Origin of the sequence: Burkholderia sp. Bp9015 (assembly GCF_003853505.1) — a bacterium.
GTDB lineage: Bacteria > Pseudomonadota > Gammaproteobacteria > Burkholderiales > Burkholderiaceae > Burkholderia.
Window position 1 is genome coordinate 1 of sequence record NZ_QTPZ01000014.1, and the last position, 57,178, is coordinate 57,178.

Consider the following 57,178-nt stretch of genomic DNA (forward strand, 5'->3'; position numbering starts at 1 on the left):
GAAACCTGGGCGCTGATCGTGTGGCTCAACTACGCGGCCTGGCTGCACATGCGCCTGATGAAGGGCCTGCGCGGCGCGGTTGCCGCTTGGTGGGCGCTCACCGGCCTGAGCGTGACGACATTCGCATTCCTCGGCGTCAACATGTTCCTGTCGGGGCTGCACAGCTACGGGCAACTCTGAAGCATGCTGGGCGTTTCCTACCGTGTTCTACCCATGCACTTCGGCGAGCATTACCCCTACCCGCCGCGGGCGTGCCGGACCAGAATGTCCGAACGAGCATCGCCGCATTCCGGATGCGACGCAGGAGGAGCTGCCATGAGACGCGTCTATTTTCTGTTGCCGACGGCGCAATGCGCGCGGTCGATCGTCGGCGAGCTGCTGTCGCTGCGAATCGAGTGGCGACATATCCATTGCCTCGCGAATCACGATGTCTGGCGCGACGACTTGCCGGAAGCCACGCTGGTGCAACGCAGCGACCTGCTGCCGTCGCTCGCGCGCGGCACCGCGGTCGGCTCCGCGACCGGCATGCTGATGGGGCTGATCCTGATGCTGGTCCAGCCCGCGGGTTTGCCGATCGGCGGCGGCATCGTCGTGGCGATCACGCTGTTCGGCGCGGCCTTCGGCGCATGGGTGGCGACGATGATCGGCATCGACATGCCGAGCACGCGCCTGAAGCGTTTCGAGGAGGGCATCGAGCATGGCGAGCTGCTGATGATGATCGACGTGCCGACCGACCGCGTTCGCGAGATCGAAGACGCGATCAGGCTTCACCATAGGGATGCGCATCTGCAGGGAGAGGATCCGACTGTCCCGGCATTTCCATGAGTGGCGGGGCGGGCCGAATGCCGGCCGCTACGGCGCTACCCGTTGCCGGACGCCATCGCTTCATGGCGCCCGGCAACGCGCCGTGCGCGCGATGCCGGCAGCATTGCCGCGCGCAGGCTGCCGCGGGTCGCGCGTGTTTCGCGTTTTTCCGCGTTTTTCAATTCGCGGCGAGCAGCCGCTTGTAGCGCGCGAGCACGCGCGGCACGTACTCGCGCGTCTGCGGCATCGCCGGGATGCGATACCCGGCCCGAATCACCGCATTCTCTCCGGCGTTGTACGCAGCGAGCGTGAGCTCGACGTTTTCCTTGAACAGGTTGAGCAGGAAGCGCAGATACCGTGCGCCGGTCAGCACGTTGGCGCGCGGATCGAACATGTCGCCGCCCGAGAAGCGCCGGGCCGTTTCCGGCATCAGTTGCATGAGCCCGAGCGCGCCCTTGTCCGATACCGCCTTCGGGTTGTATCCCGATTCGACGTCGATCACGGCGCGAAGGAGTTCGGGCGGAACGTTGAACGACCGGCTCGCTTCGGCGATCACGTCCTCGAACGACGACGCGACGACGTGTTTCGGCGCGACACGCTTCGTCGTGGAAGCGGCCGGCCTGGCGGCTGGCCTCGCGGCCGCGACGATCACTTTCAGATTGACCGTGGTGGGCACGTTGGTCAGGACGATGACCCCGTTCTTCGCCACCATGCCGAATATCTGCGCGTGAGCGGCGCACGACCATGCCGAGCCGATTCCCGCGCATGCGGCGACGACGATGGTCTTTCGTAATCCGGACGAAGGTTGGCAGTGCATCTTTCAGGTCTCCTGCATCTGCATTTTCGCGGTCGGTTGATCGCATCGACAATGGGGCATCCTCCTACAATTCGATGCCGGCGGAGACGCTGCCGCGGTGGCGGTGCAAAACTGTTACACAAGGAATCACCGGTAGGATCCGGTAATCCGGCGAAGTTGACGATCCTTACGCGGAACAGTTGTTTTCTGCTCGATGCAACCGTGGTTGCAGAAGAAATCATTTCTCGCGCGGCGAAAGCGATCGGATAGTCCCGCCATCCGTAGTCTTACTGATGCGACGCACCACCCCGAAACGATTCACGCCTGAAACATTCCCGTCGTCGCACGACGTTTCCGCAGATGCATGCCCGGCGCGGGCGCTCGCGCGCGGCGCGGTGGCGCGATCCTTGCTCGGACGAGGAGCGTGGCCAATCGCTCGCGAGGCGGGCCACCAGACCGGACCGAGGAAATCATCAGAAAGGGCGTCCGGCACCGTGCAACCGAGGCATCGATGTCCAACGGGGGTGCAAGCGCGGGAACACTTGGGGGAAGTCGTGAATACTAAATATCGCGTGATAATTGCAGAAGATCACGATCTGCTGAGAAACGGGCTCCGGTCGATGCTTTGCGCACAAGGCGATTACGAAGTCGTCGGCGAAGCGCGGGACGGCAAGGAGGCATGCCATCAGGCAATGACGCTCGCGCCGGACCTGATCCTGATGGATCTGTCGATGCGCGGGATGAACGGCATCGATGCGAGCGCGACGATCAAGCGTCGAACGCCGTCCGTCCGGATCGTCGCGCTCACGGTGCACCAGAGCGAAGAGTATGTGCGCGAGGCGCTGCGCGCGGGTGTCGACGGCTACGTGCTCAAGGACGTTTCGTTCGACGAATTGCTGCTCGCGATGCGCATGGTCATGCAGGGGAAGAAGCACCTGAGTGCCGACGTGTACGGCTACATGGTCGACTCGTTCGTCAGCGGTCGCGAAATGCCCGCGCCGAAAAAGGCGTGGGACATCCTGACCGCACGCGAACGCAGCGTGCTGAAACTGATCGCGGAAGGACGCACCAACCGGCAGGTCGGTCAGTACCTGAACCTGAGCCCGAAGACGATCGAGAAGTACCGGGCGAGCATGATGCACAAGCTCCATCTCGCGAATCTGACGGAGCTGGTGCTCGTCGCGATGAACATGGGTCTGTTGACGACACTCGCGGCGAAATGCGCGGAGCCGAACGTGGACGAGGTGTCGACGCACGCAGTCGCCGACGGCGTGCAGGCGGCAGGCGCCGTCGCGCGGCTGGACGACTATCCGGCGGGCGGCGTGAAGGGCTGAGCGCGGCTGCGCGTCAGAGCGGCCAGGTTGCCGAGACGCGCGTGCCCGTCGCGGCGGACGACTGGATCGCAAACGTGCCGCCGTGCGCCTCGATGCGGTGCTGCATGCCGATCAGGCCGAGCCCGGCCGTGCGCGCGTCGTCCGTCGAAAGCGGGCGACGTTCGTAGCCGACGCCGTCGTCGTCGATCGTCAGCATCAGGCGGCCGGCATCGTGTTGCAGGCTGAGCACGATCTCGGTGGCCTGTGCATGCTTGACGATGTTGTGGAGTGCCTCCTGCGCGACTCTGAACGCGTCGGCCTTCAGATGATCCGGTATGTCGTCGTCGTCGACGTCGCAATTGAACTCCACCGACAGCGGGTCCGCGTCGCGCTCGATGCGCCGGCACAGCGAAGCGAGCGCGGCCGGCAGTCCGAGCTTGTCGAGTATCGGCGGCCTCAGTTCGCCGCAGATCTGGCGGACTTCGCCGATCGTCTCGCGAATGCGCAGCACGGCGTCGTCGAGCAGCGTCGTCGCGTCGGCGATCTCGCCGCGGCGAATGCGCATGAGCGCGTCCTCGTTCATCAGCTTGATGAGCGTCAGCGCCTGGCCGAGCCCGTCGTGCAATTCCGCGGCAAGCCGATGCCGTTCCTTCTGCTGGCCCATCAGGAGATAGGTGTTGCAGGCATGCACGCCCGCATCGTTCGCCGCGGCGCCGCGCCGTTCGGGCTCGGGCGTCGACGGTTCCTCGAACAGCGTCAGCGACAGGTGCGTGTCGGGAAGTGACTGCTGATGTACGACGAATCGCGCGGGATGGCCGCTTCGCCCGCTGAGCATTGCAGTGAACGAATGCTGCTGAAGGGCGGCGCTCGTGGACAGCTCGCCCGCCAGCTCGGCGTGGGCGTCGTCGGGCGCCAGGTCGGACAGATGCCGGCCGACGAGTTCGGCGGCCGTGTAGCCGAACACCGCCGCGGCACTGCGATTGACCGATACGAAGGTGCCGTCGTCGGCGAGAATGGCGAGCGCCGCTCCACGCGCATCGGTGACGACAGCACTGCGGCGATCATCGGGACGCACCGCGCTGCGCAGCTTGCGCATCGCATCGATCAGATCGAGCAGCCTGATCCGTGGTCCTTCCGGCTGGCGTTCAGTCATGGTATCTCCCGAAGCGCAGTTTTCAGGAAACCGTAAGGTTTCGATCATTCTAGGACGTGACCGACTCGGCCCGCAACATGGGGATTTCGCGCGTAAGTCTTGGGGAAATACCTTCCGTATGCAACGGGAAATCCCGCCAAGCGGGCATGTCCTACCGGCCTTTGGGGGGCGTCATCCCATGACGCTCGCGACCGGATTCATGACACTTCAGTGGCGGGGCACGGAATTGTCCGCTGCCTGGGCGCGTCTCAGGGAGGCTGGTATGAACAGGATCGGAAGATCGACGATGGGCGCACTCGTGGTCGCGGGCGTTGCGCTTGCCGCGACGCCCGCGTGGTGTGCGCCCGATGGCAGCGCGATCGAGAACGCCGGCGGTGCGGCCGCGGAAAACGCTGCCGCGAGCACGAGCGTCACGGAGAATGGTGCGCCGGATGCCGTCGAGAGCATGACGGGAATGACCATGCAGAACGGTGGCGAAGATCCAGCCGGAAACACCGCCGACAGCGCGGCGACGCACGCCGCGGAGCACGCGATGGAGCCCGCCACCGAACCCGCGATGCAGCCCGCCGCAGGGCATGCGATGGAGCCGGCCAACGAGCCCGCGATGCAGCCCGCCGCGGAGCAGGCGACGGAGCCCGCTACCGAGCCCATGACGCAGCCCGCCGCGGCGCCCGCCAACGATAGCCCCGCCGCGCCCGCACCCGCCGCAAAACCGGCGGACAAGGCCGCCTCGCAGATGACCGACGGCGCGACCGGAGCCGCCGGCATGCACATGCATCATCACGCCGTGATGCCCGGCACCGTGCACACGATGGTCCAGTATGCCGAGCCGTCGGTCCAGCTCGTGCGCGACGACGGCCGGACCGTCTCGCTGGCCAAGGAACTGGACGACGGCCGGCCGGTGATCCTGACATTCATCTACACCAGTTGCACGACCATCTGCCCGATGATCAGCCAGACGCTCGAGCAGCTGCAGGGCGAACTCGGCGCCGACCGCGACAAGGTGCACATCATGTCGATCTCGATCGATCCGGAGGCGGACACGCCCGAGCGGCTCAGGACCTACGCGGCACGCTTCGAAGCCGGCCCCGAATGGCAGCACTACACCGGTACCGTCGATGCGAGCGTCGCCGCGCAACGCGCGTTCAACGTGTATCGCGGCGACAAGATGAACCACACGCCGGTGACGTTCGTGCGGGCCGCGCCGGGCCAGCCGTGGCTGCGTATCGACGGCTTCGCGACGCCGACCGAGCTGCTCGCGGCCTATCGCGACGTCGTCGCGTCCAACCAGGTATCGCGTCTCTGAAAGGAGCGTCGAAATTGGACAACAAGCACCGTGTGCTGATCGTCGAGGATCAGCATCTGTTGCGGGTCGGCCTGAGTCACCTGGTATCCGAGCTGGCCGACTACTGCATCGTCGGCGCGGCGAGCGGCGGGGTCGAGGCCTGCCGTCTCGCCGAGAAGACGCGGCCCGACCTGATCCTGATGGATCTGTCCATGCCGGGCGGCAGCGGCTTCGAAGCGATCGCGACGATCAAGCGCGACGTGCCGCATGCGCGGATCATCGTCCTCACGGTTCATCGCAGCGAAGACAACGTCAGGGAAGCGTTTGCCGCCGGCGCGGACGGCTACGTGGTCAAGGATTCGCCGTTCGCCGACCTGGTGCGCGAGATGCGCTTCGTGATGCAGGGCAAGTGCGTCGTCAGCCTCGACGCCTATCGCGCCCGCGCCGGCCTGCGCGGGCTGCACGACGCGAACGCGCACCGGGCGCGATTGTGGAATGCGCTGACGAATCGCGAGCGCACGGTGTTGCGCCTCGTCGTCGAGGGGCACACGAGCCGGCAGGTCGGCGAGTGCCTGAAGGTCAGTCCGAAAACGGTGGACAAGCACCGCGCCAATCTCATGCGCAAGCTCGGCGTCGTGAACCTGACCGGCCTCGTTCACTTCGCGATCGACGTCGGCGTGCTCGCGCTGAACGACGACGACCGTGTGTAAATCCCCTCCATTCGGGCAGGGCCCAACAGGGGGGGATTTACCCATGGGGATGGACGGCACTCCCTACTTCTGACCCGTACCGGCGTGAACAAGAATGCAATCAACGGCATCGGCGGCGCCGGTGCCGCGGGTCGATACAGGGAGGCAGCCGTGAGCCACGAATCGTTCTCGATCCCGGCCGACGGGCCGGGCCGGCGGCAGCGTGACGAGCGACGCGTGTGCCGCGCGTGTGCGAGTCGCGGCTTCACGCTGCTCGAGCTGCTCGTCGTGATGGTCATCATCGGATTGCTGGCAGGGCTCGTGGCGCCACGGTATTTCGAACAGGTCGGCAAGTCCAACGTCAAGATCGCGCGTGCGCAGATCGTGTCGCTCGGCCAGGCGCTGGATCAATACCGGCTCGACGTCGGTACCTATCCGACGACCGAGGAGGGGCTCGATGCGCTCGTGAACAAGCCGCAAAGCGCATCGCGGTGGAGCGGTCCCTATCTGCAGAAGGCCGTCCCGGTGGATCCGTGGGACCGGCCCTATCAGTATCGTTCACCGGGCGAACACGGCGACTACGACCTGTTCTCGCTCGGCAAGGACGGGCGCGGCGGCGGTACCGGCGAGAACGTGACGATCTCGTCGTGGTAGGGGCGCATGGCCGCGGTCGCGGCGCGCGTCGTGAGCAGCTCGCAAGGAGGCTCGACGTGAAATTCGTGCTGCATGTATTCGATACGAGCGGCTCGGTGCAGACGCTTCGCATCGACAGCGATTCGCCGGCGAACGCGGCCTCGCTCGCGCGTGCGCGCGGCCTTCGCGTCGTATCGGTCAGCACGGACGCCGGGCGGCAGCGGCGCGGCGCGAACCGGCTCGGCATGCCGCGTGCGCGGTTCGACGTCGACATGTTCGCGCGCGAGCTGGCGGCGCTGCTCGATGCGGGTGTCGGTCTCGTCGACGCGTTGCGCACGCTCGGTGGCAACGCGCGGCGCGAGGCGTCCGCGCAGGTGTGCCGCGACCTGCTGCGGCAGCTCGAGGAAGGGCAGTCGCTGTCGGCCGCGCTCGAGCATGCGAGCCCGATCTTTCCGCCGGTGCTGGTGGCCTGCGTGAAGGCGAGCGAGCAGACCGGCGGCCTGGCCGACAGCCTGACGCGCTATTCGCACAACAGCGCGACGCTGCGCGAGTTGCGCGCGCGGGTCGTGTCGGCGGCGATCTACCCGACGGTGCTGCTGTTCGTCGGTGCGGCCGTCGTGCTGTTCCTGCTCGGCTTCGTGGTGCCGCGCTTCGCGACGCTGCTCGAACACAGCGGACGCGAGCTGCCGCTGATGTCGCGGCTGCTGATGGCGTGGGGCGGCATGGTGCACGCGCACGGCACCGAGCTGGCCGGCGGCCTCGCGGTGCTGGCGGTGGCCGCCGGTGTCGCGCTGCGGCGGCCGGCGCTGCGCATCTGGCTCGCGGATCGGCTGCTGGCGCTGCCCGGCATCGGGCAACACTTCCGCGTGTTTCGCCAGTCGCAGTTCTATCGCACGACGGCGATGCTGGTCGACGGCGGCATTCCCGCCATTCGCGCGTTCGATCTCGCACGCGGCCTCGTCGGCCGCGCGGACCAGGCCGCGCTGGCGCGCGCGCTGCAGCAGGTCCGCAACGGCGCGAAGATGTCCGACGCGTTCCAGCAGGCCGGTCTCGCGAATGCGATCGGCTACCGGCTGCTGACGGTGGCCGAGAAGACCGGCGGGCTCGGGCCCGTCCTCGACCGGATCGCCGCGTTTCAGGAAGCGCAGGTGTCGCGCACGATCGACCTGATTTCGCGGCTGATCGAACCCATGATGATGATCGTGATCGGCGTGGTGATCGGCGGCATCGTCGTGTTGATGTACATGCCGATCTTCGAGATCGCGTCGAGCATTCAGTAGCCGCCCCGGAGACGCGCGTGGACACCCTCACATCCTCCCCCGACAACCCGCCCGACGCGGACGCCGAACTGCGCGACCTGCTGCGCACGCTCGGCGAGCGGCACGGTTCGGGCCTGCGCGCGCTCGAGGCCTTGACGGCGCAGACGGCGCTGGGCGCGGACGAGATGCGCGAGCGGCTCGCGTCGCAATTCCGGATGAAGCCGATCGGCATGCGCGAACTGAACCGCCTGGAGCCGGATTTCGAGCTGGTGCCGTTCGTCGAGGCAACCGCGCGGCTTTGCGTGTGCCTGCGCGATCCCGACTGCGGCGCGCTGCTGTTCGCGATCGCCGATCCGCTCGATGCCCGCACGCGCGGCTGGATCGAGCACCGGATGCGTGCGCACCCGGCGCTGCCGTACGGATGGGCGCTCGCGAGCGCGGGCGACCTGGGCGCCTATCTCGCCGTGCGGGAGAAGGACATCCGCGCGATGGATTCGCTCGCGTTCGACGATCCGATCCAGAGTGCGCCCGATCCGGCGTCGCTCGCGTTGACGCTGCAGGGCATCAGCAGCGACGACAGCCCGGTGGTGCGTCTGCTCAATTCGACGATCTACGACGCGCTCAAGATGCTGGCGAGCGACATCCACCTCGAATGCCGGGCGAACGGCTTGATGATCAAGTGCCGGGTCGATGGCGTGCTGACGGTGGTGGGGCGCGTCGAGGGCCGCGACGTCGCGGACCAGGTGCTGTCGCGCGTGAAGGTGATCTCCGAGCTCGATATCGCGGAGCGCCGCATTCCGCAGGACGGGCGCTTCAAGGCGATGTACGCTGGACGCGAGATCGATTTTCGCGTATCGATCATGCCGAACCAGTTCGGCGAGGACGCGGTGTTGCGGATTCTCGACCGCTACCAGCTGTCCCAGGCGTCGGGCGGCCTGACGCTCGAGGCGCTGGGGTTCCAGCCCGCCGACACGCGCTTCATGCGGTCGGTCGCGTCGATGCCGTACGGGATGCTGCTCGTCACGGGCCCGACCGGCAGCGGCAAGACCACGACGCTTTATGCAATCCTCACCGAAATCAACAACGGGCTCGAGAAGATCGTGACGATCGAGGATCCGGTCGAATACCAGCTCGGCGAGATCCTGCAGATACCGGTCAACGAGGCGAAGGGCCTGACGTTCGCGCGCGGCTTGCGGTCGATCCTGCGGCACGATCCGGACAAGATCATGGTCGGCGAAATCCGCGATCCCGAAACCGCGCAGATCGCCGTGCAGGCCGCGCTGACCGGTCACCAGGTGTTCACCACCGTGCATGCGAACAACGTGTTCGACGTGATCGGCCGTTTCACGAACATGGAGGTCGATCCGTACAGCTTCGTATCGGCGCTGAACGGCGTGATCGCGCAGCGGCTGCTGCGCCAGTGCTGTCCGGACTGCCTGGACGAGGACACGGTCGACGCGGACGTGCTCGCCCGCTCGGGCATCGACCCGGACACGGCCGGCAGCTACCTGTTTCGCCGCGGCACCGGGTGCGCGATGTGCCGCGGCAGCGGCTATCGCGGCCGGCGAGCGATCGCGGAAGCGCTGCGCATGAACGACGAATTGCGGCAACTGCTGTCGGAGCGCGCGCCGCTCGGGCACATCAAGGCGGCGGCGCTGCGCTACGGCATGACGACGTTGCGCGCATCGGCGATCGACCTGGTGAGGCGCGGCGAAACGACGCTCGAGGAGATCAATCGTGTCACCATGGTCGAATGATCGGCTCGCGATCGGCGTCGGCACGCGCGAGATCGTCGTCGGCGTCCGCCCGCGCGCACTGTGGCGGCCGGGCCGGCGCGGGTTCGCCGCCGATCCGCTCAGCGTCGTCATCCCCGACGAACGGTTCGGAAGCGAGACGGGGGTGCTCGACGCGCTGGCTGCCGCGCTGGCCGCGACGGCCACGACAGCCGGCAGCGACGGCAACGCGAAGCGGTCGCCCGCGCGCGGCGCGCACATCGTGCTCGACGATTTCTGGTGTTGCCATGCGATCCTGCGCGGCGACTTCCGCGCGCTGCACGCGCGCGAGCTCGAGGACATCGCGCTCGCGCATTTCTCCGACACCTACGGGGTCGCCGCCGAGTCGCTGGTCACGCGCTTCGACGTGCGGCGCGGTGGCCGTGTGCTCTTTGCCAGCGCGCTGCCGCGCACGCTGTACGACGGCATTCTCGGGACGGGCGCAGCCGGCGACGTCCGCATCCGCTGCCTGCGCGCGGGGCTTCCGGAGACGCTCGATCGGGTCGCGGTGAAGCCGGACGGCGACGCGATGCTGCTCGTCGTCGGCGAGGCGTTGCTGCAGGCGGTCATGATCGAGCGCGGCGAGTGGACCGCGTACGACGCGCAGCGCCTCTTTCCGGGCGAGTCCGGCGATGCGTCGAGGCTCGCCGAACTCGCCGAGCAGCTGTTCGAACGCTCGGCGACGCGCACGGGCCTGACGCGCGACGACTGCAAGGTCTATCTGTGCGGCGTCGACACGGATGCCGCGCCGTTCGAGGCGCGTTTTGCCGCGGCCGTGCTGCCGGGCCGCGCGGCGCTCGACGGTTCACCTGCGCGCCGGTTGCTGGAGTACGCATCATGAGCCGCACGCTCGACATCGATTTTTGCCGGCGCCGCGCCCGTATCGGCGTAAGCGGCGCGATCCTGCTCGGCGTCGCCGCGCTGCTGTGGGGCGCGTGCGCCGTCCGGCTCTGGCACGCGTATGCGGAGAACGATCGCATCCGGGATGCGCTGGCGGTCGTCCAGCATCGCACGTTCGCGCAGCAACACGTCGTGAAGCCGCCGCCGAGCGCGGCCGCGCGGCTCGCGGAAAAGCAGAGCCAGGCCGTGCTGCGCGAACTGACCGTGCCGTGGCAGACGCTCTTCTCGATCGTCGAAGACTATCCGGGCCATGACGTCGCACTGATCGGCATCGACCAGAACCCGGCACAGGGCCAGATTCGCATCACGGCCGAAGCGAAGGACCCGGACGCGATGATCGCGTACCTGAAGTACTTGCAGACGAGCGACGTGCTGCGCGAGGCGACGCTCAACGGCCACCTCGTCGAGGAGAACGTGGCGGGAAAGCCGGTGCGTTTCCAGATCACGGCCGTCTGGAGGAAATCATGAAAGCCGATCGTTTCGCGGACCGCCTGCTCACGCTTCGGTTCGCGTGGCGCCGTGCATTCGGCCTGCCGGGGCTCGCCGGGATCCTGATGCTCGGTGCCGCGGGCATCACGTATGCGGCGCTCGCCGGCGTGGAGGCCGACACGCGCGCGATGCAGGCGCCGGCGGGCGTCGTGCGCGCCGCACGCGGCCATCGTCCGGCCGACGTGCGCGGCACGGCGGCGGACGCGACGACGCTCGACACGTTGCCGGCGCTCTTTCCGCGCTTTTCGCAAAGCGCGGACGACATCGCGTCGATCTTCGAGCAGGCGCGCGACAGCCATCTGGCGCTCGGCTCCGCCGAGTACCAGATGACGACCGAGTCGGGGGCGCGCTTCACGCGCTACCAGGTGCTGCTGCCCGTGAAGGATCAGTACGGCGCGATCCGGCATTTTCTCGCGTCGGTGCTGAACCACGTGCCGAACGCGGCGCTGCAGGAAATCCACGTCGAGCGTCCGGCGGTGGGCAGCAGCATTCTCGACGCGCGGGTTCGTTTCGAACTCGTCTATCGGAGCGCCCAGCCATGATCTCCGCCGTCATGAAACCCGCGTCGCGCAATCGACTCGTGCTCGTGCTGGGCTGCCTCGTCGTCGCCGGTACCGGATATCGCGTGCTGGTGGCGGCGATGCAGCAGCCGGCTCCGGCCGCTGCAAGCGGCATCGTCCATCGCGACGGTGCGCGCGTGGCGCCGGCGCCGGCACGCGCACGCGCAGGCCTTGCGGCGGCTTCGCATGCCGCGGCGCCTGCGCCCGCGTCGTTGCCCGCGGCGCATGACGTACCCGCGCCGCATGACGCGGCGGCGGCCGCGCGGGAACAGCTCGCCGCATTGCGTGCGCCCGTGTCCGTCGAAGCTGCGCATGATCCCTTCACGGCGTCGTCATGGCTGCCGCCGCCGCCCGTCGAGCCGCCGCCGCCCGAAACGCGTCCGGCGCCGCCGACCGCGCCGCCGGTGCCGTTCATCTATCTCGGCCAGCAGGATGCCAAGTCGGCGAAGCCGCAAGTGTTTCTCGGCAACGGAGACCAGTTGCTGATCGTTTCGCCGGGCGATGTGATCGACAGCCAGTATCGCGTCGAGTCGGTGTCCGAGTCGAACGTGGTGCTCACCTATCTGCCGCTGAACCAGATCCAGATGGTGCCCATTTCAGTGGAAGGAAAGTAAATGGAAACCGTACTGACACGGGATGTGCGCCGCAACGGGGACGGCGGCCCGTCGACACGCCTTTGCGCCGTCACCCCGGCCGGTGCGCGACCCGCACCGGCGCCCCGCTGCGCGACGCAACGCGCGCTGGCGATCGCCGTGGCGCTGCTCGCATGCGGTGGTTGCGCGCATGTGCCGAACCTTCAGGACGATCCGACCAACGCGCAGGTGAAGATCGACGCCTTGCACGAGCGCAACGACGCGGTCGGCCAGCTGCTCGACAACGCGGACGCGTTTCGTCAGCAGAACGAATTCGACGACGCGGCGCGCTCCGTCTACATGGCGAAGCAGCTCGATCCGACCAGCGAGCGCGCGCGCCGGATCGGCGCGATGATCGACCAGGACCGCAAGCATCTCGCGATCCTGCAGGAAGCGGACCGCATGATGAAGCGCGGTTCGTACGCGCAGGCCGCCGAACGCGTGCATCGCGTGCTGGTCGAGGATCCGGCCAATGCGATGGCGATGCGGATGCAGGCGGAACTCGACGAAAAGCGCCGCCAGCAACACGCGGACCGCGACGACAAGCTCGCGGCGTCGTCGATCATGCGCACGCCGGTATCGCTGCAGTTCCGCGACGCGAACGTGCGGATGGTGTTCGAGGCCTTGTCGCGCACGTCCGGGCTGAACGTCATTTTCGATCGCGACGTGCGCGCCGACCTGAAGACGACGATCTTCGTGCAGAACGCGTCGCTGCAGGACACGGTCGACATGATCCTGTTGCAGAACCAGCTCGACAAGAAGCAGATGAATGCGAACACGCTGTTCATCTACCCGGCGACGCCGGCCAAGGAGCTCGAATACCAGGAGCTCAAGGTGCGCACGTTCCAGCTGTCGAACGTCGATGCGAAGCAGATCCAGTCGCTGCTGAAGAGCCTGCTGAAGGTGAAGGAGGCCGTGATCGACGAGCGCGCGAACTCGGTGACGATCCGCGGCACGCCGGACACGATCAAGGTCGCCGAGGAAATGATCACCGCCCAGGACTTGCCGGAGCCGGAGGTGATGCTCGAGGTCGAGGTGCTGGAGGTATCGCACGACCGGATATCGCAACTCGGCATCAACTGGCCCAACTCGTTTACGGTGTCGACGCCGAGCTCGGCCGATACCTGGGGCGTGCTGCATCATCTGCCGATCAATGCGCTGAACGTGAGCGGCCTGTCGGCCACCGCGGACTTCAAGCTGACCGATACCGACGCGAACCTGCTCGCGAGCCCGCGCATCCGTGCGCGCAACAAGGAGAAGGCGCGCATCATGATCGGCGACAAGGTGCCGGTGATTTCGAGCTCGAGCACGCCGAGCACCAGCGGCCCGTCATTTACGCAGATGATCCAGTACCTCGACGTGGGCATCAAGCTCGAGGTCGAGCCGCAGGTTTATCGCGACGGCGACGTCGGCATCAAGCTGAATCTCGAAGTCAGCAACATCACCAACACGATCTCGAGCGGCAACTCGCAGGGGCTGAGCTCGCTCGCGTATCAGATCGGCACGCGCAGCGCGTCGACCAGCCTGCGGCTTCGGGACGGCGAAACGCAGATCATGGGCGGCCTGATTTCGGACGAGGACCGCCGCAACGCGAACAAGGTGCCGGGTCTCGGCCAGTTGCCGGTGCTCGGTCGCCTGTTCTCGGATCACGGCGGCGATCACAAGAAGACCGAGATCGTGCTGCAGATCACGCCGCATATCGTCCGGCCGCAGGTTGCGGCGGATGCGGACACGCAGGAAGTGTGGTCGGGCACCGACGTCAACGTGCATGCCGACCAGCTGCGACTCGACCCGGTGGCGCTGAATGCGGAGGCGCCCGCGGCGACGGACGCGAAGGCGCCGGCGGCGCCAGAGGCGAAGGCACCCGCGGCGCCGGAGGCGAAGGTCGTTCCGGGCAGCGTGGGCGGCGGGACGTCGGGCGGCGCGGCGCCGTCGCCGCTGGAGGCCGCGGCGAACCGTGCGCAGCCATCGCCGCAGAGCGGCGCGTTCGGGCAGCTGCCGGCCGCACCGCGCACGACGCCGCCGCCCGACCCGTACGGCGGGCGGTTCGCGCGGCCACAGCCGGCGTTGCCCGCGCCGGCCGCCGGGACCGCCGCGGCGGAGCAGCCGGCTGGCGGCGCGGCGCAGGCGGCCGCGCCGGCGGGCAATGAAGTGGCGCCCGCGCCGGGCACCACCGTGACGCCGGTTGCGTCGCCGGCACCGGCCGAGCAGGCGGCCGCGGCGGCCAATGCGCCGGCCGCCGCGCCGGCGTCGCCCGCTCCGACGCTGCAGATGCCGGCGGGCGATATCCCGAACGAAAACCCGCTTCGCCCGATCGGGAAGTGAGCCGTGAACGCCCGCCGCGCAGCGCCTCGCATTGGCCGAGTCGGCCGGCGCGGCTTCACGTTGATCGAGATGGTCATCACCCTCGCGCTCGTGTCGATCCTCGCGCTCGCGATCATGCCGTTCTCCGAACTGATCGTGCAGCGTCAGAAGGAGCAGGAACTGAGTGCCGCGTTGCGCGAGATTCGCACGGCGCTCGATGCGTACAAGGATGCGAGCGATGCGGGGCAGATCGAAAAGGAGGCGGAAGCGTCCGGCTATCCGCCGTCGCTGGCCGTGCTCGTGACGGGCGTGAAGAACGTCCGCGACCCGAAGGGCGGCATGATGACGTTCCTGCGCCGCGTGCCGCGCGATCCGTTCTTCGCCGGCGATCCCGATACGCCGGCCGAGGACACCTGGGATGTGCGCGCGTACGGCACGCCGCCGGACCCGTCGGCCGACGCGGCTCCTGCCGCCATGGAGCCCGGCAAGGACGTGTTCGACGTGACCTCGAAATCCGCTCGTGTCGGCATCAACGGCATTCCGTACAAACAATGGTGACGGTTCATCATGAAACCCGCTCGCATGCGCAGGATCCGCGGCTTTACGCTGATCGAAATCGTGGTCGTGATGGCCATCATCGGGCTGCTTCTGACCTTGGCCGTGCCGCGCTACATGCACAGCATCGAGCGCGGGAAGGAACAGGTGCGGCGGCAGAACCTCGCGGTGATGCGCAATGCGATCGACCAGTATTACGGTGACAACGGGCAATACCCCGACACGCTCGACGAGCTGGTCGCGAAGCACTACTTGCGGGCGGTTCCGGTCGATCCGGTGAACGGCGACGACAAATGGGCGACGATCGCATCGCCGGACGAGACCAAGCCGGGCGTCTACGACGTGGGGCCCGCGAGCGGTGTGCAAGGCGCGCCGCCGGGCGTGGCGGCAACGGCGGCAACGGCGGGCGTGGCCGGGGCGGTGAAATGAGCCGGTCCGGCCGGGCCGCGCGCGCGCGTGCGATGCATGCCCGCCTGCGCGGCGGGCGGCAGCGCGGGCTCGTGCTGCTCGCGCTGCTGATCGCGCTGATGCTGATGTCGATCGCGCTGGCCGGCGCGCTGGACGTCTGGTCGCTGCAGCGGCGCCGCGAACAGGAGCGGCAACTGCTGTTCGTCGGCGACCAGTACCGCAGGGCCATCGTCGCGTACTACCGTGTCGGGCGCGTATATCCGCAAACGGTCGACGACCTGCTGGACGATACGCGCTTTGCCACGCCCATGCATCATCTGCGCCGCGCATATCCGGATCCGGTCAGCGGCAAGAACGACTGGTCGTTCCTGTGGCGGGCCGACCGGTTCTACGGCGTATCCAGCAGCTCGGATGGCGCGCCGATCAAGCGTGCCGGATTTCCGGATCGATACAGGGACTTCGAGGGCCTCGAAACCTATCGGCAATGGAAGTTTCTTTACCTCGCACCGGGTATGGCCGCATCGGCTGACGAAGCGTCGCCGGCGGCGCCGGCGCGGCCGGCCAGTGCGCCGAGCCTGTCCGGTTTTCCGGGCGGCTCGCTGCCCGGACAGGTGCCGACGGGCCTGCGTTGACGCGGATTCGGCACCACGCGATACAGGCCGCACGCAAAAAAGCGCGACGCCCGCAACGGGCATCGCGCGTAAAACGGCGTGGAGCGCCGACGAATGAAACGTGATGAAGAAAGAGGCGCCCGGCCAGGGGCGCCCGGCCAGGGACGCCCGGTTAGGTGGCTCAGGCCTTCGCGAGCTTGATGCTGGTCGGCTCGGCGGTCAGGTAGCCGACGCTGGCACCGAAGCGGTCCTTGTAGTTCGCGCGCACGAGCGGGTCGAGCGTCGCCTTGACCTTGTCGTGCAGCGGCGTCTCCCAGTCGCCCACGTGCTGGAAGTTGCTCATCACGTAGGTCCAGCCGTTGATCTCGTCGACCGCGTGCAGGCCCGTCGATTCGGCGCCGGCCGGGCACGACAGCACGCGCGCGAGCGATTTCGTGTCGACGTTGTACGCCCACAGGAAGTTGTTCACGTGCATGCCCGAGTCTTCGCCGATGAACAGCGTGCGCAGCTTTTCGGAGAACTTCAGGTTGTCGGGGTTCGCGATCTTGTCCGGGTTCGCGAGGTTGCCGAGCGCATCGGCCGCGGCGAGGTCCTCGCCGACGAGCGCGGCCGGCGCGCTCATGTCGACCGGCACCCACTCGCTGTCGATCGCGTTGCCCGACTTGTCGCGCTGGCCGGCCTTCAGGTTCAGCGCATAGACGGCGCCCGCGGCGATCTTCTTGTCCACCGCGACGTCGCGCGACACCGCATTGCCGCTGACCATCGACGTCTCGATCCGCGACATCGCCGTGTAGACGATCTTGTCCTTCGCGTTGACCGTCGTGCCTTCGAGCTTCGTGAACGCCATGCTGCCGCCGATCAGCGCCGCGTAGCGGTGCGTCTCGAGGAACGCGGCCGCCTTTTCCATCCCGGGCTTCACGCGCATCCAGTTGAACTTGCCGCCGAAGTGGATCTTCGTGTAGCTCGCGTCGTTCGGGTCGGTCGTCGTCAGGTCCATGATGTCCGACGCCTTCAGCGTGTTCGCGAGCGTCTCGATCTCGCTGCTCGTCGCGTGTCCGATTTTGATCCACGTGAGCGTCGCGCTGCCCGCGCCGGCGGACGACGTCTGCGTCCACTTCGCGACGTACAGCGTGCCGGCCGACAGGTCGGCCGCCTTGTCGGCGACGAACATGAACAGGCCGCCGTTGGTGGCGTCGTCACCCATCATCACGGTGCGCTGGTCCGGCATCACCTGGATCAGCTCGTGCGAGATGCGGCCGAGGCAGTAGTGCTTCTTCACGGTGCCGGTGCCGTCCGGATTCACCGTGATCTCGGGCAGGTGGCCGTAGTGGTAGGGGTTCGCCTTCGTCTCGTCGCCGAACGTGTTCCGGCTGAATGCCTTGAACTGCGCGTCGGTCGCGGCCTTCGTCGCGTCCGGCTCGTATTCCTCGCTCGACAGGTGCGTGCCCCACGGCGACAGGCTCGCGCCGCACGTGATCCACAGGCCGTGCGCCTTCGACGTGTCGACGTTGTGATACTTGACGACCTTCAGCGCGCCGTTGGACGGATCCTGGTCGAGCGTGATCACCGCGATCGGCGACGGCAGCTGGCCGTACTGTGACGCGCTTGCCTGGTCGCGCGTCGTGTATTCGAACTGCACGACCGCGAAGACCGTGTTGCCCTTCACGCCGGCGACGCTGGCGTTCTTCAGCGTCAGCAGCGAGCTGCCGTCCGGGCAGTCCGAGTAGAACTGGCGCTCCTTGCCCGCCACCGAGCGGTCGATGATCGGCTGGTTGTTGATGTCGTAATAGCCGCCTGCGAGCGTCGTGCCGCCCTTGCCGTCCGGCACCATGTCGCCCGTCACGAAGAACGGCCGGTACGCGAGCTTGAAGTTGCGCGACGAGCCGTCCGAGAACGACACCGACAGCGTCGAGCCGACCGTCGTCGTGGCCATCGCGGCCGCGTTGTCGAGCGTGGGCGCGGCCATCGCCGAGAACGCCGCTGACGTGTACGCGGCGGCCGGCGTCGCCGCCACCGGGTTGTCGTCGCCGCCGCAGCCGGTCAGCAGGGCCGGCAGCGCGAGGCCGGAGAGGGGCAGCATGGGCGCGCCGGCGAGGATCTTCAGGGCCTGACGACGGGAAGCATTGGGCAACGCGGGCATGTGGAGTCCAGTTTCAGATATTGGAAGAATGGCCTTCCGCGAAGCAGGCGATCAGCAAGCAAGGCGAAGGCAAGTTGAAAACTGGACAGAAGTGTAGGGACGCTAGATGAAAGTTTTTTGAATAGAAAACGTAATGATGTGTCGGGCATCCGTCAGGCGGGCTGCCGGACGCCGGTCGCAAGCCTTTGCGCTCAGTCGCGCTCGGGCGTCGCCGAGATGCGGTGGATCGACAGGTCGGCACCGTCGAATTCGGCTTCGCGATCGAGGCGCAGCCCGACGGTCGCCTTCAGCGCGCCGTACACGAGCGTGCCGCCCGCGGTGGCGATCGCAATGCCGCCGAGCGTGCCGATCAGCTGCGACACGAACGACACGCCGCCGAGGCCGCCGAGCGCGGGTTGCCCGAACACGCCGGCCGCAATGCCGCCGAGCGCGCCGCACATGCCGTGCAGCGGCCACACGCCGAGCACGTCGTCGATGCGCCACTTGTTCTGCACGCAGGTGAACATCGCGACGAACAGTGCGCCGGCCGCGGCACCCGTGACGAGCGCACCGATCGGGTGCATCACGTCGGAGCCCGCGCAGACGGCGACGAGGCCCGCAAGCGGGCCGTTGTACGTGAAGCCCGGATCGTTGCGGCCGGCCATCCACGCGGCGAGCGTGCCGCCGATCATCGCCATCAGCGAGTTCACGGCGACGAGGCCGCTGATCTTGTCGAGCGTCTGCGCGCTCATCACGTTGAAGCCGAACCAGCCGACCGCGAGCACCCACGCGCCGAGCGCGAGGAACGGGATGTTCGACGGCGGATGCGCGGCGATCCGGCCGTCCTTCGCATAGCGGCCGTGGCGGGCGCCGAGCAGCAGCACGGCCGGCAGCGCGACCCAGCCGCCGAATGCGTGCACGACGACCGAGCCCGCGAAATCGTGGAACGGCGCGCCGAATGCATGCGTGAGCGAGGCTTGCACGCCGAAGCGCTCGTTCCATGCAATCCCTTCGAAGAACGGATAGATGAAGCCGACGATGATCAGCGTCGCGACGAGCTGCGGATTGAATTTCGCGCGCTCCGCGATGCCGCCGGACACGATCGCGGGGATCGCCGCCGCGAACGTGAGCAGGAAGAAGAAGCGCACGAGCGCGTAGCCGTTGTGCTGCGACAGCGTGCCGATGTCGTCGAAGAACTCGACGCCGTACGCGATCGTATAGCCGATGAAGAAGTACGCGAGCGTCGACACCGAGAAGTCGACCAGGATCTTCACGAGCGCGTTGACCTGGTTCTTCTTGCGGACCGTGCCGAGCTCGAGAAATGCGAAGCCCGCGTGCATCGCGAGCACCATGACGGCGCCGATCAACAGGAACAGTGTATCGACGCCGGATTTCAGACCATCCATGCCGTGGCTTCCTTGCGCAAAAAACGGGCGAGGAATGCAAGTATCGAGCCAACTTGGTGAACGGTTGCGTGCAATTGGTGCGAAGCGCCGTTTGGTGCGGCATTCCGGTGATGCCTGCACGATGACGGGGCAGGCCGCGTGCGGCGCGAATGCCGTGACGGATGCACGTGTGTGGTGCGGTACGTGCGCAACTGGTGCGTGTGATGCGCGCCGCGGTGCGGCGTGGTGCGCCGCGATGCACCGGTCTGGCGCGTCAGCGGCGCGCGAACAGCGCGCGCGGGCGTCGCAGCCGCCACGCGCTCGCGGACCAGTAGGCGGCGACTGCCGAGAGCCCGAGCGCCGCGAACGAAAGCGCGGCGAGGCCCGCGTACGACTGGTCGTCGCCGGCGGGGCCGAGGATGCCTTGCAGCACGATCAGCGCCGCCGTCCAGAAGCCGATCACCGCCTGCACGAGCAGCCGGGCGCAGGCGACGCGGCGCGGGCGCCCGGCGTCACGCAGGCGTGCCGCGGAGGGTGAGCGAAGGCACAGGAACAGGGTGGCGGCGAGCACGGCGGCCAGCGTGATGAACCAGTCGATGAGGAAAGCCATGAAGAAAGCGGAAAGCGGGTGGAGCGGATGGAAGCGTGCTCACTTTAGTGCTGGCGCGCGTGCGATTGAATCAGACAAGTCCGAAATTGAAAGGCATTTTTAATCGGGAGTCGGCATTGGCCCTGTTCCACAGGCGGTATCATCGACACCGGTCCAACCCTGCAGGCCGTGCGGCGCACGGCCGGAGATTGCTGATGAAGATGAAGACTTCGCGGGCGCGTCGCATGCCCGGGTCCGTGCTGGCGGCCGCGGCCGTCGGCGCGGTATTGTTGCTCGCAGGCTGCGAGAAGTCCGGCACGCCGGCCACGCAACCCGATACGGCCGCGAGCGCGGCCGCCGATGCCGCAAACAACGCGGCCAAGGCGCTCGACCAGGTGGCGAGCACCGTCAACCAGCAGATCAACGCCGCGAAGGCCGGCATCGCGAGCGCGGCATCGGCCGTGCCGCCGCTGTCCGCGAGCGGCCTCGCGTCCGCTGCGCAGGCGCAGATCGATGCGGCCGCTTCCGCGGTCGTCGCGCACGCGGCATCGGAAGCCGGCGCGAAGATCGCGGAGGCCGGCAAGAAGCTTCAGCAGTGGAGTCAGCAGAACGCGTCGGGTGCGAAGCCGGCCAGCGGCGAGTAGCGGGCCTTGCGCAATTCGCGAAATGTAATTATAGTGGTTACACATTGTCGCCGGCTGCCGTTCGGGCCGGCGTCGCCGAGTGAGTGAGGAATGAATACCAGCAGCCGGTTCGCGTTTGCCGTTCACGTGCTCGCCTTGCTGTCGATGCAGGAAGGCGCGCCGCTGTCGTCCGACATCATCGCGGGCAGCGTGAACACGAATCCGGCGCTGATTCGCCGTCTGTTGTCGATGCTGGCGGCCGCGGGGCTGACCACGTCGCAGCTCGGCGCGGGCGGCGGGGCGCTGCTGGCGCGCGAGCCGGGCGAGATCACGCTGCTCGACGTGTATCGCGCGGTCGACGACGCGCAGCTGTTCGCGCTGCACCGCGAGGCGCCGAATCCCGCGTGTCTCGTCGGGCGGCACATCCAGGGCGTGCTGATCGACTATATCGGCGACGCGCAGCGCGCGATGGAAGCATCGCTTGCCACGCGCACGCTCGCGGACGTCACGGCCGACGTGCTCGCATCGGAGCAGCGCGGCCGGCCGGCGGGGAACGCGAGCGGCTGAGCGCAGGCAGCGGATGAGGCAGGGCAGGAGGCCGGATGGCGCGCATTGCGTGGCGCCCGGCACGACGGAGTGCGGCTCCGTTTTTTTTCGGTCTTATATGTAATTGCTGTAGTTACTTATTTATTTCTGGAGAATCGACATGACGCAACGTTCCTTGAACATCGCACTGTTTGGCGCCACCGGGATGATCGGCTCGCGCATTGCCGCCGAAGCCGCGCGCCGCGGCCATCGCGTGACCGCGCTGTCGCGCCATCCGGCGGCGGCGGCCGACGGCATCACCGCGAAGGCGGCCGACCTGTTCGATGCGGCCAGCATCGCGGCCGCGCTGCCGGGCCACGACGTCGTCGCCAGCGCGTACAGCCCGAAACAGGACGATCCCGCCAAGGTCGTCGCCGCGGCGAAGGCGCTGGTGGAAAGCACACGCCAGGCGGGCCTGAAGCGGCTCGTGGTGGTGGGTGGCGCCGGGTCGCTCGAGGTCGCGCCGGGTAAGCAGCTGGTCGACACCGATGGTTTCCCGGACGCGTACAAGGCGGTCGCGCTCGCGCACCGCGATGCGCTCGACTATCTGAAGACGGTCGGCGACCTCGACTGGACGTTCTTCGCGCCGGCCGCGCTGATCGCACCGGGCGAGCGCACGGGCACGTTCCGCACGGGCGTCGGCAAGCTGATCGTGGACGCGCAGGGCAACAGCAAGATCTCGGCGGAAGACTACGCGGTCGCGTTCGTCGATGCGCTCGAGCAAGACAGCTTCGTGCGCGAGATCGCGACCGTCGCGTATTGAGCGGCATCGTGGCGAGGCGGCACGCAAGTGCCGCATTCGCCGTGAGCGGCGCGCGGCGGGCAGCGCAGCCGCAGTGACCACGGGCGATTCCATCTCGACGGGTGGAATCGCCCGTTTTCGTATGGGCGCCGATGATTCATGGACCGACGTGCACGCGATCCGTGCGCGACGCGGATCCTTCCCCGCCTGATTGGTATTTATCCCGGTCGACGCCGCGCAGCGGTTTCCATATTGTTCCCCGTCATGCAGGATGCATAGAAAAAATTTCTATCTACGAGGGACTGGGTAAATGGATGCCATCGATCGCAAGCTGCTGGAGCTGTTGCAGGCAGATGCCACATTGCCGATCGCGGAACTCGCGCAGCGCGTGAACCTGTCGCAGACACCCTGCTGGAAGCGCGTGCAGCGGCTCAAGGAAACCGGCGCGATCCGCGCGCAGGTCGCGCTGTGCGATCCGCGCAAGCTCGGGGTCGGCACGACCGTGTTCGTCGCGATCCGCACGAACCAGCACACCGAGGAGTGGGCGCAGCGTTTCACGCAGGTCGTGTGCGACATGCCGGAAGTCGTCGAGGTCTACCGGATGAGCGGCGAGACCGACTATCTGCTGCGGGTGGTGGTGGCCGGCATCGACGATTTCGATCGCGTGTACAAGCAACTGATCCGCGCGGTGCCGCTGTTCGACGTGAGCTCGTCGTTCGCGATGGAGCAGATCAAGTATTCGACCGCGCTGCCGGTGCGCGATCTGGCCGAGCCGGCGTAGCGCGCGGGACGGCAATGCGTCGTGGCGCATCGCGTCGGTGCGGGTGGGTTGTGGGTTCCCGCCGCCGTGGCCCGACGTCGTCGTAATGGCCCGCTCAGCGGCCGCGCGACATGGCGCGTGCGCGTTCGTCCGCCAGCGCGTCGCGGCGCACGAACTCCGCGACGAACGGGCTGGCCGGATGGTGATGCAGCGCGTACGGCGTGTCCCATTGCGCGAGCCTGCCGTCCTTCATCACGCCGATCCGGTCGGCGATCGCGAACGCTTCAGCCTGGTTGTGCGTGACGAGGATCGCGGTGTGACCCGTGCGCTTGAGGATGTCGCGCAGCTCGAATGCGAGCCGCTCGCGCGTATCGACGTCGAGATTCGAGAACGGCTCGTCGAGCAGCAGCAGCTCCGGCGACGGCGCGAGCGCGCGGGCGAGGGCGACGCGCTGCTGCTGGCCGCCCGACAGTTCGTGCGGATACGCGCTGCCTGACGCGGCGAGGCCGACGAGTTCGAGCAGGTCCGCGACGCGGGCGCGCCGCTCGGCCTTCGGCATGCGCCGCAGGCCGAACGCGACGTTGTTGGCCGCGCTCAGGTGCGGGAACAGCGCATAGTCCTGGAACATCATGCCGATGCGCCGCCGCTCGGGCGGCACGTCGAGCGACGGCGCCGAGACGGTCGTGCCGTCCAGCACGATGCGTCCCATGCGCACGGGCTCGAAGCCCGCGATCGCGCGCAGCACGGTGGTCTTGCCGCAGCCCGATGCGCCGAGCAGGCAGCCGATGTCGCCGCGCGGCAGCGCGAGGCTGAGCCCGTCGACCACCGTGCGGCGGCCGTGCGGCGTATCGTAGGCGACGCAGAGGTCGTCGAGTTCGAGCAGGTTCACGGTGTCAGGCTCCGATCTTGTGACGGGTGCGCGCGAGCAGGATCACGGGCACGAGCCCGGCCAGCACGATCGCGAGCGCGGCGACCGCGCCTTCCTCGTAGGTGCCGCGCGCGGCTTCCGCATACAGCCAGGTCGCGAGCGTGTCGAAATTCAGCGGACGCAGCAGCAGCGTCGCCGGCAGCTCCTTCATCGCGTCGACGAACACGAGCAGCGCGCTCGTCGTGAGCGCGGGCCGCAGCAGCGGCAGGTGCACGCGGCGCAGCGTGCCGCCGGCCGTCTCGCCGAGCGAGCGCGCGGCCTGTTCGAGCGATGGCGGAATGCGCGCGAGGCCGGCTTCGATGCTGCCGGCCGAGATCGCGAGAAAGCGCACGGTGTACGCGATCACGAGCGCGGCCGCGGACCCCATCAGCAGCAGCCCGTCGCGGCCGAGCGCGGCACCCAGCAGCCGGTCGGCGGCCGCGAACGGGATCAGCAGGCCGATCGCGAGCACGGTGCCCGGCACCGCGTAGCCGAGGCTCGCGATTCGCGCGCACACGCGGGCCGGGCCCGCGCGCGCGCTGTCGCGCTGCGCGCGCGCCGCCCACGCGACGACCAGCCCGCATGCGAGCGTCGCGATCGTTGCGGCGGCGGCGATCGTCAGCGTATTCGCAAGCCCGGTCAGCAACTGCGCGGATACGCCGCCGACGAGATGCAGCCGCTTGCCGGTCTCGACCGCGAGGTACGCGGCCGGCGCGCCGAAGCCGAGCAGCACCGGCAGCCAGCCGAGCGCGGCGGTGCTCCACGCGGCCGCGCCCGTCAGCTTGCGTGGCGCGAGCGGGCGCATGCGGCGGCCGTGCGCGTAGCGCTGGCGGCGGCGCCCGTGGCGTTCGAGCACGATCATGCCGACCACGATCGCGAGCATCGCGAGCGCGATCTGCGCGGCGCCCGCGAGATCGGAGCGCGTGATCCACGTGGTGTAGACCGATACGGTCAGCGTCTGCACGCCGAGGAATTCCGATGCGCCGATGTCGTTCAGCGTTTCGAGCAGCGCGAGGCTCACGCCGACCGCGATCGCGGGCCGCGCGAGCGGGACGACGACGCGCCAGAACGTCGCGATGCGTCCGGCGCCGAGTGTGCGCGCGGCTTCGAGCAGGCTCGCGGACTGCGTGACGAACATCGCGCGCGTGCTCAGGTACACATACGGATACAGCACGAAGCCGAGCACGAAGATCGCGCCGGGCAGCGAACGCAGGTCGGGCAGGCGGAACTGGCGCGGGCTGTCGAAGCCGAGCAGCCAGCGGATCGCGCCCTGCACGGGGCCGATCGGGTGGAGCAGGTCGAGATACGCGAACGCGACGATGTAGGTGGGCACCGCGAGCGGCAGCAGCAGCGCCCAGGTCAGCATCCGGCGGCCCGGAAAATCGTACGCGGTGACGAGCCACGCGCAGCCGGTGCCGACGACCGTGACAATCGCGCCGACGCCCGCGAGCAGCAGCAGCGTATTGACGAGCGCCTGCGGCAGCACGAATTCGGCGAGGTGCTGCCAGTGCGCGAGATCGGCGCCGAGCGCGGCGGCGACCAGCACCGCGAGCGGCGCGGCGACCACCGCGGCGATCGCGACGGCCGCGCCCAGCCAGAGGCTGCCCGCGCGCGAACCGAGCGGCCGGCGGCGCGCGCGGACGAACGCTGCATCAGTTGTCAAAGCCGACCTTGTCGACGAGCTGGCTGGCCGCCTTGCGGTGCTTCGCGATGTCGGCCAGCGGCAGCGGGTCGACCTTCAGCGTGCCGAAGCTCGCGATCACCGGATCGAGCTTCACGTTCGCGCGCACCGGGTATTCGTAGTTCGCCTGCGCATACAGCGCCTGCGCTTCCGGCGACACGAGGTACTCGAGCAGCTTCACCGCGTTGGCCTTGTGCGGCGCGTGCTTCGCGACCGTCGCGCCGCTGATGTTGACGTGCGTGCCGCCGCTCTTCGCGTTCGCGAACGTCGGCCGCACGACCTTGATCGCGTCGCCCCACTTGCGCGCGTCGCTGCCGGCTTCCGCGTTCTTCATGTGACCGACGTAGTACGCGTTCGCGAGGCCGACGTCGCAGATGCCGCCGAGAATGTCGCGCGCGACGTCGCGGTCGCCGCCCGTCGCCTTGCGCGCGAGGTTCGCCTTCACGCCGCGCAGCCACTTTTCGGTCGCGGCTTCGCCGTCGTGCGCGATCATCGCCGCGACGAGTGCCGTGTTGTACGGATGCTGCCCGGAGCGGATGCAGACCTTGCCCTTCCATTTCGGATCGGCGAGATCCTCGTAGCGGAACGCGTCGACCTTCAGGTCCTTCTCCACGTACAGCACGCGATCGCGCAGCGACAGCGCGTACCAGTCGCCCTGCGCGCCGCGCAGGTTCGCGGGGATCGCGTCGTCGAGCACCTTCGAGCGTACCGGCTGCGCGAGCCCGCCGTCGACGAGATCGAGCAGGTTGCCGATGTCGACCGTCATCAGCACGTCCGCCGGCGACTGCGCGCCTTCCGCCTTCACGCGCTCGAGCAGGCCGTCCTTCACGAACACCGTATTGACCTTGACGCCGCTCTGTTTCGTGAACGCGTCGATCAGCGGCTGGATCAGCTTCGGTTCGCGGGTGGTGTACAGGCTCACTTCCTCGGCCGCGTGGGCCAGCGGCGCGAATGTGGCGGCGGCAAGGGCGAGGGCGCCGGCGAGCGGCAGCAGGCATGTGCGCGGATTCGACATGGAGACTCCGATGAGGCAGGCGGACGAGGAAGCGTTCCGGGGCGAGCCTGCCGCCCGAGCGACCCGAAACATTACAAAGCGAAAGATTTCGGATTCTAGATCGAAATGGGAATGATTATCAAATGAAAGGTGATGGAAAGTGCTGCGGAAGGAACGGGGAGGGGCACGGCGACGGGGCGTCGCGGCACGGGCGCAAGCGCGTAGAATGCCCGCTTCAACGAATTCGACGGAGCCGCACCGACCATGAACGATCAGCGCAAGAAGAACCCTGTCCGCAACGTGAGCATCCTGATCGTCGTGGTCGTGCTGTTCGTGATCGGGACGATCTTGTACAACGCGATCTCGCAGAAGCGTGCGTACGACGAGGCCCATCCGGCCGAGGCCGCGAGCGCCGCGTCGCACTGACGCTGCGACGGATGTGCATGATCGCTGCGCGGCCCGGACGGGCGGCCAGCGATGTGTGGGTGGGAAGAGGGAAGCGGCGGCGGGCGACGCGCGAAGCGCCGCGTTACGCCGGGAGAGACGCGGGCGCCGAAGCCGGCGCGCCGCATGCAAGGATCAGGCGTGCGTCATCGTGACGCAGGCGCAAACTTCGGGCGGATCCGAGCGTAGAACACGGCCGCGAGCAGCGCGAGCCATGCCGCGCCGACGTAGAGCGCGACACGCGTATCCTCGAACCAGCCGAGCATCACGATCACGAAGCCCATGAACGCGATCGTCAGCGCGGGCGCGACGGGCCACAGCGGCACCTTGAACTTCAGCGCCGCGACTTCCGCGCTCGACAGGCGACGGCGCATCGCGACCTGCGACAGCAGGATCATCAGCCACACCCACACGGTCGCGAACGTCGCGATCGCCGCGACCACCAGGAACACGTCCTTCGGCATCAGGTAGTTGAGCAGCACGCCGACCAGCAGCGCGCCGGCCATCACGAGCACCGTGACCCACGGCACGCCGTGCCGCGACGTCGTCATCAGCACGCGCGGCGCCTGGCCCTGCCGCGCCATCCCGAACATCATCCGGCCCGCGCCGAAGATGTCGCTGTTGATCGCCGAGATCGCCGCGCTGATCACCACGAGGTTGAGGATCGTCGCGGCCGACTTCACGCCGAGCGCCGAGAAGATCTGCACGAACGGGCTGCCGTCGCTGCCGACGCCGGTCCACGGGCTGATCGACATCAGCACGACCATCGTCAGCACGTAGAACAGCAGGATGCGCGCGGGCACCGCGTTGATCGCGCGCGGAATCACGCGCTCCGGGTCCTTCGCCTCGCCGGCGCTCATCCCGATCACCTCGATGCCGCCGTACGCGAAGATCACGACCGACAGCGACGCGATCAACCCGCCGATCCCGTTCGGGAAGAAGCCGCCGTGGTTCCACAGGTTCGCGAACGTCGGCGCGTCGGCCGAATGGCCGAAATGCATGCCGCTCAGCAGGATCGCGACGCCGCCGCCGATCATCGCGACGATTGCGCCGACCTTGATGATCGACAGCCAGAATTCGAGCTCGCCGAACACCTTCACGTGGCACAGGTTCAGCCCGCAGATGACCGCGACGACGCCGAGCACCCAGATCCATTGCGGGACGTCCGGAAACCAGAAGCCCATGTAGATGCCGAACGCGGTGATGTCGGCGATCGCGACGATCACCATTTCGAGCGTGTAGGTCCAGCCGGTGACGAAGCCCGCGAACGGCCCGAGGTTTTCCGTCGCGTAGTGGCCGAACGAGCCCGCGACGGGCTCGCGCACGGCCATCTCGCCGAGCGCGCGCATCACCATGTAGACGGCCGCGCCGCCCAGGATATAGGCCAGGATCACCGCCGGGCCCGCGAGCTGGATCGCGGACGCCGAGCCGTAGAACAGGCCGGTGCCGATCGCCGAGCCCAGCGCGAGAAAGCGGATGTGCCGCGCGCTCAGGTGGCGCTGCAAGTTTTTCATCGAGTCTCCGATATCGTTTTATGCGACGGACCGGGCGAGCGGGGCCGGTCCCGATTGCTCAAGTTGTATATACAACTTAAATGTGAACGAATGATAACAAGCCGGGCCATGTGACCGGAATCGGGTATTCCCTGACTGGCGCAACCGGCGGAATCGGGCGTGGGGCCATCGCGCGGCGGGCGCGCGGGCCGTCTGGGGCGGGCAGGGCGGGCGGAGCATGCGTCGGAAGGGGATTGCGGGAGCGGGGCGCGCCGCCGGCCGGCCTGCATGCGCGGGCGGCCGGCGGCGGGACAACTTCATGCCGTCATGCGGGCAGGCGGATGACGCTTGCGTCCTTGCGGATCAGCAGCGACGACGCGAGCATCTGCTTGCACTGGTGCGCGAGCACCTTCAGGTCGTGCGTGAGCTCGGCGCCCACCGCGTCGGATTTTTCCGCGGACACGACCATCGCGTCGAGGTCACGCGTGATCTGCTTCGTCGCGTCGAGCTGGTCGGCCGGCGGCGGCTCGCCGGCTTCCGCCTTCTCGAGATTCTCGAGCACGGCGGACAGGCCGCGGCGCAGCGCATCGTCGTGGACGAGGTGCGCGTCGGCCGCGCATGCGCTCCGGATCAGCGGTGCGGCGGCGGTGATCTGCGCGCCGAGCACGTGCGTCTGCACGAGCAGGTCGTTCAGTTCGGGCACGAAGCGCTGGTGCGCCTTCGGCTCGATCATCATCCGCTGGAACGCCTGGCCGAGGTTCGCGAACGCGATGTGCACGTCCTTGCGCGCAAGGCGGTAGCGGTAGTCGTCGTCGAGGGTGGCGGCCGGTGTCTCGATCGCCGCGGCGACGACCGGCACGACCGCCGCGCCGTCGGCGGCCGGCACCGGCGGCGGCGATGCACCGCGCCCGGCGCGCCAGACGGCCTCGAAATACTTGCGGGTCGACGTCAGCATGTCGGTGACGAGCTTGCCCATCAGCCGGTATTCCCAGTACGGGAACAGGCGGCTCGCGGCGATCGCGATCATGCAGCCGACCACCGTGTCGATCGCGCGCTCGCCGATGATCCGCATGCTGCCCGGCGCGAGCAGGTGGAACATCAGCAGTACATAAGACGACGTGAATACGACGCTCGCCGCGTAGTTGAACAGCAGCAGGCTGTAGCTCATCACCATCGACCCGAACATGATCGCGATCAGCAGGTGCGGCTCCTTGACCGTGTAGATCAGCGCGATGCTCGCCGCGCAGCCGATCAGCGTGCCGACGATACGCTGGGCGTTGCGCTGCTTGGTGAGCGAGTAGCCGGGCTTCAGGATGATGATGGTCGTCATCACGATCCAGTACGCGTTCGTGAGCGGCAGCAGCCGGCCGAGCCAGAAGCCGACCGCGACCGCGATCGTCACGCGCAGCGCGTGGCGGAAGCTCGGCGAGCGCATGTTCAGGTTCGAGAAGATCAGCAGCGGCGACATCCGGCGCCGCTGCAGGAAGCGCGTGAGCGCCTTGTCGATCTTCAGTTCGGTCTGCTGCGGGTCGGCATGGCCCGACAGGTTGCGGCGCATCCGGTCGATCAGGCGCGTCGCGCTCCAGATGCGCCGGAACGTCGCGAGCACGGCCGCGTAAGCTTCCGCGTTGGTGGCCGGAAAGCTCTTCTTGCGCATCAGCTCGATCTCGTACTCGATCGCGCGCAGTTCGGCCTTCACGCTGATGCGCGAATGCGGCGCGCGGTTCTCGAGCACCGCGAGACCGATCTCCTCGAGATCGGCGGCCGCCTTGCAGATCAGGTCGCGATAGAAAATGATCAGGTCGGAGCCGCCGAACGTGTTGCGTATGAGCGGATAGTCGGTGTGTGCGCCAACGAACAGTTCGTGCAGGTCGACGCTGTTGATGAACAGGTTGTACATCGTCGCGCGGCCGGGATCGAGCTTGCCGCGGCGCAGCTTCGGCAGGTTGCGCAACACGATGTCGCGCGCGGTTTCCTGCGTTTCGACCGCGGTGATCTGCTTCGCGACGAGATTGCGGTAGCACTCGTCGAGATCGGCGTCGAGATCGTAGAACCGCGCGCGCGCGAGCAGGTAGTCGGCGCACGCGAACAGGCTTTCGGCGAGCGCCTGCTGCTCGATCCGGCGCGCCTGCCATTGCGACACGAGCGTCGCCCAGTACGTGTACCAGAGGCCGCCCGCGAGAATCCAGCCGGCATTGATGAACGCCTGCAGCGGCGTGAACTTCTCCTCGAGCGTCATCACCATCATGAACAGCGTCGCGAAGCTGATCTGCGGCCAGCGGTTGCCGTAGACGACGATCAGCGACAGCACGAACGTGAGCGGCACGATCGTCAGCCACAGCGCAAAGATGTTCGGCGTGGCGAGGCCGGTCGCGAGCGCGGCCAGGAAGCCGATCACGCTGCACGCGAGCATTTCGTTGTGCTTGTACTTCAGCGGGCCCGGCATGTCGACGACGCACGCGCCGAGCGCGCCGGTCGAGATCGTGAAGCCGAGCTCCCGGTTGTGAAACACGATCAGGCACAGCACGGCCGGCAGCGATACGCCGACCGCGATCCGCAGGCCGCCGAAAAAGTACTGGCTGTAGAAAAACTTTCTGATTTCGACCGAATAGCGCATCGATGGGCTGAATGACAGACGAAGACGCCCGGGGCGGCGTATTGACTGGCGACGAGTCTATCGTATTTCGCGGTCCGCAAAACCTGGCCGTTCGGACGAGGTTCATCGCGACGGCCCTTTTGCTATCCTTGGTGCTCCTGTGCGCCCGGCCCGTCCGGTGCGAGGCTCCGACACCCGCTTCATGCTCCATCTCTTCTATTCGAACCGTCACGAGACGCTGGCCGACGCGCTGCTCGACGACCTGGCCGCGTTCCCGGCCCGCAACGGCCCGTGGGCGCCGCAGCAGGTCATCGTGCCGAGCGCGGCGCTGCGCCGCCGTCTGGAACTCGACATCGCCGCGCGCCACGGCGTGTGCGCGAACGTCGAGTTCACGTATCTCGCGCAATGGCTGTGGGCACAGATCGGCCGCGTGCTGACGGTGCCGGCACGCTCGCCGTTCGCACCCGATCGCCTCGTGTGGCGCTGCTACCGGCTGTTCGCGCAGGGCGCGGGCGGCGCGCCGTGGCTCGCGTCGCCGCGGCTGGCCGCGTATCTGTCCGCGTCCGACGATGCAATGCGCTACGAGCTCGCGCAGCGCGTCGCGGCCGTGCTCGATCATTACCTGACTTACCGGCCCGAATGGCTGGCCGCATGGCAGGCCGGCGAATCGGTGCTCGCGGGCGACGCCGCGCCGCGCGGGATCAGCGACGCCGCACGCGACGACGAGCGCTGGCAAGCCGCATTGTGGCGCGCGCTGCTCGCGGAGCTGAGCGACAGCGGCACGCCGCCCGCGCATCGCTTCCTGGTGGAGGCGCGCAACCTCGATCCCGAAACCGTCCCGCGTGCCGACTGGCCGGAATCGGTCAGCGTGTTCGCGCTGCCGACGATGCCGCCGCTGCACGTCGCGCTGCTGCGCGAGCTGTCGCGCTGGATCGACGTGCGCGTCTATGCGCTCAACCCGTGCCGCGAATTCTGGTTCGACATCGTCACCGCCGCGCATGCCGAGGCGCTCGACGCGGCCGGCCGGCTCGACTACCAGGAAGTCGGCCATCCGCTGCTCGCCGAGTGGGGCCGGCAGACGCAGGCGCAGCTACACATGTTGCACGAACTGACTGAAAGCGCCGCGTCGGGCGATGCGTCGCGTTTCGTCGGGAATCCCGCGCCGACCTGGCTTGCGCGCGTACAGAACGCGATCCTCGACCTGCAGCCGGAGGCCGCGCTCGGCGAAGCGCCGGTCGAGCGCGGGATCGAGGTGCACGTGTGCCACAGCCTCGCGCGCCAGCTCGAGGTGCTGCACGACCGCCTGCTCGCGTGGTTCGATGCGGACGCGACGCTGCAGCCGTCCGACGTGCTGGTGGCGGTCGCGGATCTCGCGGCGGCCGGGCCGCTGATCGATGCCGTGTTCGGCACGGCGGGCGCCGGCGGCGCGCGCGTGCCTTACCGGATCACCGGCCTGCCGCCATCGCAGGCGAACCCGGTCGCGCGCGTGCTGCTCGAATGGCTCGCGTTGCCGGAACGGCAGGTCGGCGCGCCGGAGCTGGTCGAATGGCTGCGCGTCGACGCGGTGGCGGCCCGTTACGGCATCGACGCGGCCGCGCTCGAGACGGTGCAGACCTGGCTCGCGGCCGCCGGCGCGCGGCGCGGGCTGTCGCCGACGGCGAGCGACGATGCGGCGGTGCCGGCGCCGCGCCATACGTTTTCCGATGCGCTCGCGCGGCTGTTCCTCGGCTATGCGATGCCCGAAGGCGCGGCACCGGTCGGCGCGTGGCTGCCGATCGAGGCGGCAACCGGCAGCGAGGCCGAACTGCTCGGCCGGCTCGCGCGCTTCACGGACGATCTCGACGGCTTCTCGCGACGGCTTGCCGACGCACACACGCCGCGCGCATGGAGCGAACTGTTCGCCGACACGCTCGCACGGTTCTTCGACTCCGGCGCCGCGTATGCCGATGCGCTCTCGGGCGTGCGCGACGCGCTCGACGCGATGCTCGCCGCGATGACGGAAGGTGCGCCCGACGAGGCGTTGCCCGCGGCCGTCGTGCGCGCGGGGCTGGCCGCCGCGCTCGACGATCCGGCGCGCGGCGGGGTGCCGTGGGGCGGCGTCACGTTCTCGTCGCTGACGAGCTTGCGCGGGCTGCCGTACCGCGTCGTGTGCCTGCTCGGGATGGACGACGGCGTGCTGCCGAGCCTCGCCCGCGCGGACGAGTTCGACCTGATGGCCGTGTTGCCGAAGCTCGGCGACCGGCAGCGCCGCGACGACGAGCGCAACCTGTTCCTCGACCTGCTGCTCGCCGCGCGCGACCGGCTGCTGATTGCCTATACGGGGCGCAGCATTCGCGACAACGCGCCGTTGCCGCCCGCGGCGCTCGTCGACGAACTGCTCGACCATCTCGCGCTCGTCACGGCCGGCGACGACGCCGCGCCGGACGCGGTCGATGCCGCGCGGCGCGCGTTCATCGTCGAACATCCGCTGCAACCGTTCGCGGCCGAGTATTTCCGGCCCGGCAGCGAACTGGCTTCGTACGACGCCGAGCGCGCGACACTCGCGTCGCTGCTGGCAGCCGAAGCCGCGCGCGACGCGACGCGCGAGCAGCCGTTTTTCGCGCAGCCGCTGCCGGCCGAGCCGGTCGAGCCCGTCGCGTTCAGCGAATTCGAACGTTTCTGGCGGCATCCGGCCCGCGCGCTGCTGCGTGCGCGGCTCGGCATCGTGCTGTCCGACGCGCAGGCCGAACTGCTCGACACGGAGCCGTTCGCACTCGACTTCGCGGGCAGCGACGCGCTCGCCGAGCGCGTGCTGCCGCTGTTGATCGAATCGGACGAAGGGGGCGTGCACGATCATGCGCTGCGCATCGCGGACGCCAGCCCGGAACTGCCGGGCGGCGCGACGGGCGCGGTGTGGCGCGACCAGGCGCTCGGCTCGATGACGCAGCTTGCGTCGAACGTGCGGCGTGCGCTGGCCGACGGCATGGAACGGCGGCCGTTCGCGCTCGCGATCGCGCCCGCATGGCCCGACACCGACCAGGCGCTGTTCGGCGCCGACGACGCGATGCTGTCGCGCGATGCGGTGAGTGCACCGCTCGAGCTGCACGGCACGCTGAACCGGCTGACGCCGGCCGGCCAGATCATCTATCGCTATGCACGGCCGAGCGCGCGCGACTACCTGTCCGCGTGGCTCGCGCATCTCGTCTATTGCGCGGTGGATCCCGGCGGTCCGCGCCGCACGCTGTGGTTCGGCAGCGGCGGCGCCTTCGAGCTCACGCCGGTCGCGGCGCCGCTCGAGCGCCTCGCGCCGCTGGCCGCGCTGTTTCGCGCGGGGCGGCGCATGCCGCTGCGCTTCTTCCCGCGCAGCGCATGGGCGTGCGTGTCCGACGGCGAGGCGAAGGCCGCGAGCGTATGGATCAACGAGCGGGTGGTGAGCGAAGCCGACGATCCGGCCATCGCGATCGCATGGCGCGGCGCGCATCCATCGCTCGACGAGCCGTTCGGCACGCTCGCGCGGCTCGTGTTCGAGCCGATGCTGGAACACCTGAAGGAGGTCGCATGAGCGCCGCATCCCAGCCGCAGGCGGCGCTCGAGCTCGACGTGTTCGCGTGCCCGCTCGACGGCGTCAACCAGATCGAGGCGTCGGCCGGTACCGGCAAGACCTGGAACATTTGCGCGCTTTACGTGCGCCTGTTGCTGGAGAAGGATCTCGGCGCGGACGAAATCCTCGTCGTGACCTTCACGAAGGCGGCGACGGCCGAATTGCACGAACGGATCCGCGGCCGGCTGGCGCAGCTCGCCCATGTGCTCGATACCGGTGACGACGGCGGCGACCCGTTCGTCGCGCGCCTGCTCGAGACGACGCTCGGCGCAGCCGGCGCGCTCGACCCCGAGACTGCCGCGAAGCGGATCCGGCGTGCGCTGCGCGCATTCGACCAGGCGGCGATCCACACGATCCACGCGTTCTGCCAGCGTGCGCTGCAGGAAGCGCCGTTCGCGGCCGCGATGCCGTTCGCGTTCGACATGCAGGCCGACGACGCGGCGCTGCGCTTCGAGCTTGCGGCCGACTTCTGGCGCACGCGCGTCGAACCGCTGGCCGCACGCTGGCCGGGCTTCGCGACGTGGCTCGTCGATTCGGGCGCGGGCCCGGCCGCGCTCGACGCGCAGCTCGCGCGCCGGCTGAAGAAGCCGCTCGCCGCGCTGCGCTGGGACGGCGTCGACGAACCGGACGAATCGGCTGAGGCCGCTGCCGCCGAGTGCTTTGCGGAAGCCGCGCGGATGTGGGCCGCCGAGCGCGACGCGATCGACGTGTTGCTGCGCACCGCGCAGCCCGCGCTCAACCAGCGTTCGCACAAGCCCGACGCGCTCGCCGATGCGCTCGCAGCATGGTCCGCGCATTTCGCGCAGGGCAATGCCGCGGCCGCGCTGCCGAAGGCGGCGCTCAAGCTCACGCGCACCGCGCTCGTGAAGGCGACGAAAAAGGGCGGCGCAACGCCCGAGCATGCGTTCTTCGACGTCGCCGATGCGCTCGAAGCGGCGGTGGCCGCGGCCGAGGCCGCGCAGCGCGCGCGCTGGCTCGCGCTGATCGCCGACTGGCTCGACACCGCGCCGGGCGCGCTGGCCGAACGCAAGCGCACGCGCCGCGTCGTGTCGTTCGACGACCTGCTCGCGAACCTGTATCACGCGTTGCATGCGCATCCGTGGCTCGCCGAGACGCTGCGCGCGCGCTATCCGGCCGCGCTGATCGACGAATTCCAGGATACCGACCCGCTGCAGTTCGCGATCTTCGACCGGATCTTCGCGCCGGGCGGCCCACTCTTTCTCGTCGGCGATCCGAAGCAGGCCATCTACAGCTTCCGTGCGGCGGATCTGCACACGTATCTCGCCGCGCGAGCCAGCGCGAGCGCGTGCTACACGCTCGCGGTCAACCAGCGCTCGACGCCGGCGATCGTCGATGCGTGCAACCGCTTCTTCATGTCGAACCCGCGCGCGTTCGTGCTCGACGGGCTCGACTATTACGCGGTGCGAGCCGGCACGCGCGTGCGTGCACCGTTCGTCGACGGCACCGATCCAGGCCCGGCCGGCGATTTCCGGATCTGGGCGCTGCCGGGCGGCGACGGCACGCTGCTCAAGCGCGACGCACAGGCACAGGCCGCGCAGGCGTGCGCGGCCGAGATTGCCCGGCTGATGCGCGGCGCGCGCGAAGGGCACGTGCGGCTCGGGCGTACGCCGCTGTCGCCGGGCGACGTCGCGGTGCTGGTGCAGACGCACCGGCAGGGCAGCCTCGTGAAGCGCATGCTCGCGACGTGGGGCATCGGCAGCGTCGAGCTCGCGCAGGCGTCGGTGTTTTCGACCGGCGACGCGGAGCAGCTCGAGCGCGTGCTGGCGGCGATCGATGCGCCGGGCGACCTGCGGCGCCTGCGCGCGGCGCTGGCGGCCGACTGGTTCGGCCTCGATGCGGGTGCGCTGTGGCGAATGGAGCAGGGCGACGGCGACGCGTCGCGCGAAGCTGGCGACAGTGCGGACGCGATGAGCTGGGTCGAGCGCTTCTCGCGCTATCGGCTGCTGTGGCGCGAACGCGGCTTCGCGGTGATGTGGCGCACGTTCACGCGCGAGTTGCGGATCGCCGAGCGGCTGATGGCCGGCGCGGACGGCGAACGCCGCGTGACCGACATCAACCATCTGGCCGAGCTGACGCAGGCGCGCGCGTCCGCGCAGCCGGGCATCGCGCCGACGCTGCGCTGGCTCGCCGCGCAACGGCTCGACGGCGGCGGCGAGGAAGCCCAGTTGCGTCTCGAATCCGATCGCAACCTCGTGCAGATCGTGACCGTGCACAAGTCGAAGGGCCTCGAATACGCGGTCGTGTTCTGTCCGTTCCTGAACGACGGCGGGCTGCGCGAGCCGCCCGCGTCGGCGCTGCCCGACGCCCGCGAGTATCACGACGACGCGGGCGACGCCGTGCTGCATTACGGGTGCGACGACGAAGCCGCCGAGCATGCCGCACGCCAGGCGCTGCGCGAACAGGCGGCCGAACGCGCGCGGCTCGTCTACGTGGCGCTCACGCGCGCGGTCTATCGGTGCTATCTCGTCGCCGGGCCTTATCTGTCGTCGCGCTCGACCCGCGAGGCGAGGCGCAGCGTGCTGAACTGGCTCGTGGCCGGCGCCGGCCAGTCGTTCGACGCGTGGCTCGACGAGCCGCCCGACGAAGCGGCGCTCGACGCGGCGTGGCAAGCACTCGCGAGCGGGCCCGTGAGCGTTGCACCGTTGCCGGTGCCGGCGCGTCGCGAGCGGCTCGCGGCCGGGCACGATGCATCGCAGACGCTCGCGGCACGTCATGCGACGCGCGTGTTGCGCGACGCGTGGCGGATGGCGAGCTTCAGTTCGCTGACCGCGTCGATGGCACGCGAGGAAGCAGGCGTCGCGCTCGTGCCGGACGACGAGCTGCGGCCCGATCACGATGCGCTTGCCGCCGTGGCGCCGGACGGCGCGTTCGTCGTGGCCGACACGGCTGCGGTCGAGCCGCCGGACGATGACATCCTCGTGTTTCCGCGCGGTGCGGCAGCGGGCGAATGCCTGCACCGCCTGTTCGAACTCAGCCGGTTCACCGAGCCCGATTCGTGGCACCGGGCGGCGCTCGGCGCGCTGCACGACCGGCCGGTCGAGGCCGAGCCCGAACTCGCGACGCGCCTGCCGGCGATGATGGCGCGGCTCGTCGGCGACGTCGTGCGCACGGAGCTCGTGCCGGGCATGCGGCTTGCGGATCTCGATCCCGCCAGGCGGCTCGACGAAATGGGTTTTCTGTTCCCGGCGCCGTCGCTCGAGCTGGGCGCGCTGCGCCGGTTGCTGGTCGCGCACGGCTATCCGGACGTTGCGCTGGACGCGGGCATGCTCGCCGGTTTCATCAAGGGTTTCATCGACATGATCGTCGAACACGACGGCCGCTTCTGGATCGTCGACTGGAAGTCGAACCACCTCGGCAATACGCCGGATGCCTATGGTCCGCGCGCGCTCGACGTCGCGATGGCCGATCACGCGTATCACCTGCAGGCACTGCTCTATACGGTCGCGCTGCATCGCTATCTGCGCGGGCGGCTGCCCGACTACGACTACGACACGCACATGGCGGGCTACCTGTACCTGTTCGTGCGCGGCGTGCGGCCCGGCTGGCGCAGCGGCGGCGAACCGGCCGGCGTGCATGCGCGGCGGCCCGCGCGCGAACTCGTCGATGCGCTCGACCGGATGATGGAAGGGGGCCGCGCATGAACGTCACCGACGATACGCTCGAATTCACCGGTGGCCTCGTCGCGCGCCTGCCCGAGCCCGCGGATTTCGGCATCGCGCTCGCGGAAGGGTTCGCGCGGCGCATCGGCGACCTGTCGCGCCGCGCGGGTGCGCCGGCCGCGGCCGCGCGCTGGGCGGCACGCGCCGCGTTCGCGACGAGCCGGGCGACCGCGGGCGGTCACGTGTGCGTGTCGCTCGGCGCGCTCGCGCAGCGCTACGAGGAACCGGTCGACGACGTGCGCGCCGCGCTTGCCGCGAGCGGCGTGGTGGCGTTCGGCACGCTCGCGCGCGGCGACGAGCGGCCGCTGATCGTCGACCGGCTCGACCATCTGTATCTGTCGCGCTATTTCGACTACGAACGTCGGCTCGCCGATGCGCTCGTCGCGCAGGCCGGCATCGCCGCGCCGGGCGACGCGCTGTCGCCGGACCGGTTGCGCGACAGTCTCGCGCGTTACTTCGGGCCCGCGACGGGCGACGTGGACTGGCAGCGCGTCGCGGCGATCGTTGCGCTGACGGGACGCGTGACGATCGTCAGCGGCGGCCCCGGCACCGGCAAGACGACGACCGTCGTCGGCGTGCTGGCGTGCCTGCTCGACGCGCATCCGGGCTTGCGCATCGCGCTGGCGGCACCGACCGGCAAGGCCGCGCAGCGGATGCAGGAAGCGCTGCACGGGCGGGCGGGCGACCTGCCGCCGGAACTTGCCGCGCGCCTGCCGGACACGTCCTACACGCTGCACCGCCTGCTGGGTGGCGGCGGCGCGGCGGGCTTCCGCCATCATCGCGACAATCCGTTGCCGTACGACCTGATCGTGGTCGACGAGGCGTCGATGATCGACGTCGCGCTCGCCGCGCATCTGCTCGATGCGCTCGCGCCCGGCGCACGGCTCGTGTTGCTCGGCGACAAGGACCAGCTTGCCGCGGTCGAAGCAGGCGCCGTGTTCGCCGAACTCAGCGCCCGGCCGACGTTTACCGCCACGGCGCGCACGCGCATCGCGGACGCGCTCGGGGTCGACGAGGCGGCGTTCGTCGCGGCGTTGCCGGTGCCGGACGGCGAGGCGGCGGGGGCGGCCGGGGCGGTTGCCGCGCCAATTCCAGCGCCGGCATCCGTTCCGTTACCGGCTGCTCCCGCGCGCAAGGCGTCGGCGCGGCGGAACGTGGATACGCGCCAGGCGTCGCTGTTCGACGACGAGCCGCAGGCTGAAGCGGTTTCGCCGGCCGATGCCGCGCCACCCGCGGCTTCGTTGCCGCCTGCGGCGCTTGCGCCGACCGACACCGATCGCACCTCGGCCGCCGTCGATCCTGCATGGATCGAGGCCGGCGAGCTCGCGTGGCTCGACGCGGTCGAGCTCACGCCGTTCGATCCGGCCGCTGCGGGCGATTCGGCATGGGCGTCGACCGTTGCAACGCGCGCCGCGGACGGCGTTGCCGCCGCGTCCCCCGCACCCGCACCGCTCGCGGACTGCGTCGTGTGGCTCGAACGCAATTACCGCTTCGGTCTCGATTCGGCGATCGGCCGCCTGTCGCTCGCGATCCGTCGCGGCGACGTGCAGGGCGCGCTCGACGCGTTGCCGACGGACGAGGCCGCGGCCGCGTCGTTTCATGACGATGCGGGCGACACGCTTGCGGCGTCGACCGTCGAGCGGCTCGCGCGCCGGTTCGGCGCCTACCGCGATGCCTTGCGCGCCGCGTTGTCCGCGCCGGTGCCCGACCCGTTGCCGTTGTTCGATGCGCTCAACCGCTTCCGGATCCTGTGCGCGACGCGCACGGGCTCGCGCGGCGCCGAGCACGTCAATGCGCTGGTGGCCACGCATGTGCGGCATGCCGCACGCGTGCCGCTCGCGGTCGGCGCACACTGGTTCACCGGGCGGCCGATCATGGTGACGCGCAACGACTATGCGCTCGGGCTGTTCAACGGTGACATCGGCATCGCGCTGCCGGACGCGCACGGCGTGCTGCGCGTGTGGTTCCGCCGCGCGGACGGCTCCGCGCGCGCCGTGTCGCCTGCAGCGCTGCCGCCGCACGAAACGGCGTTCGCGCTGACCGTCCACAAATCGCAAGGCTCCGAATTCGACGAGGCCGCGCTCGTGCTGCCGGCGTCGTTCAGCCGCGTGCTCACGCGCGAACTCGTCTATACGGCCGTCACGCGCGCGCGTACGCGCGTGCAGGTGATCGGCCCGCGGCGTGTGCTGGCGCAGGCGGTCGCGACGCGCACGCAACGCGATTCGGGCCTCGCGGCCCGCGTCGACGAGGCACTCGCGCGGCGCCGCAAGGAGACGACGCGATGATGATCCGCTATACGCTCGATCCGGCCGAAGTCGAATGGACCGCCGTGCGCGCGCAGGGCGCGGGCGGCCAGAACGTCAACAAGGTATCGAGCGCGATTCACCTGCGCTTCGACATCCGCGCGTCGTCGCTGCCGCCCGTCATCAAGGAGCGGCTGCTCGCGCTGTCCGACCAGCGCATCACGCGCGACGGCATCGTCGTGATCAAGTCGCAGGAATACCGCACCCAGGAGAAAAACCGCGAGGCAGCGCTCGCGCGGCTCGATGCATTGATCGGCAGCGTCGCGCTCACGCCGCGCGCGCGTGTGGCGACACGGCCGACGCGTGCATCGAAGGAGCGGCGGCTCGAACACAAGTCGCGCCGCAGCGTGGTGAAATCCGGAAGAGGGAAGGTGATCGACTGACGGAAGATCGGCCCGGCCGGCATGGCGAGCGCCGCCGCGCCCGTCAGCGCATCACGGTGCCCGCGCTGTCGAGCACGAAGTCGACGCAGAACACGACGAGGCGGCTTTGCGCGCGAATCGCGACGGCCGCCGTGTAGCAGTCGCGGCCTTCGGTCAGCGAGAAGTGCGGGCCCATCAGCGCGACGCGCCCCGGCGCCGCGATCGCTCGCTGGAAGTACGGGCGCCGCGACCAGTTGCTGTGCGTCTCCGGGAACAGCGGTGCGAGCCGCGTGCCGCTCGCCTGGCCATCCTCGGGGCGCGCGCCGATCGACGGCAGGAACTGTTCGCCGATCTCGTCCGTGACGAACACGCGGCGCGCGGCCGGCACCGCGAATACGCGCTGCGCGGCGTCCTGCAGGTTGCCGCTCGCGGAAAAGGCAGCCGCGCCGGTGAGCACGAGCCGCTCGATCGCATCGAAACCCGGTTGCTCGGCGATCGCCGGCGTATGCCGGTGCGCGATGAAGCGTTGCCACGCGGCGTCGAGCATCGCGGGCGCCGCGGCGCTCGCGTGCGCGATCGACGCATCGGGCTGGCCGAACTGGAAGCCCTGGACGAAATCGATATCGGCTTCCATCAGCGTCTGCAGCGCGTCGTCGCTTTCGACACCCTCCGCGAGCACCATCGCGCCGGCCTGGTGGAGCATCGATACCAGGTGATGCATGATGCGGCGATCGTCGGCCGACGCGTTCGCGCGCTCGACGAGCGAGCGATCGAGCTTGACGATATCGGGTCGCGCGCGCCACACGCGGTCGAAATTCGAGAATCCGGTGCCGAAATCGTCGATCGCGATCAGGAAGTCGCGATGCTGGATCATGTCGATCGTGCGGGCGAGCGCGGCTTCGTCGCGCGACGGCTGCTCGACGACTTCCAGCACGATGCGGTTCGGCGGCAGCGCGAAATGACGGCACAGCGCCTCGACGAATTCGCGCTGCACGAGGCCCGAATCGAGCACGCGTGGCGTCACGTTCAGGAACAGCCAGCCGTCGCCGATGCCCTGCGCGACGAAGTTGGCCGTATGCAGGCAGCGGGCGAGCCGGTCGAGCAGCAGCGCGTCGGCAGCAGCGCGCGTCTTGTCGAACAGCGCGACAGGCGAAGCCAGCGTACCGTTCTCGTCCACGACGCGCAGCAGCGCTTCATAGCCGACCACGCGCTTGTGCGTGATCGACAGCACGGGTTGGAACACGCTGCGCAGCGTCGTGTCGCGATACGTGGCGATCCAGCCGCTGGGCGTCGGTGTCAGGCGTTCGAGCAGGGAATCGAGCGAGAGGTCGCGGGCGGGCTTCATGTCAACGATGCCCTGGGGCGATCGGGGGGCGGTATCGTGCGCGCCACGCAGAAGCCGTCGCACGCGCAGGTGGACGCGAAAGAACGTGGTGCATCGTGACCGCCTTCTGCGGATGAGTGCTATGAGTGTAACGGGAATGGCGCGGCGCGCGTATCAGGGTAACTCCAGACGCAAACGCTACACCGTCGCGTGGACCGGGCTGTCAGCCCGCAAGCGCGACACGCAAGGGCCGCCGGTCGTGCACGCGGCGACAGCGCCGCGTGTGCCGCGTGCATTGCGTGCGAAGAAGGCCGGCGGATCAGGAAAACGGAAAAACGGACAAGCCATGCGGCTGCATCGGCATCAGATGCAAAACGACCTGCGCCGTCGCGCTCCGGTCCATGCGCGGCGCTCGACGAACGGTGGCCGGCGCGTCGCGGGAAACCTGCAACCGGCAGGGTGCGGGCCCTGCGCGTCGCTCAGGTCGCTTCGCCGCCGCGCGGGCCCAATCCGGGAATCCGCTTGATCACGCCGGTCGCAAGCGCGGTGCCGACGAGCACGATCGCGCAGCCTTCGATCATCACGACCGACACATGTTCGCCGAGGAACAGCGCGCCCCACAGCAGGCCGAACACCGGGATCACGAACGTCACCGTAATCGCGCGCGCCGGGCCGACATGCGCAATCAGGTAGAAGAAGATGAAATACGCGATGCCCGTGCAGGCGATGCCGAGCGCGAGCACGGCGCCCCACGCATGCGCGCTGACGGCAGCCGCGGGCCAGGTCGCGATCGCGAACGGCAGCAGCAGCACGGTCGAGCCGATCATGCTGCCGGTCGCGTTGACGAGCGGATCGACGCCGCTGAGCGTGCGCTTCGTGTAGTTGGCCGCGATGCCGTACAGCAGCGTCGCGCCGAGCGCGGCGGCGGCAGCCAGCGCGGTGGCGCTGGCGCCGGTGCTGCCGTTTGCGTTGGCGACCTGGTCCCACACGAGCGTGAGCACGCCGGCAAAGCCGATCACGAGGCCGAGTGCGCGCGGCAGCGACAGCTTGTCCTTCAGCCAGAGGTAGGCGACGAGCGCGCCCCACAGCGGCGTCGTCGCGTTGATCACCGACGTCACGCCGGCCGACAGCGTCAGTTCGGCGAACGCGAACAGGCAGAACGGGATGCCCGAGTTCAGCGCGCCGACGACGAACAACGGCCATGCGCGACGGCGCAGCTGCGCGCCGAGCTCGGCGGGCTTGAAGCGCGTCAGCGCGAAGCCGGTGAGAAACAGCGCGCCGATACCCACGCGCAGCGCCATCAGCGGCGCGACACCGAAGTCGGCGACGCCGACCCGGATGAACAGGAACGACGCGCCCCACAGGGCGGCGAGGACGGTCAGCAGAAAGGCGTTCTTGGGCGACATCGAGCGTGGCGGGCGAGGGGACGGGATGCAAAGGATCTTACACCGCGTTACCGCGCCGTCGTTTCACGATCGGATGAAACGGCAAGAAACGGCCAGAAACGGGAATGTCGCCGGTCGCCGGCCCGGGGCGACCGGCCGCGCGAGACCGGCTGCGGATGGAGCGGCGCGCTCAGTGATGGTGGTGCCAGCCGCCGCGTCCGCCGAAGCCGAAATTGAGCGACAGCGCGGGTCCCCAATAACCGCCCCATGCCGGCGCATACGCGGGCGCCGGGTAATAGTAGGCGGGGCCCGGATCGACGTACACGGGCGCCGGCTGTACCGGTGCGGCCGCGTAATAGCCGCCGGGATAATAGCCGTACGGGTAGTAGCAGCCGGCGAGCGTCGTGCACGCGAGCGCCGCGGCGGCGAGTGCGACGAGGGTCCTGTTCATGATGTCTCTCCGGCGGAGCCGGCAATCGGCAGATGCTTAAGCTTAGGCCGCGCGGCGATGACAAGATGCGCAAAACGGTAACGGATCATTTCCGGGCCGCTGCGTCGTGTTGCGGCGCCGCATACGAAAAACGGCGCTTCCGCCGCGCGGAAACGCCGTCAGGCCGGAGCTTGCCGCGCGTCGCGCGGCAGCCGGGTAAGCCGGCCGGCTTATTTGCCGACCTGGTTGCCGATGATGCCGCCGGCGGCTGCGCCGCCCAGCGTCGACAATGCGTTGCCGCCGATCGCCGCGCCCGCGACGCCGCCGACACCCGCACCGATTGCCGTATCGCGCTGGCGCCGCGTCATCGAATCGCAGGCCGACAGGCTGGCCACCGTCGTGACGAGCAGCGCGCATACCCCAAAACGCCGAATCGAAGCATTCATGATCGTTGTCCTTGCGGTAGTGAACGGAAGGTCGCATGGCCGGATTGCGGCCGCGCATGAAACCAATCTACCTGCCGTCCCACCGGGCTGCTGTAAGGACTTGTTAAGACTCCGACGGTTTCGTAATCAATTGTTTCCCTTGCGCCGGCAGGCACGACGCATGCGCGCGCACGCAAAAAAGCCCGCTCGAAAGCGGGCCTGGTGCAGTGCGCCACGATGCGGTCCGTGCGGACCGCCGCGTTCGCTGGCCGGCTTACTGACGGTGATAGATCTCGGCGCCGGTCTTCACGAACTCGACCGCCTTGACTTCCATCCCCTTCTTCAGCGCTTCGCTTTCCGACACGCCCTGTTGCGCCGCGAACTCGCGCACGTCCTGCGTGATCTTCATCGAGCAGAAGTGCGGGCCGCACATCGAGCAGAAGTGCGCGACCTTCGCGGAATCCTTCGGCAGCGTCTCGTCGTGGAATTCGCGCGCCTTGTCCGGGTCGAGGCCGATGTTGAACTGGTCTTCCCAGCGGAACTCGAAGCGCGCCTTCGACAGCGCGTTGTCGCGGACCTGCGCGCCGGGGTGACCCTTGGCGAGGTCGGCCGCGTGCGCGGCGAGCTTGTACGTGATGATCCCTTCCTTCACGTCGTCCTTGTTCGGCAGCCCGAGGTGCTCCTTCGGCGTCACGTAGCACAGCATCGCGGTGCCGAACCAGCCGATCATCGCGGCGCCGATGCCCGACGTGATGTGGTCGTAGCCCGGTGCGATGTCGGTGGTCAGCGGCCCGAGCGTGTAGAACGGCGCTTCCTTGCACCAGTCGAGCTGGAGATCCATGTTCTCCTTGATCAGCTGCATCGGCACGTGGCCGGGGCCTTCGATCATCACCTGCACGTCGTGCTTCCACGCGATCTGCGTGAGTTCGCCGAGCGTCTTCAGCTCGCCGAGCTGCGCTTCGTCGTTCGCGTCGTAGATCGAGCCGGGACGCAGGCCGTCGCCGAGCGAGAAGCTCACGTCGTACGCCTTCATGATCTCGCAGATCTCTTCGAAGTGTTCGTACAGGAAGCTTTCCTTGTGATGCGCGAGGCACCACTTCGCCATGATCGAGCCGCCGCGCGACACGATGCCCGTCATCCGGTTCGCGGTGAGCGGCACGTACTGCAGGCGCACGCCCGCGTGGATCGTGAAATAGTCGACGCCTTGCTCGGCCTGCTCGATCAGCGTGTCGCGGAAGATTTCCCAGGTCAGGTCCTCGGCCTTGCCGTTGACCTTCTCGAGCGCCTGGTAGATCGGCACCGTGCCGATCGGCACCGGGCTGTTGCGGATGATCCACTCGCGCGTTTCATGGATGTGCTTGCCGGTCGACAGGTCCATCACCGTGTCGCCGCCCCAGCGGATCGCCCACGTCATCTTGTCGACTTCCTCGCCGATCGACGACGTGACGGCCGAGTTGCCGATGTTCGCGTTGATCTTCACGAGGAAGTTGCGGCCGATGATCATCGGCTCGGATTCCGGGTGGTTGATGTTCGCGGGGATGATCGCGCGGCCGCGCGCGACTTCGTCGCGCACGAACTCGGGGGTGATCTCGGCCAGCGCGTTCGCGCCGAAGGCCGCGGCGCCGAACGCCTGGCCCGGGTGCTGGCGGCCCATCATCGCGGCGAGCTTCGCGCCGTTCGGGCCGCTCGACTTCAGGCTCTCGATGTATTCGGCGCGGCGCTGGTTCTCGCGAATCGCGATGTATTCCATTTCCGGCGTGATGATGCCTTGCCGCGCGTAGTGCATCTGCGTGACGTTCTTGCCGGCCTGCGCGCGGCGCGGGTTGCGGTGCAGGCCCGGGAAACGCAGGTCGGCGGTAGCCGGGTCGGCCGCGCGCTCGAGGCCGTACTGGCTCGACAGGCCGTCGAGCACTTCGGTGTCGCCGCGTGCCTCGATCCAGCGCTGGCGCAGCGCGGGCAGGCCCGCGCGGATGTCGATCTTCGCGTCCGGATCGGTGTAGGGGCCCGACGTGTCGTACACGTAGATCGGCGGATTCTTTTCGCCGCCGAAGCCGGTCGGCGTGTCGGCCTGCGTGATTTCACGCATCGGCACGCGGATGTCGGGCTGCGAGCCGGTTACATACACCTTTCGCGAATTGGGCAGCGGGGCAACGGCCGCGGCGTCGACGTGGGCGTCGGCAGACAGAAACTTCGGATTGGCGTTCATGCAATCTCCTGTGTGAGCGCCGGACAGGCGCTTCGGCGCTTGCCCGGAGCCCTTGACGAATGTGGGGCTCGAGCTAAGCAGGAGACGAGGCTTGGTGAGGCGGCGGATTTCGTCAGAAGGATGGCGGTGAAATCCGTACGCTTCCCTGCGCTGGCATTATCCAGATCAGGTTCAAAGGGTATTTCTCACCCGCAATGCCGGTTGTTTGACCGAACGCATTGCAGGACCCCCGCGTTAGCAGCGCACACGATACACTGGCTTGGCGGCGGTTTCAACCGGGACGGGATCGGCCGTCCCGGTGCGGCCGCAGCATGGCGGGCGGTGTGATGGCCCGTCGAAATGACGGCGCGCTTCGCCGCCGCGCGGCCCCACGGCTCGGCCGGCCGCGGCGAAGCGGTGCAACATGGCGCGCCTTCGCGCGACCTCACAAAAAAAATTTCGCAGCGGCTGTCATTTCCCGCGACGTCGTCCGTCTATTCGGCTCCTTAAACCCATGTTTTGGAGAGATGTCATGAAAAACGTACTGATCGCCACCTGTGTCGCTGCTTTCGCCACGCTTGCAACGGGCGCGTATGCGCAGAACGACGCGATGTCGCAAAACGGCTCGTCGATGTCGAAGGACGCGATGGGGCACGACGCGATGGCGAAGGACGGCGCGATGAAGAAGGACGCCATGAAGAAGCATGCGATGAAGAAGGACGCGATGAAGAAAGACGCGATGTCGCACGACGAGATGGGCAAGGCGAAGTCGGACGACAAGATGGCGCCGTCGAACTGACGGAGCCGGGCAGGGCGTGCGGCCGGCGCATGTGCTCGACGACGGCCGCCCGCGTCTCGTTTTGTCTCGACTCGACTCGTCTCGTCGACCCGTTCCGGGAGTCTTCATCATGCAAACCGTTCCCGCCACCGGGCGCGCGGTCGTCACGCCGCCCGCCCGCAAGATTCATCCCCTGTGGGTGCGCGTGAGCCACTGGCTCAACGCGCTCGCGGCGATCCTGATGGCGCTGTCCGGCTGGCGCATCTACGATGCGTCGCCGATCTATCCGCCGTTCGTGTTTCCGCACGGCATCACGCTCGGCGGCTGGCTCGGCGGCGCGCTGCAATGGCATTTCGCGGCGATGTGGCTGCTGGTCGGCAACGGGCTGTTCTACCTGACGATGTCGATCGCGACCGGGCGCCTCGCGCGCAAGATGCTGCCCGTCACGCCGGCGTCCGTGTGGCGCGACGTGCGCGCCGCGCTGCGCGGCCGGCTCGCGCACGACGATCTGAGCGTCTACAACGCGGTGCAGCGTGCCGCGTACCTGGTCGCGATCGTCGATCTGATCGTGCTGGTGCTGTCCGGGCTGACGATCTGGAAGTCGGTGCAGTTTCCGCTGCTGCGCGAACTGTTCGGCGGTTACGACAACGCGCGCGTCGTGCATTTCTGGGCGATGTCGCTGCTCGTCGCGTTCTTCGTCGTGCACGTCGCGATGGCGCTGCTGGTGCCGCGCTCGCTGCTCGCGATGCTGCGCGGGCGCTGACCCGTCAACTCCGGGTGAAGGAAATCATCATGTCGGATTCCGAATACAGGCGCGCTGATTCGCGCTGGACGCTCGACCGCAAGTCGCTCGAACTCGACGTGCGCCGCGAGCTGGAGATGCCGTCGCGGCGGCTGTTCAATCGCCGCATCCTGACGCTCGGCGGCCTGACGATGCTGACCGGCTGCACGCTGAAGGACGACGCGTCGGTCAACACGTTCCTCGAGAAGGTGTCGCGCATGAACGACCGCGTGCAGGCGTGGCTCTTCAGCGGCGAGCGGCTCGCGCCGACCTACACCGAGGCTGACATCACGCGGCCGTTCCCGTTCAACGCGTATTACGGCATCGACGACGTGCCGCACGTCGACGCATCGACGTACCGGCTCGTGCTGTCGGGCCGCGTGACGGGCAAGCGCGTGTGGACGCTCGACGAGCTGTATGCGCTGCCGCACGCGGAGCAGATCACGCGGCACATCTGCGTGGAAGGGTGGAGCGCGATCGGCCGCTGGGGCGGCACGCCGTTCGGCGCGTTTCTGGCGCGTGCCGGCGCCGATACGCACGCGAAATACGTCGGCTTCAAATGCGCGGACGACTACTACGAAAGCATCGACATGCCGACCGCGCTGCATCCGCAGACGCTGCTCGCATTCGACTACGACGGCCATCGCCTGCCGCCGGAATTCGGTTTCCCGATGAAGCTGCGGATGCCGACCAAGCTCGGCTACAAGAATCCGAAACACATCATGGAAATCTTCGTGACCGATACCTTCCCGGGCGGCTACTGGGTCGATCAGGGGTACAACTGGTTCGGCGGATCGTGATGCGGCGGCGCGCGAACGCGTGCTGCCTGCGTCGCGGCGTGTCACACGGATTCGCGCACCTGCAGGTCGACGCGCAGGCCGACCGCCGCCGCCATGTTCACGAGCGCGTCGAGCCCGAACAGGTTGATCTTGCCGCGCAGCAGATCGGACACGCGCGGCTGCGTGACGCCCAGCCGTTGCGCGGCCTGCGCCTGGCTGAGCTCGAGCTGCGCGATGCGCTGCTTGAGCGCGATCATCAGCTCGGAGCGCAGCTTCATGTTCTCGGCTTCGGCCGGCCGGCCTTCGAGTGCGTCCCAGACGCTCGCATGACGTTCGTTGCTCATCGTTTCCTCTCCATCATCAGCGCCCGGTAGCGTCGGGCCGCCAGGTCGATATCGGTCTTGCAGGTGCGTGCCGACTGCTTGCGGAAGCAATGCAGCACGTAGATCGCGTCGGCGAAGGTCGCGACGTAGACGATCCGGAACGCACCGCTCGCATCGCGCAGGCGAATTTCCCGCACGCCCGGGCCGACGGTGCGCATCGGCTTCCAGTCGTCGGGCGCGAGGCCACGCTGAACCTGGTCGATCTGGTGGCCGGCTTCGCGGCGCGCGAGAAGCGGAAAGCCGCGCAGGTCGTCGAGTGCGGTGCCGACGAACACGACGGGCTTCGGCGCAAGAATGGTGGAATTATACAAAATTTTGTATGGGTGGTGTGCGGGTCGAAAGGGCGAATGTCGGCGGCCGGATGCGCCTGCCGACCGTCGCCGATCATCACCATAAGCGCGAAGCGACCGCTGAAGCGCATGACTGGCCATCAGGCCGATGGAGCGATCGCTGCTGCAGGACGGGATGCCGGGCGGCCCGCGCGACGCCCGCGCCGCGCGTATCCGGCCCCCGCTCCGGTTGGTCCGGATGCCGAAAAATGTCGCGCCGAAACGTCAGTCGATAAGCTTTCAGACTGGTCTGATGATGCTTTCGAATCCTTGATGCCATAATGCCGAGCGTGCGCAGCCGAAGCGGCTCGCGCCCGCTTTTCGACCCTCTGCCGCCGCTTGCCGGTTCTTATTCGTCGCCGTTCGCACTGCCATGTCGTTCCGCACGTCCGTCTCCGCCTTCCCGGTCCAGTCAGGGCCGTTTGCCGGTCTCTCCGGCGTCTTTCAGCGGAGCACGCGACACGTCGTGCGGGCGGGCTGAACGATGACCCCGCTCGACCGCCTCCTCGATTTCCTCGCCCGCCTGCCGATCCGGATCCGCCTGCCGCAAAGCCGCGGCGGCCGCGTCGCGCTCGCCCTCGTCTTCATCTATTTCGTCTGGGGTTCGACCTACAGCGGCCTGCATTTCGCGCTGCAGTCGTTCCCGCCGCTGCTGCTGTCGGGGCTGCGCAACCTGCTCGGCGGGATCGGCCTGTTCATCTTCGCGCTGCGGCGCAAGCCCGAATGGCCGACGCTGCTCGAAATCCGCAACTCGGCGATCGTCGGCACGATGCTGGTCGCGCTGTCGTCGGGCACGATCGCGCTCGGGATGCGCACGGTCAGCAGCGGCTCGGCCGCGGTGATGGTCGCGACGGTGCCGCTGTTCGCGACCGTGATCGCGGCGGTCGCCGGGCGCGCGGTGACGAAGGGCGAGTGGGCGGCCGTCGCGCTCGGGATGGTCGGCATCGTCGTGCTGAATTCGGGCGGCGCGGCCGCCGCGAACTCGGCGCTCGGCACGATCTGCGTGCTGGCCGGCGCGCTGTTCTGGGCGGGCGGCGCGCATCTCGCGACGCGGCTCAAGCTGCCGTCCGACCTGTTCCTGTCGACGTCGCTGCAGATCGGCCTGGGCGGGTTGATGTCCACGATCGGGGCGTGGCTGATGGGCGAGCGCATCGAGCAGGTCGCGGTCGCGCCGGTGTTCGCGTTCGTGTACCTGATGGTGTTCTGCACGATGGCCGCGTACGTCGCGTACGGCTACCTGATTCGCCACACGAGCCCGATCATCGCGAGCAGCTGCATGTACGTGAACCCGATCGTCGCGGTCGCGCTCGGCGCGCTGATGCTCGGCGAGCCCGTGACGACGGCAACCGTGGTCGCCACCGTCGCGATCCTCGGCAGCGTCGGGCTGTCGTTCCTGTTCGATCCCGCGCGCCGGCCCGCGGTGCGCGCGGCGGCCGATGCCGCGCCGGGCGTGGTGACCGTGGCGACCGCGGCAACCGTCGCCGCCGAACCGACGGCGGATGCGGCGTCAGTACCGGCTCAGGCGGCGATGCCGGAGCCGGCACCGATCCTCGCGCCTTCCGCGGTACCGCTTGCGGTGCCCGCACCGGCCGCCGTCGTGGACCCGGCCGCGGTCATGGATCCCGCGCAGGCATTCACGCCGCCGCCGGCCGTCAATCCGGCCGCGTCGCGGGCCGACGCATGACGCCGGCGCGCAGGGCGGCGTTCAGTCGCGACGTGCGCCGCGATGGTGGGACCAGCCGGCGAGTGCGGTAAACAGCAGGCCGGCCGCGCACATGCCGATCCAGCCAAAGGCGTGCCACGCCGCGACGCCGGCCGACGAGCCGAGCGCGCCGCCGATGAAGTAGCACACCATGTACACGGTGTTCACGCGGCTGCGCGCCTCGGGCTTCAGCGCGTAGATGCGCGACTGGTTCGAGATCTGCGCGGCCTGCACGCCGACATCCAGCACGATCACGCCGATCACGAGCCCGACGAGGCTCGTTCCCGACAGCGCAAAAATCACGAACGACGCCGCGAGCAGCGCGATCGCGAGCGAGATGATCGCGCGCGGGCCGCGCGTGTCCGCGAAACGGCCCGCGTACGGTGCAGCCAGCGCACCGGCCGCGCCGACGATGCCGAACAGCCCTGCGGCCTGCGGGCCGAGGTGGAACGGCGCACCGGCGAGCAGTAGCGTGAGCACCGGCCAGAACGCGCTGAACGCGGCGAACAGCGCGGCGCCCGTCAGCGACGCCTCGCGCAGCCCGCGCAGTTCGACCGCCAGGTGCCACATCGAGCCGAGCAGCTTGCCGTACGGAAGCGTCGACGTCGGCGAGCTGCGCGGCAGCCGCAGCACGATCACCGCGGCCAGCGCGACGAGCGCCGCGACCGACGCGCCGAACACCGCCCGCCAGCCGAAATATTCGGCGACGAAGCCGGCCGCCGTGCGCGCCAGCAGGATGCCGAGCAGCAGGCCGCTCATCACGGTGCCGACCGCATGCCCGCGCTCGGCCGGCGGCGCGATCTCGGCCGCGAACGGCACGGCCTGCTGCGCGATCGTCGCGAGCACGCCGATCGCAAGGCTCGCCACGGCCAGCACCGCCAGCGACGGCGCGGCCGCGGCCACGATCAGCGCGATCGACAGGCCCGCGATCTGCATCAGGATCAGCCCGCGGCGATCGAAGCGGTCGCCGAGCGGCGCGAGCAGGAACATCCCGGCCGCATAGCCGAGCTGCGTCGCGGTCGGCACCGCGCCGATCCATGACGCGCCGTCCGGGAAGGCCGAGCGGAAGCTGTCGAGCAGCGGCTGGTTGTAGTAGATGTTCGCGACCGACACGCCAGCGATCGTCGCGAGCAGCAACAGCAGGCTGCGCGAGTAGTGGGGCGAGGCGGCGTCGGTCGGACGGTCGGTGGAGGCGGCGGACATGGCGGCAACGGAACGGAGTTGGGCGGCGTGGCGCGCGGCGCGGCGTCGGTGGCGCAGGCGGCCGGGCGCCGAGCGAGCGTGCCGATCATACCGGAGCACCGGGAATCGTGCCGGCGGTGCTGCGGCCCAGCGGCCCAGCGGCTCAGCGGCTCAGCGGCCCAACGGCCCAACGGCCCAACGGCTCAGCGGCTCAGCGGCTCAGCGGGCCCAGCGGGCCCAGCGGCCAGAAGCCCAGAAGCCCAGAAGCCCAGAAGCGCAGAAGCGCAGAAGCGCAGAAGCGCAGAAGCGCAGAAGCGCAGAAGCGCAGAAGCGCAGAAGCGCAGAAGCGCAGTCGGCTGCGCGGCTGGCGCGATCGCAGCATGGCGGGCCGCGCTCAGCCGCAATCAACCGCAATCAACCGCAATCATTCGACGCGGCCCCGACCGGCCGCAGCCGCTCGTCATGCATCCGCGATTGCGTACGGTTCAGTCGACCAGTTCCCCGCTCGGCTCATAGAACGGATACGGCCCGTCGCCTTCGTCCACGTACACGTGATGGGACGTCATCCCCATGTCCGGCGTATGGACGTGCACCGCGAACGCGGGCGGCTCGAGCCGGAACGCGGACGGCGCGTCCGCTCGCAAATCGAACGCGACCTGGTGCGCGGGCGCCGGCACGGCCGATGCGAGCGTGCCGCCGAAGCGCGTGAACATCGTCCGGTGCACGTGGCCGCACAGCACGCGCTCGACGTTCGGATAGCGCCGCAGCAGCGCGTCGAGTTTCGTGGCGGCGGCGGGCGCGAGGCGCAGCGCGTCCATATGTCCGATCCCGGACACGAACGGCGGGTGATGCAGCGCGACGATCACCGGCCGGTCGCGCGCAGCGTCGAGTTGCGCGGTGAGCCACGCGAGCCGCGCATCGCACAGGTCGCCATGGCTCGTGCCGGGCACCTGCGAATCGAGTGCGAGCACGCGCACGGCGCCGACGTCGAGCGCGTACTGCACGAACTCGCCGTCCTGCAATTCGGGACGATCGGCGAACGCGCGGCGCAACCCCGCACGATCGTCGTGATTGCCGACCATCAGGTAATACGGAATCTCGAGCGGCGCGAGCAGGTCGCGCAGGTGGCGGTATTCGTCGTCGTGGCCGAAGTCGGTCAGGTCACCGGTGACGAGCACCGCGTCGGGGCGCGGCACCAGCGCGTTCAGCTTCGCGATGCAGCGCGCGAGCGCGGCGGCCGTGTCGACGCGTCGGTACGCGAGCTGGCCCGGGCGCTTGATGTGGAGATCGCTGATTTGAGCAAGCAGCATCGTCGTTCCTCGGAATGTGTGGTTATCGTGGGGCGGTGTTACGCGGCGAGCGCGATCAGGCCTTCCGGCGCGATCGTGAGGCCGACCGCCGTGCCGCGCGCGAGCTCGATGCGGCCCGGCACGTCGATCACGAGCGCGTCGGGTGCCGCATGCTCGATCGTGAGCCGCGTGCGTTCGCCGAGAAACGCGCACGCGCCGATCGCGCCGCGCAGCGGCGCATGCGCGGGATCGGCGAGCTGCGCATCCTCCGGACGGAAGAACCACTCGTCGGCGGCATGCGGCGTGACGATCGCGCCCCCCGTCGTCACGAGCGCGCCGTCCTGCCATTGTCCTGCAAGCCGGTTCAGCGTGCCGATGAACTGCGCGACCGTGCGGTTCGCCGGGCGGTAGTAGATGTCGCGCGGCGTGCCGATCTGCTCGATGCGGCCCGCGCCCATCACGACGATCCGGTCGCCGAGTTCCATCGCCTCGGCCTGGTCGTGCGTGACGTAGACGGTCGTCACGCCGAGCTCGCGCAACAGCGCATTCATCTCGCGGCGCAGCACGTCGCGCAGCTTCGCGTCGAGCGCGGTCAGCGGCTCGTCGAGCAGCAGCACGCGCGGGCGCACCGCGAGCGCACGCGCCAGCGCGACCCGCTGGCGCTGGCCGCCGGACAGCTGATCGACCGGTTTGTCCGCATGCGCGTCGAGCCGCATCATCGCGAGCAGCTCGTCGACGCGTTCGCGCAGCGCGCGCGGCTCGGTCTTGCGGATCTTCAGTCCGTAGCCGACGTTGCCGCGCACCGTGAGGTTCGGGAACAGCGCGTAGTTCTGGAACACCATGCCGACCTGGCGGCGCTCGATCGGCAGCGCGGTCACGTCGTCGCCGCCGAACCGGATCGTGCCGCCGGCATCCGGCGTGTCGAGGCCCGCGATCAGGCGCAGCGTCGTCGTCTTGCCGCAGCCCGACGGGCCGAGCAGCACGAGCGTCTCGCCCGCGCCGATCGACAGGTCGAGCGGTTCGAGCACGCGCGTGCCGCGGAACGTCTTCGCGCAGCGGGTCAGGGTGATGGGGGTGGAATCGAGTTTCATGGGAAGGGTAAGGTCAGCGCAGGGTCAGCGCGGGCGACGCGTCAGCGCGCGCGTGCCGGACGGATCGACGCCGAGCCACTGCATCGCGACGAGGAGCGGCAGCGTCATCAGCAGGAACACGATCGTGTACGCGCTGCCGACTTCGAGGCGCAGCGACGCATAGGTATCGGCGAGCCCGACGGGCAGCGTCTTCGTGTCGGGCGTATGCAGCATCCAGGTCAGGTTGAATTCGCCGATCGACAGCGTGAGCACCGCGAGCGCGCCCGCGACGATGCCGGGGCGCAGGTTCGGCAGCACGATCGTGACGAAGCGCGTGACGAACGACGCACCGAGGCTCGCCGCGCCTTCCTCGAGCGTGCGCAGGTCGGCGCCGGCGGCGACCGCCGCGACCGCGCGCACCATGAACGGCAGCGTGAACACGACGTGGCCGACGACGATGAACCACAGGCTCATCCGGAACGCGGTGAAGCCGCCGTACACGACCAGCAGCGCGAGCGCCGACGCGAGGCCCGGCAGCGCGACCGGCAGCACGAGCGCTTCCTCGATCACGCGGGCGACGCGGCTCTTGCTGCGCGCGAGCGCATAGCCGGCCGGCACGCCGACGGCGAGCACGATCGCGAGCGTCGCGAACGCGACGCCGAGCGACAGCGCGACCGAGCCCTGGTACTGCTGCCACACCTGTTCGAGCCAGCGCAGCGTGAGGCCGCTCGACAGCCCGCGGAAATAGTTGACGGTGAGGCCCGCGAGTACCGACATCACGACGGGCACGATCAGGAACGCGCACAGCAGCAGCGTGACGCCCCATTGCAGCGCCGCGATCGCGCGCGCGCCCGACACGCGCGGCGCGCGTCTGGCGGTGCCGTTCGCGTGCGACGGAGCGGGCGCCGGCGACGGCGCGGACGAACCGGAAAGCGATTGCATGAAGGAATCCTCAGGCCGCGGCGGCGGCGGTGTGGCCGGTGAACCGGCGCGCGAGCGCGAGCACGGCCCACGTGACGATGCCGAGCACGATCGACAGGCCGGCGGCCGTCGCGATGTTCGCGTTCAGCGTGAACTCGGTGTAGATCGTCATCGGCAGCACGTTCAGGTCGGTGGCGAGCGTGAAGGCGGTGCCGAACGCGCCCATCGCGGTCGCGAAGCAGATCGCGCCGGCCGCGACCAGGCCCGGCGCGAGCGCCGGCAGCACGATGTCGACGAAGATGCGCCACGGCGACGCGCCGAGCGAGCGCGCGGCTTCCTCGAGCGACGCGTCGAGCTTCGACGCGGCCGCGATCACGGTGACGATCACGCGCGGGATCGAGAAGTACAGGTAGCCGACGAACAGCCCGGCAACCGAATACGCGAACACCCACTTGTCGCCGGTCAGCTTCGCGGACAGCATCCCGATCAGCCCCTGCCGGCCGGCGAGCATGATCACCATGAAGCCGACCACGACGCCCGGGAACGCGAGCGGAAAGGTGAGCAGCGCGAGCAGCACGCGCTTGCCGGCGAATTCGCGGCGCGCGAGCAGCAGGCCCGAGGTCGTCGACAGCGCCAGCGTCGCGAGCGTGACGCCGGCCGACAACGCTATCGTTTCGCCGAGGCTCGTCATGTAACGCGCGTTGCCGAGCAGCGCCGCGTATTGCGTGAAGAACGCGCCGTCGGCGGACACCCGCACGAGCGCCGCCATCGGCAGCAGCCAGAACGCGGCGAACACCGCGAGCGCCGGCGCGACGAGGGCGACGCGCCAGCGCAGCGGGAAAGTCAGGTCGAGCATGGCGTGGGTCCGGCGCTTACTGCATCACTTGCAGGTATTGCTGGCCGAACGCTTGCTGGCCGGCCGCCATCTTGCCGAAGTCGACCGATTTCGCCCGGGCGTATTCGCTCGCCGGCAGGAACTTCGCGGCGACGTCGGCGCCGAGCGTCTGCGCGCGCACCGGACGCAGGTACGCATTGGCCCACAGCTTCTGGCCTTCGTCGGACAGCACGAAGTCGAGCACCTTCCTGCCGTTCGCGTCGTGCGGCGCACCCTTCACGAGGCTCATCACGTACGGCACCGCGATCGTGCCTTCCTTCGGAATCACGAACTCGACGTTCGCGTGATCCTTGTACTTCGCGCGATACGCGTCG

52 protein-coding genes and 1 riboswitch (1 of these 53 cut by a window edge) are annotated in these 57,178 nt (G+C 68.8%); of the genes, 29 read left to right on the top strand and 23 right to left on the bottom strand.

Features of this window, described 5'->3' with window-relative positions:
• A partial coding sequence (ccsA, locus tag DIE12_RS16570; protein WP_185500368.1) for a cytochrome c biogenesis protein CcsA occupies window positions 1-180 on the top strand: 180 nt, incomplete at its 5' end.
• A gap of 135 nt (window positions 181-315) precedes the next feature.
• On the top strand, window positions 316-825 hold the full coding sequence (locus DIE12_RS16575; RefSeq protein ID WP_124487624.1) for a DUF1269 domain-containing protein: 510 nt from the start codon (window positions 316-318) through the stop codon (window positions 823-825).
• A gap of 157 nt (window positions 826-982) precedes the next feature.
• On the opposite strand, the gene DIE12_RS16580 is transcribed toward DIE12_RS16575, so the two are convergent.
• The gene (locus DIE12_RS16580) at window positions 983-1,621 is read right to left on the bottom strand and encodes a lytic transglycosylase domain-containing protein (protein ID WP_124487504.1); all 639 of its coding nucleotides are present in this window, start codon (window positions 1,619-1,621) and stop codon (window positions 983-985) included.
• A gap of 533 nt (window positions 1,622-2,154) precedes the next feature.
• On the opposite strand from DIE12_RS16580, the gene DIE12_RS16585 reads away from it, so the two are divergent.
• A complete protein-coding gene (locus tag DIE12_RS16585; protein ID WP_044849151.1) occupies window positions 2,155-2,934 on the top strand; it encodes a response regulator transcription factor in 780 nt (259 codons plus the stop codon).
• A 13-nt stretch (window positions 2,935-2,947) separates the two neighbouring features.
• Here the strand turns inward: DIE12_RS16585 and DIE12_RS16590 are convergent, their stop codons facing one another.
• Window positions 2,948-4,066: an ATP-binding protein gene (locus tag DIE12_RS16590; protein WP_124487505.1), complete on the bottom strand. Its 1,119-nt coding sequence runs from the start codon at window positions 4,064-4,066 to the stop codon at window positions 2,948-2,950.
• A gap of 649 nt (window positions 4,067-4,715) precedes the next feature.
• On the opposite strand from DIE12_RS16590, the gene DIE12_RS16595 reads away from it, so the two are divergent.
• From DIE12_RS16595 to DIE12_RS16655, 13 genes are all read left to right on the top strand, one after another.
• Window positions 4,716-5,372 (top strand): SCO family protein, encoded by a 657-nt coding sequence (locus DIE12_RS16595; protein WP_409333455.1) that lies wholly within the window; start codon window positions 4,716-4,718, stop codon window positions 5,370-5,372.
• A 14-nt stretch (window positions 5,373-5,386) separates the two neighbouring features.
• Entirely contained in the window at window positions 5,387-6,061 is a 675-nt protein-coding gene (locus DIE12_RS16600) for a response regulator transcription factor (RefSeq protein ID WP_124487506.1), read from the top strand.
• A gap of 216 nt (window positions 6,062-6,277) precedes the next feature.
• Window positions 6,278-6,694, top strand: a complete 417-nt coding sequence (gspG, locus tag DIE12_RS16605; protein WP_257776050.1) for a type II secretion system major pseudopilin GspG — start codon at window positions 6,278-6,280, stop codon at window positions 6,692-6,694.
• A gap of 56 nt (window positions 6,695-6,750) precedes the next feature.
• Window positions 6,751-7,953 carry a type II secretion system F family protein gene (locus DIE12_RS16610; protein ID WP_124487507.1) on the top strand — a complete coding sequence of 401 codons (1,203 nt, stop codon included), beginning with the start codon at window positions 6,751-6,753 and terminating at the stop codon, window positions 7,951-7,953.
• A 17-nt stretch (window positions 7,954-7,970) separates the two neighbouring features.
• Window positions 7,971-9,689, top strand: coding sequence for a GspE/PulE family protein (locus DIE12_RS16615; RefSeq protein WP_124487508.1), 1,719 nt, complete (start codon window positions 7,971-7,973; stop codon window positions 9,687-9,689).
• On the top strand, window positions 9,670-10,545 hold the full coding sequence (locus DIE12_RS16620; RefSeq protein ID WP_124487509.1) for a hypothetical protein: 876 nt from the start codon (window positions 9,670-9,672) through the stop codon (window positions 10,543-10,545). The genes DIE12_RS16615 and DIE12_RS16620 overlap by 20 nt, the downstream gene beginning before the upstream one ends.
• Window positions 10,542-11,072 carry a hypothetical protein gene (locus DIE12_RS16625; protein ID WP_124487510.1) on the top strand — a complete coding sequence of 177 codons (531 nt, stop codon included), beginning with the start codon at window positions 10,542-10,544 and terminating at the stop codon, window positions 11,070-11,072. The genes DIE12_RS16620 and DIE12_RS16625 overlap by 4 nt, the downstream gene beginning before the upstream one ends.
• Window positions 11,069-11,635, top strand: a complete 567-nt coding sequence (locus DIE12_RS16630) for a hypothetical protein (RefSeq protein ID WP_124487511.1) — start codon at window positions 11,069-11,071, stop codon at window positions 11,633-11,635. Before DIE12_RS16625 ends, DIE12_RS16630 begins: the two co-directional genes overlap by 4 nt.
• Window positions 11,632-12,267 carry a hypothetical protein gene (locus DIE12_RS16635; protein WP_124487512.1) on the top strand — a complete coding sequence of 212 codons (636 nt, stop codon included), beginning with the start codon at window positions 11,632-11,634 and terminating at the stop codon, window positions 12,265-12,267. Before DIE12_RS16630 ends, DIE12_RS16635 begins: the two co-directional genes overlap by 4 nt.
• Window positions 12,268-14,610, top strand: a complete 2,343-nt coding sequence (locus tag DIE12_RS16640) for a type IV pilus secretin PilQ (RefSeq protein ID WP_124487513.1) — start codon at window positions 12,268-12,270, stop codon at window positions 14,608-14,610.
• Window positions 14,611-14,613: 3 nt separating this feature from the next.
• Window positions 14,614-15,147, top strand: coding sequence for a type II secretion system protein (locus tag DIE12_RS16645; protein WP_124487514.1), 534 nt, complete (start codon window positions 14,614-14,616; stop codon window positions 15,145-15,147).
• A gap of 9 nt (window positions 15,148-15,156) precedes the next feature.
• On the top strand, window positions 15,157-15,573 hold the full coding sequence (locus DIE12_RS16650; protein ID WP_124487515.1) for a type IV pilin protein: 417 nt from the start codon (window positions 15,157-15,159) through the stop codon (window positions 15,571-15,573).
• Window positions 15,570-16,184 (top strand): type II secretion system protein, encoded by a 615-nt coding sequence (locus tag DIE12_RS16655; protein WP_082088716.1) that lies wholly within the window; start codon window positions 15,570-15,572, stop codon window positions 16,182-16,184. Before DIE12_RS16650 ends, DIE12_RS16655 begins: the two co-directional genes overlap by 4 nt.
• A gap of 160 nt (window positions 16,185-16,344) precedes the next feature.
• Here the strand turns inward: DIE12_RS16655 and DIE12_RS16660 are convergent, their stop codons facing one another.
• The 3 genes from DIE12_RS16660 to DIE12_RS16670 form a co-directional block, all read right to left on the bottom strand.
• Window positions 16,345-18,303, bottom strand: a complete 1,959-nt coding sequence (locus DIE12_RS16660) for a PhoX family phosphatase (RefSeq protein WP_124487516.1) — start codon at window positions 18,301-18,303, stop codon at window positions 16,345-16,347.
• Between the two features lie 191 nt (window positions 18,304-18,494).
• A complete protein-coding gene (locus tag DIE12_RS16665; RefSeq protein ID WP_124487517.1) occupies window positions 18,495-19,688 on the bottom strand; it encodes an ammonium transporter in 1,194 nt (397 codons plus the stop codon).
• A gap of 253 nt (window positions 19,689-19,941) precedes the next feature.
• Window positions 19,942-20,277, bottom strand: a complete 336-nt coding sequence (locus DIE12_RS16670) for a hypothetical protein (protein WP_124487518.1) — start codon at window positions 20,275-20,277, stop codon at window positions 19,942-19,944.
• A 194-nt stretch (window positions 20,278-20,471) separates the two neighbouring features.
• Between DIE12_RS16670 and DIE12_RS16675 the strand changes: the two genes are divergently transcribed.
• From DIE12_RS16675 to DIE12_RS16690, 4 genes are all read left to right on the top strand, one after another.
• Window positions 20,472-20,900: a hypothetical protein gene (locus tag DIE12_RS16675; protein WP_124487519.1), complete on the top strand. Its 429-nt coding sequence runs from the start codon at window positions 20,472-20,474 to the stop codon at window positions 20,898-20,900.
• A gap of 90 nt (window positions 20,901-20,990) precedes the next feature.
• Window positions 20,991-21,446, top strand: a complete 456-nt coding sequence (locus tag DIE12_RS16680; protein ID WP_124487520.1) for an Rrf2 family transcriptional regulator — start codon at window positions 20,991-20,993, stop codon at window positions 21,444-21,446.
• 139 nt (window positions 21,447-21,585) lie between these two features.
• Entirely contained in the window at window positions 21,586-22,227 is a 642-nt protein-coding gene (locus tag DIE12_RS16685) for an NAD(P)-dependent oxidoreductase (protein WP_124487521.1), read from the top strand.
• Between the two features lie 289 nt (window positions 22,228-22,516).
• Window positions 22,517-22,987: an Lrp/AsnC family transcriptional regulator gene (locus DIE12_RS16690; RefSeq protein WP_044848024.1), complete on the top strand. Its 471-nt coding sequence runs from the start codon at window positions 22,517-22,519 to the stop codon at window positions 22,985-22,987.
• A 94-nt stretch (window positions 22,988-23,081) separates the two neighbouring features.
• Here DIE12_RS16690 and DIE12_RS16695 read toward each other — a convergent pair whose 3' ends face one another.
• Genes DIE12_RS16695 through DIE12_RS16705 form a run of 3 tightly spaced genes read right to left on the bottom strand, consistent with a single transcriptional unit; the run spans window position 23,082 to window position 26,569 of the window.
• Window positions 23,082-23,855, bottom strand: coding sequence for an ABC transporter ATP-binding protein (locus DIE12_RS16695; protein ID WP_124487522.1), 774 nt, complete (start codon window positions 23,853-23,855; stop codon window positions 23,082-23,084).
• A gap of 4 nt (window positions 23,856-23,859) precedes the next feature.
• Window positions 23,860-25,536: an iron ABC transporter permease gene (locus DIE12_RS16700; RefSeq protein ID WP_124487523.1), complete on the bottom strand. Its 1,677-nt coding sequence runs from the start codon at window positions 25,534-25,536 to the stop codon at window positions 23,860-23,862.
• A complete protein-coding gene (locus tag DIE12_RS16705; protein WP_124487524.1) occupies window positions 25,526-26,569 on the bottom strand; it encodes a Fe(3+) ABC transporter substrate-binding protein in 1,044 nt (347 codons plus the stop codon). The genes DIE12_RS16700 and DIE12_RS16705 overlap by 11 nt, the downstream gene beginning before the upstream one ends.
• A 243-nt stretch (window positions 26,570-26,812) precedes the next feature.
• Here DIE12_RS16705 and DIE12_RS16710 point away from each other — a divergent pair, with 243 nt between their 5' ends.
• Window positions 26,813-26,974: a hypothetical protein gene (locus DIE12_RS16710; RefSeq protein WP_124487525.1), complete on the top strand. Its 162-nt coding sequence runs from the start codon at window positions 26,813-26,815 to the stop codon at window positions 26,972-26,974.
• A gap of 164 nt (window positions 26,975-27,138) precedes the next feature.
• On the opposite strand, the gene DIE12_RS16715 is transcribed toward DIE12_RS16710, so the two are convergent.
• Entirely contained in the window at window positions 27,139-28,506 is a 1,368-nt protein-coding gene (locus tag DIE12_RS16715) for an amino acid permease (protein ID WP_124487526.1), read from the bottom strand.
• A 304-nt stretch (window positions 28,507-28,810) separates the two neighbouring features.
• On the bottom strand, window positions 28,811-31,102 hold the full coding sequence (locus DIE12_RS16720; protein WP_124487527.1) for an FUSC family membrane protein: 2,292 nt from the start codon (window positions 31,100-31,102) through the stop codon (window positions 28,811-28,813).
• 181 nt (window positions 31,103-31,283) lie between these two features.
• Between DIE12_RS16720 and recC the strand changes: the two genes are divergently transcribed.
• The 4 genes from recC to arfB are packed head-to-tail and all read left to right on the top strand — an operon-like array spanning window position 31,284 to window position 41,027.
• Window positions 31,284-34,622: an exodeoxyribonuclease V subunit gamma gene (gene recC, locus DIE12_RS16725; RefSeq protein ID WP_124487528.1), complete on the top strand. Its 3,339-nt coding sequence runs from the start codon at window positions 31,284-31,286 to the stop codon at window positions 34,620-34,622.
• Window positions 34,619-38,323 (top strand): exodeoxyribonuclease V subunit beta, encoded by a 3,705-nt coding sequence (recB, locus tag DIE12_RS16730; RefSeq protein ID WP_124487529.1) that lies wholly within the window; start codon window positions 34,619-34,621, stop codon window positions 38,321-38,323. The genes recC and recB overlap by 4 nt, the downstream gene beginning before the upstream one ends.
• Window positions 38,320-40,626, top strand: a complete 2,307-nt coding sequence (locus tag DIE12_RS16735) for an AAA family ATPase (protein ID WP_124487530.1) — start codon at window positions 38,320-38,322, stop codon at window positions 40,624-40,626. The genes recB and DIE12_RS16735 overlap by 4 nt, the downstream gene beginning before the upstream one ends.
• Complete coding sequence (gene arfB / locus DIE12_RS16740; protein ID WP_124487531.1) at window positions 40,623-41,027, top strand: alternative ribosome rescue aminoacyl-tRNA hydrolase ArfB; 405 nt, start codon at window positions 40,623-40,625, stop codon at window positions 41,025-41,027. Before DIE12_RS16735 ends, arfB begins: the two co-directional genes overlap by 4 nt.
• A gap of 43 nt (window positions 41,028-41,070) precedes the next feature.
• Here arfB and DIE12_RS16745 read toward each other — a convergent pair whose 3' ends face one another.
• The 5 genes from DIE12_RS16745 to thiC all read right to left on the bottom strand — a co-directional run bounded on the left by DIE12_RS16745 (window position 41,071) and on the right by thiC (window position 46,776).
• Window positions 41,071-42,351 (bottom strand): EAL domain-containing protein, encoded by a 1,281-nt coding sequence (locus tag DIE12_RS16745; protein WP_124487532.1) that lies wholly within the window; start codon window positions 42,349-42,351, stop codon window positions 41,071-41,073.
• 458 nt (window positions 42,352-42,809) lie between these two features.
• The gene (locus DIE12_RS16755; RefSeq protein WP_124487533.1) at window positions 42,810-43,736 is read right to left on the bottom strand and encodes a DMT family transporter; all 927 of its coding nucleotides are present in this window, start codon (window positions 43,734-43,736) and stop codon (window positions 42,810-42,812) included.
• 169 nt (window positions 43,737-43,905) lie between these two features.
• The gene (locus DIE12_RS16760) at window positions 43,906-44,166 is read right to left on the bottom strand and encodes a hypothetical protein (RefSeq protein ID WP_044848012.1); all 261 of its coding nucleotides are present in this window, start codon (window positions 44,164-44,166) and stop codon (window positions 43,906-43,908) included.
• A 209-nt stretch (window positions 44,167-44,375) separates the two neighbouring features.
• Entirely contained in the window at window positions 44,376-44,591 is a 216-nt protein-coding gene (locus tag DIE12_RS16765) for a glycine zipper 2TM domain-containing protein (protein ID WP_044848011.1), read from the bottom strand.
• A gap of 253 nt (window positions 44,592-44,844) precedes the next feature.
• Entirely contained in the window at window positions 44,845-46,776 is a 1,932-nt protein-coding gene (gene thiC / locus DIE12_RS16770; protein ID WP_044848010.1) for a phosphomethylpyrimidine synthase ThiC, read from the bottom strand.
• Between the two features lie 124 nt (window positions 46,777-46,900).
• A riboswitch (TPP riboswitch) is annotated at window positions 46,901-47,017 on the bottom strand.
• 270 nt (window positions 47,018-47,287) lie between these two features.
• Between thiC and DIE12_RS16775 the strand changes: the two genes are divergently transcribed.
• The 3 genes from DIE12_RS16775 to DIE12_RS16785 all read left to right on the top strand — a co-directional run bounded on the left by DIE12_RS16775 (window position 47,288) and on the right by DIE12_RS16785 (window position 49,114).
• The gene (locus DIE12_RS16775; protein WP_044848009.1) at window positions 47,288-47,554 is read left to right on the top strand and encodes a pentapeptide MXKDX repeat protein; all 267 of its coding nucleotides are present in this window, start codon (window positions 47,288-47,290) and stop codon (window positions 47,552-47,554) included.
• A gap of 109 nt (window positions 47,555-47,663) precedes the next feature.
• Window positions 47,664-48,296 (top strand): cytochrome b/b6 domain-containing protein, encoded by a 633-nt coding sequence (locus tag DIE12_RS16780; RefSeq protein WP_124487534.1) that lies wholly within the window; start codon window positions 47,664-47,666, stop codon window positions 48,294-48,296.
• A 29-nt stretch (window positions 48,297-48,325) separates the two neighbouring features.
• Window positions 48,326-49,114 carry a molybdopterin-dependent oxidoreductase gene (locus DIE12_RS16785; protein ID WP_124487535.1) on the top strand — a complete coding sequence of 263 codons (789 nt, stop codon included), beginning with the start codon at window positions 48,326-48,328 and terminating at the stop codon, window positions 49,112-49,114.
• Between the two features lie 41 nt (window positions 49,115-49,155).
• Here DIE12_RS16785 and DIE12_RS16790 read toward each other — a convergent pair whose 3' ends face one another.
• Window positions 49,156-49,437 carry a helix-turn-helix domain-containing protein gene (locus tag DIE12_RS16790; protein ID WP_124487536.1) on the bottom strand — a complete coding sequence of 94 codons (282 nt, stop codon included), beginning with the start codon at window positions 49,435-49,437 and terminating at the stop codon, window positions 49,156-49,158.
• The gene (locus DIE12_RS16795) at window positions 49,434-49,787 is read right to left on the bottom strand and encodes a type II toxin-antitoxin system RelE/ParE family toxin (RefSeq protein ID WP_124487537.1); all 354 of its coding nucleotides are present in this window, start codon (window positions 49,785-49,787) and stop codon (window positions 49,434-49,436) included. The genes DIE12_RS16790 and DIE12_RS16795 overlap by 4 nt, the downstream gene beginning before the upstream one ends.
• A gap of 502 nt (window positions 49,788-50,289) precedes the next feature.
• On the opposite strand from DIE12_RS16795, the gene DIE12_RS16805 reads away from it, so the two are divergent.
• A complete protein-coding gene (locus DIE12_RS16805) occupies window positions 50,290-51,489 on the top strand; it encodes an EamA family transporter (RefSeq protein ID WP_124487538.1) in 1,200 nt (399 codons plus the stop codon).
• A 21-nt stretch (window positions 51,490-51,510) separates the two neighbouring features.
• Here DIE12_RS16805 and DIE12_RS16810 read toward each other — a convergent pair whose 3' ends face one another.
• The 6 genes from DIE12_RS16810 to DIE12_RS16840 all read right to left on the bottom strand — a co-directional run.
• Window positions 51,511-52,710 carry an MFS transporter gene (locus DIE12_RS16810; protein ID WP_044848004.1) on the bottom strand — a complete coding sequence of 400 codons (1,200 nt, stop codon included), beginning with the start codon at window positions 52,708-52,710 and terminating at the stop codon, window positions 51,511-51,513.
• A 464-nt stretch (window positions 52,711-53,174) separates the two neighbouring features.
• On the bottom strand, window positions 53,175-53,999 hold the full coding sequence (locus DIE12_RS16820) for a phosphodiesterase (protein WP_124487539.1): 825 nt from the start codon (window positions 53,997-53,999) through the stop codon (window positions 53,175-53,177).
• Between the two features lie 38 nt (window positions 54,000-54,037).
• Window positions 54,038-55,069, bottom strand: a complete 1,032-nt coding sequence (locus DIE12_RS16825; protein ID WP_124487540.1) for an ABC transporter ATP-binding protein — start codon at window positions 55,067-55,069, stop codon at window positions 54,038-54,040.
• 24 nt (window positions 55,070-55,093) lie between these two features.
• Window positions 55,094-55,990: an ABC transporter permease gene (locus DIE12_RS16830; RefSeq protein WP_124487541.1), complete on the bottom strand. Its 897-nt coding sequence runs from the start codon at window positions 55,988-55,990 to the stop codon at window positions 55,094-55,096.
• 10 nt (window positions 55,991-56,000) lie between these two features.
• On the bottom strand, window positions 56,001-56,825 hold the full coding sequence (locus DIE12_RS16835) for an ABC transporter permease (protein ID WP_124487542.1): 825 nt from the start codon (window positions 56,823-56,825) through the stop codon (window positions 56,001-56,003).
• Between the two features lie 16 nt (window positions 56,826-56,841).
• A protein-coding gene (locus tag DIE12_RS16840; protein ID WP_124487543.1) for an ABC transporter substrate-binding protein crosses the window boundary here: on the bottom strand, window positions 56,842-57,178 show its 3' portion. It continues 692 nt past the right edge of the window; only the last 337 of its 1,029 coding nucleotides appear in the window; the start codon falls outside the window, past its right edge; its stop codon occupies window positions 56,842-56,844.

Coding starts and splice junctions, on each gene's coding strand:
- DIE12_RS16575 (WP_124487624.1), top strand. CDS start 316: ATGAGACGCGTCTATTTTCTGTTGCCGACGGCGCAATGCGCGCGGTCG.
- DIE12_RS16580 (WP_124487504.1), bottom strand. CDS start 1,621: ATGCACTGCCAACCTTCGTCCGGATTACGAAAGACCATCGTCGTCGCC.
- DIE12_RS16590 (WP_124487505.1), bottom strand. CDS start 4,066: ATGACTGAACGCCAGCCGGAAGGACCACGGATCAGGCTGCTCGATCTG.
- DIE12_RS16595 (WP_409333455.1), top strand. CDS start 4,716: ATGACGCAGCCCGCCGCGGCGCCCGCCAACGATAGCCCCGCCGCGCCC.
- DIE12_RS16625 (WP_124487510.1), top strand. CDS start 10,542: ATGAGCCGCACGCTCGACATCGATTTTTGCCGGCGCCGCGCCCGTATC.
- DIE12_RS16630 (WP_124487511.1), top strand. CDS start 11,069: ATGAAAGCCGATCGTTTCGCGGACCGCCTGCTCACGCTTCGGTTCGCG.
- DIE12_RS16635 (WP_124487512.1), top strand. CDS start 11,632: ATGATCTCCGCCGTCATGAAACCCGCGTCGCGCAATCGACTCGTGCTC.
- DIE12_RS16640 (WP_124487513.1), top strand. CDS start 12,268: ATGGAAACCGTACTGACACGGGATGTGCGCCGCAACGGGGACGGCGGC.
- DIE12_RS16650 (WP_124487515.1), top strand. CDS start 15,157: ATGAAACCCGCTCGCATGCGCAGGATCCGCGGCTTTACGCTGATCGAA.
- DIE12_RS16655 (WP_082088716.1), top strand. CDS start 15,570: ATGAGCCGGTCCGGCCGGGCCGCGCGCGCGCGTGCGATGCATGCCCGC.
- DIE12_RS16660 (WP_124487516.1), bottom strand. CDS start 18,303: ATGCCCGCGTTGCCCAATGCTTCCCGTCGTCAGGCCCTGAAGATCCTC.
- DIE12_RS16665 (WP_124487517.1), bottom strand. CDS start 19,688: ATGGATGGTCTGAAATCCGGCGTCGATACACTGTTCCTGTTGATCGGC.
- DIE12_RS16670 (WP_124487518.1), bottom strand. CDS start 20,277: ATGGCTTTCCTCATCGACTGGTTCATCACGCTGGCCGCCGTGCTCGCC.
- DIE12_RS16675 (WP_124487519.1), top strand. CDS start 20,472: ATGAAGATGAAGACTTCGCGGGCGCGTCGCATGCCCGGGTCCGTGCTG.
- DIE12_RS16680 (WP_124487520.1), top strand. CDS start 20,991: ATGAATACCAGCAGCCGGTTCGCGTTTGCCGTTCACGTGCTCGCCTTG.
- DIE12_RS16685 (WP_124487521.1), top strand. CDS start 21,586: ATGACGCAACGTTCCTTGAACATCGCACTGTTTGGCGCCACCGGGATG.
- DIE12_RS16690 (WP_044848024.1), top strand. CDS start 22,517: ATGGATGCCATCGATCGCAAGCTGCTGGAGCTGTTGCAGGCAGATGCC.
- DIE12_RS16705 (WP_124487524.1), bottom strand. CDS start 26,569: ATGTCGAATCCGCGCACATGCCTGCTGCCGCTCGCCGGCGCCCTCGCC.
- DIE12_RS16710 (WP_124487525.1), top strand. CDS start 26,813: ATGAACGATCAGCGCAAGAAGAACCCTGTCCGCAACGTGAGCATCCTG.
- DIE12_RS16715 (WP_124487526.1), bottom strand. CDS start 28,506: ATGAAAAACTTGCAGCGCCACCTGAGCGCGCGGCACATCCGCTTTCTC.
- DIE12_RS16720 (WP_124487527.1), bottom strand. CDS start 31,102: ATGCGCTATTCGGTCGAAATCAGAAAGTTTTTCTACAGCCAGTACTTT.
- recC (WP_124487528.1), top strand. CDS start 31,284: ATGCTCCATCTCTTCTATTCGAACCGTCACGAGACGCTGGCCGACGCG.
- recB (WP_124487529.1), top strand. CDS start 34,619: ATGAGCGCCGCATCCCAGCCGCAGGCGGCGCTCGAGCTCGACGTGTTC.
- DIE12_RS16735 (WP_124487530.1), top strand. CDS start 38,320: ATGAACGTCACCGACGATACGCTCGAATTCACCGGTGGCCTCGTCGCG.
- arfB (WP_124487531.1), top strand. CDS start 40,623: ATGATGATCCGCTATACGCTCGATCCGGCCGAAGTCGAATGGACCGCC.
- DIE12_RS16745 (WP_124487532.1), bottom strand. CDS start 42,351: ATGAAGCCCGCCCGCGACCTCTCGCTCGATTCCCTGCTCGAACGCCTG.
- DIE12_RS16755 (WP_124487533.1), bottom strand. CDS start 43,736: ATGTCGCCCAAGAACGCCTTTCTGCTGACCGTCCTCGCCGCCCTGTGG.
- DIE12_RS16760 (WP_044848012.1), bottom strand. CDS start 44,166: ATGAACAGGACCCTCGTCGCACTCGCCGCCGCGGCGCTCGCGTGCACG.
- DIE12_RS16765 (WP_044848011.1), bottom strand. CDS start 44,591: ATGAATGCTTCGATTCGGCGTTTTGGGGTATGCGCGCTGCTCGTCACG.
- thiC (WP_044848010.1), bottom strand. CDS start 46,776: ATGAACGCCAATCCGAAGTTTCTGTCTGCCGACGCCCACGTCGACGCC.
- DIE12_RS16775 (WP_044848009.1), top strand. CDS start 47,288: ATGAAAAACGTACTGATCGCCACCTGTGTCGCTGCTTTCGCCACGCTT.
- DIE12_RS16780 (WP_124487534.1), top strand. CDS start 47,664: ATGCAAACCGTTCCCGCCACCGGGCGCGCGGTCGTCACGCCGCCCGCC.
- DIE12_RS16785 (WP_124487535.1), top strand. CDS start 48,326: ATGTCGGATTCCGAATACAGGCGCGCTGATTCGCGCTGGACGCTCGAC.
- DIE12_RS16790 (WP_124487536.1), bottom strand. CDS start 49,437: ATGAGCAACGAACGTCATGCGAGCGTCTGGGACGCACTCGAAGGCCGG.
- DIE12_RS16805 (WP_124487538.1), top strand. CDS start 50,290: ATGACCCCGCTCGACCGCCTCCTCGATTTCCTCGCCCGCCTGCCGATC.
- DIE12_RS16810 (WP_044848004.1), bottom strand. CDS start 52,710: ATGTCCGCCGCCTCCACCGACCGTCCGACCGACGCCGCCTCGCCCCAC.
- DIE12_RS16820 (WP_124487539.1), bottom strand. CDS start 53,999: ATGCTGCTTGCTCAAATCAGCGATCTCCACATCAAGCGCCCGGGCCAG.
- DIE12_RS16825 (WP_124487540.1), bottom strand. CDS start 55,069: ATGAAACTCGATTCCACCCCCATCACCCTGACCCGCTGCGCGAAGACG.
- DIE12_RS16830 (WP_124487541.1), bottom strand. CDS start 55,990: ATGCAATCGCTTTCCGGTTCGTCCGCGCCGTCGCCGGCGCCCGCTCCG.
- DIE12_RS16835 (WP_124487542.1), bottom strand. CDS start 56,825: ATGCTCGACCTGACTTTCCCGCTGCGCTGGCGCGTCGCCCTCGTCGCG.